Here is a 57671-nt window from a genome sequence, read left to right on the forward strand (position 1 = left end):
GGCAGGTCTGGCGCGCAGCGGCGCAGCGCGGCCACGCTGATCGGGCCGGTCAGGTAGGAGATCACGGTGGCGACCGAGATCACCGCCGCCAGCGTGCCCCAGCCGCGGAAGAAGAACAGGAACACGAAGGACACCGCCAGGTTGAACCACATCGCCGGGCGGGGGATGTGGAACAGCGGATGGATGCGGCCGAAGATGGCCGGCATGGTGCCGTTGCGCTGCATGCCGTAGATCATGCGCGAGGTGGTGGCCATATAGGTGGCGCCGGTGCCGCTGGGGCTGACGAAGGCGTCGAAGTACAAAGTCATCATCAGCCAGTTCAGGCCCAGGGCCATCGCCAGCTGGGCGAACGGCGAGCTGAAGTCTATGCCTTTCCAGCCGTGCGCCAGATTGGCCGGCGATAGCGCGCCGAGGAAGGCCACCTGCAGCGCGACGTAGATCACCGCCGCCAGCAGGATTGAGCCCACCACGCCGAAAGGCACGCTCTTGCCCGGATTGCGTGCCTCGCCGGCCAGGTTGATCGGGCTCTGGAAGCCGTTGAAGCTGAACACGATGCCGCTGGTGGCCACCGCAGTCATCACGCTGGCCCAGCCGAACGGCGCGAAGCCGCCCAATGCCGGGTTGTTGAGGTTTTCGCTGTGGAAGCCGCTGTAGACCAGCGCGCCCACCGTCAGCGCCGGCACGATCACCTTGAAGATGGTGATGGCGCTGTTGGCCTTGGCGAACAATCTCACGCCCCAGTAGTTGAGCAGGAAGTAGATCACCACCAGCACGGCGGCCAGGCAGAGGCCGATGCCGCTCAATTCGCCGTGCTGGTACAGCGCCTGCGCCCAGGCGTAGGGCCAGGAGCTCATGTACTGCACCGAGGCTTCGGCCTCGATCGGAATCACCGAGACGATGGCGATCCAGTTGGCCCAGGCGGCGATGAAGCCCAACAGCGAGCCGTGCGAATAGCGGGCGTAGCGCACCATGCCGCCCGATTCCGGGAACATGGCGCCCAGTTCGGCGTAGCTCAGCGCGATGGAGAGAATGATCACCATGCCGACTATCCAGGCGACGATGGCGGCCGGGCCGGCGATCTGCGCCGCGTGGGCGGCGCCGAACAGCCAGCCGGAACCGATGATGGAACCTAGGCCGGTCAGCATCAGCGCAATCGGGCCGATGTGGCGGGAGTGTTGGTGTTGCAAGGGCGAATCTCCTGTCATTTTAACGTTGACGGGCAACAGCGGCCCCTGGCTGGCGCGCACGCGCCATGCCTTCAAGAGGTGTGTTGCCCACGGCGCCGGGTGTCCCGGTCTTATGGAAGTTGCGCCTGCGAGAAGCAGGCGGTGCCTGATGGCGCGGCTCCGGCTCGCGGATAACCTGCCAAGGGGAGGTTTGCGGAGTGGAGCCGGCCAGGATGGAAGTGCTGGCCGGATACGACTAAACCACCCGTGTTGGGCGAGCGATTGTAACGCAATGTGAATGAACTATGCCATGGTTTGCTTATATGTCTTGAAATCTTACTGTCATGAATATTGAATACACTGCGGTTTCCTACGTTTCACGCCTCACCCGCCATGTCTCTGATCAAACGCCTGTGGCTGACCATCGCCTTCACCCTGGCCAGCCTGGTGCTGGTGATGTCGATCACCGGACAGCAGCTTTACGCCTTCACCCGCCACGTCGACAGTTACAACCAGCTGCAGCAGCTGGCCAGCAATCTGCAACAACTCAAGGCCGTCGCGCTGTCGTTTTCGCGCGCCGATCCCCTGCTGCCGGAAACCGGCCGCCGCCTGCAGGCGGCGCAGCGGCAGGTGGCGGGCTTGCAGCAGGAGATTCTGTCCGGCCTGCCGGCGGTCGATAGCCAGGCTTTCGGCGCGGTCCTGCGCGGCCATTGGCAGGAGTACGCGCGCAATCTGGCCAGCGCCATTCATATCGCTGAAACCGCGCCGCAGGACGCGCTGTCGATACCGGAGCAGGCCTATCAGAACGATCTGCTGCCGTTGGCGGCGGAGATCGACCGCCAGGTCGCCAGGCGCGACGGCGAGCTGCGGCAGGAGAAGGCCGCGCTGGCGAGCGCGCTGGCCTGGCTGGCGCCGTTGATCCTGGGGCCGCTGGCGCTGGCCAGCGCGTTGGTGGTGCTGATCCAGCTGACGCTAGCGCGCCGGCTGAAGCGCCATCTGGGCGCCATGGCGCAGGCGGCGGACGCCTTGAGCGAGGGCAATCTGGCCGTGCGGCTGCCGGATCAGGGCGGCGACGAGCTGGCCCACGCCGCCGCGCGCATCAACCGTTTCCTGGATAGGCTGGCGGGCTTGCTGGACGATGTGCGGCGGCACGCCGGCGACAATCTGCGCGACAGCCAGCGCCTGCAGCTGTTGACGCGGCAGAGCGCCGACGCCAGCCGGCAGCAGACGCAGAAAAGCCGGCTGAGCAACGAGGCCGCCGGCGAGATAGCCAGCCACGCCGAACAGGTGGCGCAGCATGTCGAAGCGGCGCTGGACGGTTCGCGCAGCGCCGCCGCCACGACCGAGGACGCGCGCGCGCTGGGCGGGCGCAATATCGTGGCGATGCGGCTGCTGGCCGAACGCATCGACGCCGCCACCCGCGAGATGCGCGAACTGGGACAGGCGGTGGGCGCCATCGGCCAGATCAGCGCGTTGATCCGCGAGGTGGCTGACCAGACCAATCTATTGGCGCTGAACGCGGCGATAGAGGCGGCGCGCGCCGGAGAGGCCGGCCGCGGCTTCGCGGTGGTGGCGGACGAGGTGCGCAAGCTGTCGGAACGGACGGCGGCGGCCACCAGCGGCATTTTCGACAGCCTGCAGCAGATGGAGCGGGCCAAGGGCGCGCTGGGCGAGGCGATAGCGGCGGCCGGCAGCGCCAGCCGCGACAGCCAGCATTCGCAGCTGGCGCTGGATCAGGCGTTGGCCACGGTGGACGGCGCGCTGTCCAGGCTGGCCGGGCTGATGGACGACATCGGCGCCGCGCGCGAGCTGCAAAGCCGCGCCGGCGGCAGCATCCGCCAGCACGGCCACGAGCTGTCCAGCCTGGCGCAGGACATTGAAAGCCAGATGGGCCAGGCCGAGCCCTTGATGTTGAAACTGGCGGAGTCGGCCAGCGGGCTCAATCAGGCGCTGGCCTGGTTCCGCCTGCCAGCAGCCGATGAGCGCGCGGCCAAATCGGCCGGCCAGCGGCTGACCGTTCCCAGGCTGGCGCTGGTCTGAACTTAACGGGCATGTGGGAAGGACGGCGGCGCAACGCGCGGCTTGGGCCGCACCACCACGGTGCGCGCCAGCTTGTCGTGCCAGCCCTGCTTGCGCGGGTCCAGCCCCACCCAGATCAGCCCCAGGCAGAACGGGATGGCGGCGACGAAATAGCCCAGATAGCGCAACACCGCCTGGCGCGGCGTCAGCGGCAGGCCGCTGTCGGCGTCCACCACCCGCGCGCCCAGCATCATCTTGCCCGGCGTGGCGCTCTTGTAGAGCCAGAACAGGATCACCGCCGCGGCCGGCAGCAGGTAGTTGACCAGGAGATCGCCGGCGCTGCCGGTGCCGCCAAGCTGGGCGAGGTTAGTGCCGCCATCGGCCAGATCGGCCAGAGCCGGAGCCTCGTTTTGGGCCAGCAGCCACCATAGCGGGGCCGACACGATCAGCAGCAGCACGGTGTCCACCAGGCTGGCTAGCACCCGTAGCCAGAAGCCCACGTATTCCAGTTCCTCGGCGTCATGCGCCGGCTGGGTCGGATGCATCGATTAGTCCTCCAGATTGGCTTTGTGCTTGTCGGCCACGCGCAGGTAGTGCTCGGCCGAATACTTGAAATACGCCAACTCCTGCTCGGTCAGCGGCCGCGCCTGCTTCACCGGATTGCCCAGGTACAGGTAACCGGACGCCAGCCGCTTGCCCGGCGGCACCAGGCTGCCGGCGCCGACCAGCACCCGGTCCTCGATCACCACGCGGTCCAGCACGATGCTGCCGATGCCGATCAGCACCTCGTCGCCTATGGTGCAGCCGTGCAGTGTCACGTGGTGGCCGATGGTGACGTGCCGGCCGATGATCAGCGGCGCGCCGACCGGATCGGCGGCGCTCTTGTGGCTGACGTGCAGCATGGCGAAGTCCTGCACATTGCTGTTCTCGCCGACGCTGATGGAGTTGACGTCGCCGCGGATCACCGCGCACGGCCAGACCGAGGCGCCCGCTTCCAGTTTCACTTCGCCGATGACGACTGCGGCCGGATCGATGTAACAGCCGTCGGCGATCTCTGGATGATGGCCGTCGTACTGGCGGATATTGCGATTCACGATAATGTCCTTATCTTATTGGCGTTATCCGCGAGGCTATCATTAGCCCGTCACGCTTGCCACACGGCGCGGCCATCTTGCCGCGCCCCAGCCCGAAGGGACTTCCATGCGCCACAGCAACCCGCTGCTCGATTTTACTGACCTGCCGCGCTTCGACGCCATCAAGCCGGAACACATCACCCCCGCCCTCGACGCGTTGCTGGCCGATGCCCGCGCGGCCATCGATGCGGTGGTCGCCGCAGGCGGCGACAGCTGGGACGCCGTGGTGGAGCCGCTGACCGAGGCCACTGAAAAACTGGGCCGCGCCTGGGGCGTGGTCGGCCATCTCAACGGCGTGGTGGGCAATACCGAGGGCCTGCGCGAGGCGTACAACGCTGAAATCCCGCGCGTCTCCGCCTTCTTCACCGAACTGGGGCAAAACCTCGACCTGTTCGCCCGCTTCAAGGCCGTGGCGGCCAATCCCGCTTTCGCCGCCGCCAGCGCCGCGCAAAAGAAAGTGATAGACAACGACCTGCGCGATTTCCGCCTGGCCGGCGCCGAGCTGCCGGACGCGCAGAAAGCGCGCTTCGCCGAGCTGTCCAGCCGCCTGGCCGAGCTGTCCAACCAGTTCTCGCAGCACGTGATGGACGCCACCGACGGCTTCAGCCTGTACATCGATGACGCAGCCGAGCTGGCCGGCATCCCCGAGGACACGCTGGCGATGTACGCCGCGATGGCCGAGGCCGACGGCCAGCCGGGCAAATACAAGCTGGGCCTGCAGTTCCCGCTGTTGTTCCCGGTGCTGCAATACGCCGACAACCGCGCGCTGCGCGAGAAGCTGTACGAGGCCAACGCCAAGCGCGCCTCGGAGTTTGGCCCGGCCGAGCAGGATAACGGCCCGCTGATCCGCGAAAAGCTGCGGCTGGCCGCCGAAGAGGCGCAACTGCTGGGCTTCGCCAACTACGCCGAGCTGTCCTTGTTCACCAAGATGGCGGAAAGCCCGTCGCAGGTCATCGACTTCCTGCGCGATCTGGCGCGCCGCGCCAAGCCCTACGCCGAGCAGGACCGCGCCGAGCTGGAAGCCTTCGCCCGCGATGAATTGGGGCTGGACATCCTGCAGGCGTGGGACATCAGCTACGCCAGCGAGAAACTGCGCGTCGCGCGCTACGCCTTCTCCGAGCACGAAGTGAAGCAGTACTTCCCCGAACCCAAGGTGCTGCAGGGGCTGTTCGGCGTGGTCGGCACCCTGTACGGCGTGCGTTTCGCCGAGCGCAGCGTCGCCGTCTGGCACCCGGACGTGCGCTACTTCGAGATCTTCCAGGGCGACACCTTGCTGGGCGGTTTCTACCTCGACCTCTACGCCCGCGACGGCAAGCGCCCCGGGGCGTGGATGAACGATGTGCGCGGTCGCCGCCGTAAGGGCGATGAAGTGCAGACCCCGGTGGCCTATCTGGTGTGCAACTTCAGCCGCCCGGTGGGCGACAAGCCCGCCTACTTCACCCACGACGAGGTGATCACCCTGTTCCACGAATGCGGCCACGGCCTGCACCACCTGCTGACCCGCATCGAGGTGGCCGGGGTGGCCGGCATCAGCGGCGTGGAATGGGACGCCGTCGAGCTGCCCAGCCAGTTCATGGAAAACTTCTGCTGGGAGTGGGAGGTGCTGCAGGGCATGACCGCGCACAGCGAAAGCGGCCAGCCGCTGCCGCGCGAGCTGTACGACAAGATGATCGCCGCCAAGAACTTCCAGTCCGGCATGCAGATGGTGCGCCAACTGGAGTTCTCACTGTTCGACATGCTGCTGTACACCGCGGCCGAACCCGGCCGCGTCGACTGGCTGGCGCTGCTGGAACAAGTGCGCGACGAGGTGGCGGTCAACCGTCCGCCGGCCTACAACCGCTTCCCCAACAGCTTCAGCCACATCTTCGGCGGCGGCTACGCGGCCGGCTACTACAGCTACAAGTGGGCGGAGGTGCTGTCGGCCGACGCCTACGCCGCGTTCGAGGAGGCTGGCGGCGCCAACGCGCAGGTGGGCCGCCGGTTCTGGGACGAAATCCTGGCCGTCGGCGGCAGCCGTCCCGCGCTGGAATCGTTCCGGGCCTTCCGCGGCCGCGATCCGCAGATCGACGCGCTGCTGCGCCATTCCGGCATGGTGGTGGACGCCGCGTAAAAAAATCGGAAACTTCCGGAACTACCCCGCGACGGGCCGGCTCTAATCACTTGCTCAGGGTTGTCTTCCGGAGCAGCAAGCGAGCCAGACGCGTATCAGGGGTAGTGATAAGTGTCTATTACACGCCTCCGCATCATGCGGGGGCGTTTTTTTGTCCGCCTGACCCTGCACAGCCGGCCGCGCTGCTGTTATGGTGTCGGCCTTTAGTCCTTCACGGAGAACACGCCGATGCGCTTTGCCACCTGGAACGTGCAATAGAGTCCGATGATGGCTGGCGTTGTATGGGTTGATATTATTTTTCTTTTAAAAACAGTACATTATGTTGTGTTCGCGTCTGGTGACGTCTAATAATGTCTGACTGCAGCTGGGGTTGCGAGCGGGTATCAAAGCGGGTATCGTTTCTGTATGCGAAGCGAAAACCTCCTCACTGACATTCAAGTCAGGCAAGCCAAGCCCGGCGATAAGCTCTCAGACGGCGGTGGCCTGTATCTGCTCGTTAAGCCAAACGGCACCAAGTTGTGGCAATACCGTTTCAAGATACTTGGAAAAGAAAGTACGCATGCGATTGGCGAGTACCACCCAACAACGCTGTCGCTGCGTGAAGCTAGGCGCCGACGCAATACCGCTCGTGAGCTTGTCAGTCAGGGACTCAATCCCAACACGGTTCGCCAAGAAGAAAGACGTCGTATTGCGCAGGAGGAACTGCTCAAAAAGACCAATACGTTCAAAGCAGCGTATGAGAAATGGTTAGCTGCTACTGAGAAAAGCGTTGGCCCGAAAACAATCTCTCAGCGGAGAAGGGATATTGAGCGTCACGCTAAATCTCTCTTTGCTAGACCTGTGGACAAGATAACCAGGAAAGATATTGTAGAAATTCTGGAGCCACTGGAGAAGAGCGTTGTTGAAGTCGCGCGCAATATGCGTCAATACTTTATGGCAATATTTGAATTGCTTATTGATGACGGCATTTTGGTAAGCAATCCATGTCCAATAAGGCGGAATGTCAAAAGGGGACCAGTCCGGCATCATCCTGCCATATTGGAAGACGCTATCGTCGAACTCATGGGATGTCTCAACCAAGACAAAGCCAGTGATGTTAAAAGCATAGTGGCCATCAAGCTTGTCATGCTTACCATATGCCGAAAATCGGAAGCTACATCTGCACGGTGGGATGAGTTTGACCTAGAGCAGGGTGAATGGTTTATCCCTAAGACGCGGATGAAGATGGGCGTGGCGCATTGGATTCCATTGTCTACGCAGACGGTGGCCCTGCTTACAGAATGGCGGCACTACTCTAACAGGAATTCACCCTATGTTTTTCCGAACCGACGAGACCCTATGCGCCCCATGGCTGGCAATACTCTTAACGCCATCATGGGTCGTCATGGACTAAAGGGAAAAGGTACGCCGCATGGCCTACGGTCAGGGTTCAGCACTCATTTCAATAAGTTGGGTGCGAACAAGGATGCAATTGAACGCTGCCTTGCACACGAACCTGGAAATAAAATACGGGCTGCCTATAACCGCTGGGACTATGCTCCTGAGCGTCGAAAGTTACTTCAAGACTGGGCTGACTACCTTTTCAATTCCAGAGAGCCCCAGACCACTTGAGTGCCAAGCCAGTCCATCCTTAGCAGCAGTCGACCCGAAGCGGACTGCTTTAACTTGGAAATCAGACATTCAATGTCTGCATTCATCTTTTGTTTTCGCTGCGCTCCACGGTAAATTTAATTAGCAAATAGCTCAAATTCACTTAAATTATCTTGAATAAAGCTCAACAAGCAACTCTCCTCTTCATCCATAAGTTGAAATGTCTCCGTTCTACCCTCAAACTCATCTTCAGCTCGATAGTGCAGTTCCGAAAATTCACTAATTATCAATTGTTCTAATTTATAAAGATTGCAAATCTTCCCTTTGACTTCACAAATGACCTCTACATCATATGAATAAAATCGTTGAGATGTTGTCTTTCTCGTAACTCCAATTTTATGCAAATTACCATCAGCTAGGGCTATCTTGATAAAATACAGAGTCCCAGTAGAGTTTGCAAGTACTGGGTTTTTTTCAAAAATAGATGTCGAGAATCGACCATTGGAAGGCTTGTAAACTACTGCCTGCTCCAGGCTCATGCTGTTGAGTCTGTATGTAAGTTGACTAACAGACAAGTCAAAGGCAGCTGCAATTTCATTCAAAGAGCTATAGGAAACCCCATTTAGCTCATAACGCTCCAATTTCGGCAAAGGGTCTAATCCAAGACAAACTTCTAAAGGCAATCCTTGACTCTTCCTACTTTGGTATGTTGTAAAGTTTGTTTTGCCAATTTCTTCCCAAGCATTCATGGCACTTCTGTATTTCTTGCCATTAATCTCCACTGATTCTGCTATTTCTTCTCTTACCGCTTGCTCTGGGGGCCATCCATTATCACGCATTCGATTGTAAACAAGACGTGCAGGTAACTCATAAGCCCTAGCCAATTCAACTACTGATTTATATATTACGCCGTCGACAACATAAGTTTTTTTCTCAATCTTTCGTCTGTTTTTGTACGCTTCAGATTGAGATAATAAATCCCCATCTTTTATCTCTTGCAGTCCAGTAGCCTGCATTGGCGAAGCACCTCTATTTAATCTATCTAATATTGTTGAATATGGTACATTGTATTTTTCGGCAGCACCTTTGGCTGACAAAACGTCACCGTCAATATTCAACATCCTAACCTTGTTTGTATTTTTCCTTCCATCTGGCTTTGGTTTTATTTCCAATGCCTCATCGATACTCCATCCGCTACGTATTCTTGCTCGCAGTGCATTGAATGTACATCCCGGCTTTATGGAATCAAAGGCCTCTCGAATATTTTCGTACTCCTTCCCGTTTACAAAAACAGCCTTGCCTCTTGATTTTTTTACATTCACTATTTTCAATGTCTTGTTTTTTTTACGGCCAAAGAAAATTTCTTCGTCCGCCCACCCCCTGTGAGCGCGTTTAACTGCGGCTTCATATGATATTTCAGCCTCTTTCGCTAGGGCTTTAAGATTTTTATAACATTTTTCGCCTACTATATAGGTTCGGCTCACGTTTTTATTTTTCTGTTCGCATAGTGCCTTCTCTAGGTCCCACCCATCTCTAATGCGAGTCGCGACAAGGGAGTATGAAATTCCATCACTAGCTTCTGATTCAACTAGAGCGTTGAGTGATGAGTACGTTTTATTTTTATATGTAATAGGGTTACTCATTTGGTAGACCTAATTTTTATTAAATTGACCCACTATCCAATTTGCTGCAAATAGCATGGACGGACAATATTCCTATGAATTTTTTATCAAATTAATTTAAATCTAGTTCAAATCATTTTTCCAATTCATGAACAAGACTAAGCTATAGAATATAGTCATCCACTATAGAGATGAGTGGCGCCATTGCGGAGCTAGGCAAGAACGTCTGTTCCTGGCCGATAGTAGCCATGCTAGCACATGAGCATGAGCGTCTGCCGAAACCGAGTGGCCCGTATAGGGATTGTGGTGGGTTTTGAGTGGGGCAGCCCAATGAAGGGTGGCTTATAAGGGGTGCAAAGGTCTGCTCATGACGCCGCAGCACAGAGTCGTGTAGCTAGTTCGGCCACAACGGTGGTATTCAGCGCGGGCCAGTGCCAGAGGGCGGATACGCCGAATCACGTTCTATCTCCGGCCAGACAGGAAGTCGACCCACTCGGATGCGTAGGCGCACTGCATCGGTATTGGGTCCTCTTCGATGACGGGGCACGTTGAATATTCAATCCGTTTTCTGAATATGCTTGCGACTGGCTCTGGTATCTCATCCAGGCGAACATAGTCGGTACCGCCGGAATGGTGGACAGGAACATTCAATGGCTGAGGGCGCGGGGGGAGATTTTCCTCGCCGGTCAAGGCCACTGCAATTGAGCGGGCAACCAGGTCCCAGATTGACCCCGCGAATCGTGCGTACTTGTGAATCGTCACACGCTCGGGATGGCTGTACATGTCTTCTTGCAATTCCATGACATAGTCGGGGCCACGCAACGATGGAGCCGCCCAAGCTTGGCAGTCGCTATTATCCGACCACGGTTTTGCCCAGGCGAAAGAATTTCAACGGTAATTTTGAGCATGACAAATCCCGAAAGGATGTAGTGTTAGCTACCGCGCCGAGCGCGGCACCGCTCAAGTTCTTTGCTGAGAGCATCGATTTCGGCTTGCATCCCTGCAGCTCGCCTCAGCAACTGGCCGACCTGGTACCAGTAGGCGTACCCCAAGTCACCATCGGCCAGTGCTAGCTCGTGGATTTTCTGAAGCGCAACTGTCAGGTCAATACTGTTCTCTTGAGACATGTTGTCCTCGCCCAATTCGCCATCAGGACTACTCTAGCCGATGCCCCCCTTATTCTCAAAATGCAACAAAGTCTGGCCGGGCCTATGACAGCACACGTATTGGAACCATCTTTCCTGATAATTGCAGTTATCAGGAAAGAACCACCTAGGGCCGAGCCGCGACCGGCAAGGTCACCAAAATTGTGCTGTCTGGTGAGGTCGAACAGGAAAGGTCACAAGAATTGTTCGGCATCGGGTCGTCGCCAGATGAAAGGTCACAAGATTTGTACGTGAGGCCGGGAAAGGTCACCAAAATTGTTCTCTTGAGATGTGAATCCATGCCGAAATTCGCCGGATATTGGCTGCATGCTGCCGTTACAAGGCAATCCCGTACAATTTTGGTGACTTTTCCTCCGGCGGTGGCCGGCTGGCTGGTTGCCTCGTACAATTTTGGTGACCTTTCCCTCCATCCGTCTCTCCTTCACACTGAGTACGTCGTATAGCGAGACGAATGCACCGCCGATTGCAAACTTGAAAGGAGTGACTATGGAGATGCCGAGGGAGGAATCCCAGATTCTGGAGGACCTAGCCACGCTAGCCGCGTCGCCTGGATACGCTCATGCGGTTGCACACATTTGCCATCGCGACAACGTCATTCACATCAAGGGCAAGCTGAAGCCGTCTGACATGGACCGTTTGTTCAGCAGCGAGCGCCTCATTCGGACGGAATTGACGACGCTGATTGGCCTGATGGCGAAGAAGCCATTGGACCTTTCTCAGCAGCCGACTGATGTGGTCGAGGGCTACGTCAATCGCACGGATGCCCTTATGCGGGAACTGCATGACGCGATGTCCTACCCGATGTTCGCGGCCATGTTCGAGGCGATGAAAGCGGGCGCCGAGCCGCCAGACCCATGGAGTGGACCGGGGATGCGAGAGCCCATCTTCTATGGCACCGAGTCGGCCTACGCCTTCCAGTACAGGGACCTCGCGCCCGGGAAGTACGGGGCCGATGATGACTGGATGCTCAAGACTAAAGGCTTCACCTCCGACCAGGCGCGGACCATCGCAAAGACGATGTGCGCCTTGATGGACGAAAAGGGGACGCGACTCTTCGCGGACGCCAGAACTGCCAAGGCGCAGCCGGAGACTTGGCTGTCCGCGTTCGAGTTCTCGTTGGATGAAGTGGCGTTCCACAGTGGAGTTGCGCAGGACGTCGTTGAAGCGTTCTTCCGCGCTTTCCTCCATACGGGAGACAACGCGGCGTTCAAGGAAGTGGGTGACTTCAATGAGGTCGCCGCCCGGCCGCTGCTACCTACCGACCACGGGACCGTGCTCCTCTTCTCGCACTACGCCATTTACGAGGCGCTATATGAGTCTCCGTTCTTCTGGATGTGGGACGACAAGCCCTACCGCCCGACGGCCGCCAAGCATCGCGGCGCCTTCGCCGAGCAGTTCGCTGCGCACCGGCTGGCCGGGGTCTTCGGCCGCGAGCACGTCCATACGAATGTGAATCTGCATCGTGGCAAGGACATCGTGGGTGAGGCTGATGTTTTGGTCGTCTACGCAGACCGACTCATCATTGTGCAGGCGAAGGCGAAGAAGCTGACCATCGCCGCGCGAAAGGGAAACGACAACCAGTTGAAGGCGGACTTCGCTGCCGCCATCCAAGATTCCTACGACCAGGGTTGGACTTGCGCCAACGAAATTCTCGCTGGCGGATGTCGCTTGGTGGACGACAAAGGAAAAGAAATCGACTTGCCCTCGAGCATCAAAGAGGTCTTCCTGTTTAGCCTCGTGTCTGAACACTATCCGGCATTGGCATTTCAAGCGAGCCAGTCGCTGAAGTTCCAGACTACCGATGTCATCCGGCCTCCGTTCGTGATGGACGTGTTCCTTCTCGATACGCTGACGGAAATGCTGACGACGCCGCTGCGATTATTGAGCTACGTGAAGTTGCGCGTGGCCGTCTTGGACAAGCTGATGAGCGGGCATGAGCTGACCGTCCTCAGCTACCACCTGAAACAGAACCTCTGGCTGGATGACAATTACGACACCGTTATGCTCGAGGACTCCGTTGCTCAAGACCTGGACACGGCGATGCTAGTCCGCAGGGATAATCAGCCAGGCGACGACACGCCGGTTGGCATCCTTACGAAGATGCGCGGAACGCGCTACGAGCGACTCATCAAGGAGATAGAAGCCAAGGTGGACCCGGCAACGCTAGAACTCGGATTCCACCTGCTTTCCATGGACGAAGATTCGTGTATGAATGTCCATCGCGTACTCGAGACCATCACGCGGAAGGCACAGCTCGACGGGAATCGACACGACGTGACGCTTGCATTGAGCACACCACCGTGCGGGGTTAGTTTCCATTGCAATCCAACGCCGTCTCTTGAAGCGATTGCCGTGCTGGAGACCCACTGCGTCAAGCGGAAGTACCAGCAACGTGCGGCGCAGTGGTTTGGAGTCTCCGTGAACCCGGATGGGCAAGTCCAGTTCGGTGTCACGTTGGACTTTCCGTGGGAGCCCTCGGAGGAGATGGACCGGCTAACTGCGAACATGAAGCGGGCGGCCAGGGTTCGCGATGTGCTTCCTCAATACACACAAGGGGTCAGCCGCATAAAACTCGGGAGGAACGAGCCGTGCCACTGTGGCAGCGGACGCAAGTACAAGAAGTGCTGCTTGTCCTAGCGCCCTACCAAAACAAAAGCCAGTTACTCGTTGACTTCGTGCCTGAAACTACAGTTTCCCACTACATTACGCGTCAAGAAATCCGGCCAGGGTGTGGGGAGGGCTGTTGTAGAGTGGGAGCTTGACCATGTACGGCAGCTTGGGCAGCTCAATCTCACCCCGACCAAACTTGCGAGCCAGCTTGCCAGCCAGGTGGTTGAGCTTGAGAACCTGACCGCGTACGCCGCTGAATAGCGGCATGGCGGAATGCCGTTCAATCATCGCAATGATGGCGGGTCTATCTCTCTCCCGGACGGTTTGTACAACGGCCGCTTCAAGCTCGGCATAGCGGGCCGGCTCGATTCGCCAGGTCCATGTCGTCGTCTTGACCTTGGGCATGCGCTTTTCGTACTCCAGCAGTTCGTAGGCCAGGAAGCGCAGATGCTGGCCACGGAGGCGGCTATCTTTGACTGCACCGAGGTTCGGAGCATCTGGGTCAGCAAGTCCTCCCTTGCCGGCGGTGGAGAGCAAGCACCAGAACACCTCGCGGTTATCGAACTCCACCACGACCAGGTGCACGGACGCCCGCCGCTTGCGGCGGTCATATGCTCGGCCCGGCGCATCTCGATAGATGCCGAATTGTTCGAGCTTGGGCAGGAACCGCCTAAGGTTGGTGGCGGGCATCTGGCCCGACAAGTAGTAGTAGTGACCAGACGTGGCCAACTGCTGCATCAGCAGCATCGCGGCGGTTTTGGAGCGGGGCAGTTTGATGGTTTTGTGCGTCGTCATACCCCGTATAGCGCCGCGTAGCGGCATGCGATTAGAGGTTTTTCTAATCGCATGAATGAACTGGGAGAGTCGCGCGGATTTTTGGCGCTATACACCGGTAGGAAAGACGCAACCAGGAATGCGTACCTATCGAGGCGCCAACCTCTTCCACATCATGCATGGGGTGAGAGGCGCGCCAACGCCCTCACCCACTCTGGAGCCGTGCTCCCACCCTCCGCCAGAGGGTAGTTCTGTGGCGCCGTATGCTCGTAATGGAGCTTGTACGGTGCGAGGGGGAGGCAGGGGACTAATCCCGGCTAGCGCCGGAGTAACCCCACTGCTTTATCCCATGTCCAATCTGGTGACCAACCAGGTGTAACTGGTGCGAACACGAAACGGACTCGGGGAGCAAATGCCCCGATGTTCCTGACAACATGACCAAGGGGTGCGAGTCCCCTCCACGGCATGCAAGGAATTGCATGACGTGTGCTCGACAGGATGGCTGCGTAATCGCACACCGCGAGGTGTGCCTCGGTTGGATGGGGCAAGTGCCCCAGACCAGTCGGGCGAGCGCGATAGTGACCCAGGGTAGCGCCTGGCGAGCTTCGAGCCGCGCTGAGAGCTTAAACCTGTACCTGCGCCGAGACCCGGTGCAGTCGAGAAAGCAGTGGTGCCGTCTAGGGCCTGCAGTGCCTGCAATATGGTGGAAGCTGCAAGCTGAACACGACGATTGAGTAAGGAAGGGACTTCTCCCGGTTCTCCCTCCCGAAATCCGGTAACCAGCCCGGCCGTCGATGCTTGCTGTGAGTCAGCGGCGTTCCCTGTGAACGTAAGAAGTTGTCTAAGTGGTGCGAAATGCTCTCGGAGGGTCGGTCAGGTGGCACTGACCGGCACAGAGGTAACGACTCTGACAATCCCGAGAGAGTATGAGCGAGGCTTTTCGATGATGACCCCCGGCCGAAATCCGGAGCGAGTTGTGAGGCCGACAGAACGAAGAGAGTAGCGTGATGATGAAACAGGCTCGCGGCGTTGGCGCGTCGCGAGCTGACTTCTTGTCTTGGCGGACGGAAGTCTCATATGTTGTGGTCGAGCGTGTCTGTGACAGCTTGCCATCCCCACAAACCAACCATACACAGGGCAAACTGTACTCAGAGGCCAACCATTCTGGCAGGCCCCGCCACTCTCCTTCTCGGCGGGGCCTGTCCCTTCAGCATTGAAGCGCTACCTTGGTCATAGCATTGCGGTGTGCTCCCAGGTTTTGGTGGGCTCCGCCCCTCGCCCTGTCACCACCACTTCAGCTCGGAGCCCCTCGGCGAGCCTCCCCGAATCTTAGGCTTTGTGCTGCTTCCCCACCCGTTGGGTGCTGCTACCTGATATGGCCTAACCGAACACATTGTCAGGCTACGTCCAGAGATGGCCATACCCTTCCGATAGCGTCGACACCGAGCAGTCGAGCGCCTTTGCCACGGTCCTCATTGAGGGTTTCCAGCCCTCAACCGATAGCCGGGAAATGGCGTCCTGAATATCTTGCTCGCGGCGGTCACGCTTCAAGGCCGCAGTCGCCTCCGCTCCTCGGCGTCCGCGTTCTGCTTGAAGCTCGCGAAAGTCCACAGGAGAGAAGCGCCGCCAGACAAAGCGCGCCACGCTGCGGGCAATACCAGACACCTCTGCGTTGCTCAATCGCACCGGATAATTATTTAGTGCCTCAGCCTGCCTCCTTACCGCTTCGGCCCAAATACCCTGTCCACCAGGACGCCAAAACTGTCTGACCGCCCGGTAAGCCCACACACGTAGCTTTTCGAATAGTTCGCAGTTGCGGCCCACACCCTCCGGTGTGTGGGCCGGTCTGGTCGACAAGCCTGTGAACTCGGCCAAGGTGCTGAGCTCATAAGTAGGTGCATTGGCCGGCTCCCATAGCCGCCAGGAGGGGTGCAGGGGATTTTTTGCCAATGGGCCAGCAAAGGCAAAGTCCGCCCCGGCCTTCTCAGTGTAAGCACGCTCGATAGCAGCCAGGTAGCACATTGGCGCTATCCGGGCTGCATCGGTTGTACAAACCGGCGATGACAAGGCATAGCCGATATGTGCATGGCTATTTTCCGGATTGATGGCGATATACGTGGGTGGTGGCAAGTCAGCATCGTCCCAAGCCAGGGCGGCACCAGGGCGGTCAATGTCGAGTATCAACCAAGCCTGGTGAGCCGGTGGGTTGAGTTGTATGTACCGTTCGCCAAGTGCGGTTGCCTTGGGTCGAATACGAGCGAAGTGCTTGTCATCGGCACAGTATGGGCGTCGGGGGGCATGCGCTTCGACCAGCGCAGCGAGGGCGGCAGATGCCATGGCACGCTCCAATCAAGGGCGTGCCGCATGCAGCAATAAATGTTGTCCTCAAATAGTCGATATGCCCTCGCGCTGCATACGGCGCGAGTTAGTTGGGGGTAGCGACAGTGCTGGAGCTGATAGAAGCGACCAGCTGCTCAATATCGCTGCGTCGCCAGAGCGAGACGCGCGGACCGAGCTTGACTTGAGCCGGGAACCGGCCATTTTTGATACCTTCGTACCAAGTTGCACGAGAGACAGGGATAATTGCTAGAACTTCCGGCAGACGCAGGAAAGAATCAGTAGTGGTCATTACGCATTTCCATCCCCAATGGGTTTGCCGGGAAATGTGTCCTCGCGAATCTAATATGCCTCAACTGGCAAACGGGGTGGTTCCGCCAGTGTCCGGTGACGTCAATTGATGTCTAGGGACGTATAGGCAAAAACATGAAAAATTGGTGTGAGTATTTCTATTATATTTTTCTATTATCAAATGAATATTGATAGCTTTACTTGAGTGCTGTGAGGTCCCAAAAGGTCATCCTTTTTGTGGGCTACGGTGAGCCCATGTGACAAGTCCGTAGGCATGCTCAAAGGGGCGAGGAGGCAATAGAGACTTCACGCAATTAAGAAGATGATGCGCGGCCTTACTCCTCAATGCGTCGCGCACAGCGCATGACAGATGCGGGTATCCAAGCGGGTATCTTAAAATATTTATAAATAAAATCTCAATATAATCAAAAGGATATATGTAAAATGAAATTTGCCACCTGGAACGTCAATTCCCTGAAAGTCCGCCTGCCGCAGGTGATCCAATGGCTGGCCGACACCGGCGTGGAAGTGCTGTGCCTGCAAGAGTTGAAGATGGATCAGGACGTCTTTCCGCTGGCGGAAATCGAGGCGGCTGGCTACCGCGCCGCCTGGTTCGGCCAGAAAACCTACAACGGCGTCGCCATCCTGGTGAAGGCACCGCTGGAAATGAGCGAGGTGGTGGCCGGCATTCCCGGCTACGACGACGAGCAGCGCCGGGTGATCGCCGCCACCGTGAACGGCATCCGCGTGATCTGCGGCTACTTCGTCAACGGCGAGGCGGTGGATTCGCCGAAATACCCGTACAAGCTGGAATGGCTGTCCCGGCTGGAAGGCTATGTCGCGGCCGAGCTGGCGCGCTATCCCGATCTGCTGCTCCTGGGCGACTACAACATCGCGCCGGAAGACCGCGACGTCTACGACCCGGAAGGCTGGCGCGGCCAGGTGCTGTGCAGCGAGCCGGAGCGAGACGCCTTCCGCCGCCTGATCGCCCTGGGGCTGTCCGACAGCTTCCGCCTGTTCAACCAGGAGGAGAAGCAGTACAGCTGGTGGGATTACCGCCAGATGATGTTCCGCCGCAACAAGGGCGTGCGCATCGACCACATCCTGGTCAGCGACGCGCTCAAGGCCCGCGCGCAGGTTTGCGAGATCGACAAGGCGCCGCGCAAGTGGGAGCGCCCGTCCGACCACACTCCGGTGATTCTCCACCTGAACGACTGAGCGGCCCTGGTTGAAAGGCGCTGGCTGCGGCCCGACCGATGTCGGGCCGTTTGTTTTGCATGGCGCGGCGGTGAAATTGCCCAAGTCATATGAATCTGCGCGGACTATGGCATATGGATGGCAATAGGCACGATGCCGCCCACAACACAGGTTCACGGGGGAATGCGCTGATGGATCCGGTCAGCCTTGCCGATGCCGAGGATCTTCTCAAGACCTTTGCCATCCAGCAGGAGGATTTGCAGCGGGTGCGCGCGATAGGGGATGCGGTGCTGCCCTGTCTGGAGGAGGCGATGGACCGGTTCTACGACGGGATGCCGTCGCTGCCGGAGCCAGACGCGCGGTTTGCCCGGCCCACCGCGCTGCGCAATGCGCGCGAGACGCAGACCGAATTACTGGCGCCGCTTCTTTCATGGCGTGGCGGACCAGTCCTACTTGGCCGAGCGAGTGGCCTCCGGCGAGACCCACGCCAGGATCGGGTTGCCGCTCCGCACCGATTTCGCCGGCGTCAACTATGCCCTTCATCTGTTCTGCGGCCAGCTAAAAAGCGGCAGCCGCGAGACGGTGTCGCAGATGATCCAGTCCTGCAACAAGCTGCTGCACATGGACACTGCGCTGGTGGTGGAAACCTACAGCCGCCCGCAGCAGCAGCGGAGCTGGAGCCAGGCGCTGATGGAGATGTCGACGCCGGTGTCAACGATCTGACCGGACATTCTGTGCTGCCCATCGTCGGCATCATAGGCTCGCAGCCTTCCCAGAGCATCATGGATGGCATACTCAACCAGATCTCCTCCACCCGCCCGCGCGGGTGTTGATCATCGATATTTCCGGCGTGGCGGTGGTGGACTCGGCGGTGGCCAATCACCTGATCAAGATCATCAAAGCCACCCAGCTGATGGGCTGCGAAAGCCTGGTGCCGGGGCTGTCGTCGGCGATCGCCCAGACCATCGTCCACCTGAGCATAGACACCGAGCAGATTTCCATCTTCGCCACCCTGAGCGACGCGCTGGAGGCGGCGTTCCGCATCGGCGGCCTGGTCATCCGCCAGCAGGGTGGAGGAGACGCGCATGCCCGGTGACGCCGCAGCCAAGATCACGCTATCGCAGATCGGCGACGCGATGCTGGCCTGCATGCAGACCGAATTGCGCCCCTCGTTGGTGCGCCGGATGCAAAACCGCTTACTGGAGCGCATCAACGGCAAGGTGGTGCGCAAGGTGATGCTGAACCTGTCCGGAGTCCGCTTCACCTGCCAGGCGCTGGTGGACATGAAGCGCGCCATCACCTTGCTGGGCGCTTCCACCTTTCTGGTGGGCCTGAGGCTCGGAGCGATACAGGGCTTGTCGCAGGTGGGGGTGGACCTGGGGGCCTTTCGCAGCGCGATTTCGCTGGAGCAGGCGCTGGCCATCAAGCTATGAGCGTTCCCCCCTGGACCTGTCCGCTGCCGCCGGCCAATAGCCAGGGCGTCAGCGCCTTGCCGGGGATTCGGCGCGACACCGATGTGCGCATGCTGGTGTTCCAAGTGCAGCAGCTGGCGCGGGGGCTGGGCTTTTCCGCGGTGGGGGCCACCCAGCTGGCGACCGCGGCGTAGGCGCTGGCGATGAGCATTCTCAAGTACGCCGGCTGTGGCGAGATGCGCTGACATGCTGTGGGAAAGGGGCTGCGCAAGGGAGTGGAGCGGTGGGCGGTGGACAGGGGGCCGCGCATCGCGGACCTGGAGCTGCCGATGCTGGCGATGACCGGCGACCGCGAGCGCTGCGTCGAAGCGGGATGAGCGACCACATCGCCAAACTGATCGATCCGGCCAGCCTGTTCGCCACCTTGCGGCACTGGGATCCGCGGGACCGCTCCAGACCAGCCGGCAAGGGCGGGCATCCGCCGGCGCCGGCCAAGCCGGACAGCCTGCCGGCCGGAATGGACGACGATGATCCCCTGCGGCGCATTCCCGGCCTGGACGTCGGCAACGCCTTGCGCCGGCTATTGGGCAAGCGCGCCTCCCACTAGAATCTGCTGTGACGCTTCGTAACGGTCAGGCGGGAGCGCTGGACGATGTGCCGCGCGAAATGGCGCGCGAGGACCGGACTGGCTCCACCCGAGCCGCCAACGATCTGCAACCGCTGGCGGCGCAACTGGGGGCGGCGCTCAACGCCGGGAAAGGCTTGCCGGAGCTTGAAGAGCTGATGGGCGAAGCCTAGCGGGAGTTGCGGCGCCTGATCGAGCAACTGGGCGATGCCTTGCCCAGTCTGGGAACGGCGGCACCGGCCGCAGCCGATGCGAAGGCGGGCGGTGCCCGCTGAGCCGGCGCGCAACGGTCAAGGTTTGGCCTGGCTCAAACCAGAGGGTGGCCGCCCTTGTTAAGCTGAGTCCACATACTTACCGGTAGCCGCCATGACCACACTGAAGACAAGCGCCCCTCCCCACGGGCATTACTACCGCGATGTGCCCGACTACATGACCGAGGTCTACGACTGGGCCTACGTCAATCCCCGCAAGGCCAGGATGCTGGACCACAAGCTGGTGGTGCGCACGCTGCTGTTCGGCAACGACCGGCGGCTGATGCGCGCCTACCTCGATGAAATCCGGCCGGGCGAGCGGGTCTGGCAGGTGGCGCACGTCTATGGCGACCTGGTGCAGCGGGCCGCCGCGCGGATCGGGGGCACGGGCCGCTTCGTGCTGACCGACGTCACCCCGATCCAGGTGGAGCTGGCTCAGGGCAAGCTGGCAGGCCTGCCGCAGGCAAAGGTGGTGCAGGCGGATGCCGCCCGCTACCAGGCGGAGCAGGCGCCGGACTTGGTCTGCAGCTTCTTCCTGCTGCACGAGGTGCCAGAAGACAAGAAATCCGCCATTGTCGACAATATGCTGGCGCAGGTGGCGCCGGGAGGACGGGCGCTGTTTGTCGACTACCACCGGCCGGCGTTCTGGCAACCGATAGGCTGGCTGCTCAAATGGGTGAACCGGCTGCTGGAGCCGTTTGCCGAAGCGTTGTGGCGCAAGGGCATCGCCGCTTACGCCGCAGAGGCGGAACGATTCGACTGGAGCAAGCGCACCGTGTTCGGCGGGGTGTACCAGATCGTCACCGCCAGGCGGCGCGATTGAGTTGTACGTCGCGTTACACGGGCTTACAAGGCGCTAACAGACGGGGAGGTGGGGCGGGGCTAGGATACGTCTCAAGGAAACACCAAACACGGTGCCTCCGGAGGCAAGTCCTCCGTTACCGACCTGGAGATGAATCATGAAAAAGCTGACCCTTCTTGCCCTGTCCGCCGTATTTGGCCTGAGTTCCGCCGCTGGTTTCGCCGCTCAAGCCGTTCCGGCTTCCGCTCCGGCCGCCAAGGTAGCTCCGGCTGCCAAGAAAGCTGAAAAGAAAACCCCGGCCAAGATCCACCACGCCAAGAAGGCCGAGAAAGTTACCGCTTCCGCCCAGAAGGCCCAGGCAGCCAAGGCTGACGCCTCCGCTCCGGCCAAGAAGGTCGTGAAGAAAAAAGTGGGCGTGAAGAAGCACGCTTCCGCTCCGGCCGCGCAAAAAGCCCAAGCCGCCAAGGCCGACGCTTCCGCTCCGGCAGCCAAGAAGGCTCACAAGCACGCCGCTAAAAAGCACGCTGGCAAGAAAGAAGCTTCCGCAGCGCAGAAAGCCCAAGCCGCCAAGGCCGACGCTTCCGCCCCGGCAGCCAAGAAAGCGCACAAGCACCACGCTAGAAAGCACGCCGCCAAGAAAGAAGCTTCCGCCGCGCAAAAAGCCCAAGCCGCCAAGGCCGACGCTTCCGCCCCGGTAGCCAAGAAGGCCCACAAGCACCACGCCAAGAAGCATCACAAGGCTAAGGCTGCCGCTTCGGCCGCCAAATAAAACCAGATCGCATCTGGCTCGCATAAAAATTGGGGAGGCGTTCGCCTCCCCTTGTTTTTGTCCGCAGCCTGTTGATGGGACATGAAAAAAGCCGACCTCAGGGTCGGCTTTTTGTTTGACGGCGTCCGCTTACTTTTCGACGAAGGCGCGTTCGATCGCGTAGTCGGCCGGCTCGCCCATGCGCGGCGATTCCTTGAAGCCCATGCCGTTCAGGATTTCGCACAGGTCGTGCAGCATGCTCGGGCTGCCGCAGATCAGTACGCGGTCGTGAGCCGGATCCAACTGCGGCAGGCCGATGTCGGCGCACAGCTTGCCGTTGGTGATCAGGTCGGTCAGACGGCCCCGGTTGCGGAACGGCTCGCGGGTGACGGTTGGGTAGTAGATCAACTTTTCCTTCACCATTTCGCCGAAGAATTCGTTCTCCGGCAATTCCTTGGTGATGTAGTCGTGATAGCCCAGCTCGCTGACCCAGCGCACGCCGTGGGTGAGAATCACCTTGTCGTAGCGCTCGTAGACTTCCGGGTCCTTGATGATGGACATGAACGGCGCCAGGCCGGTGCCGGTGGACAAGAGATACAGGTTCTTGCCCGGCAGCAGGTTGTCCTGCACCAGGGTGCCGGTGGGCTTCTTGCTGATCATCACCGTGTCGCCCACCTTCAGGTGCTGCAGGCGCGAGGTGAGCGGGCCATCTTGCACCTTGATGCTGTAGAACTCCAGGTGCTCCTCGTAGTTGGAGCTGACGATGGAGTAGGCGCGCATCAGCGGCTTGCCGTTGACTTCCAGGCCTATCATCACGAACTGGCCGTTGATGAAGCGCAGGCCGGCATCGCGGGTGCAAGTGAAGCTGAACAGGGTGTCGTTCCAGTGATGGACGGACAGGACTTTTTCAGCGGACAAATTGGGAGAGGACATATCTCGTGCGGCTCACTATCCAATAGATCGAAAAATGTTGCGTTGCAAAGATTTTAACCCGTTTGCCGGCCCACTGCAGTTTCCTGCGGCTTCGGGTGTTGTATGGCTGCATGGACCGCAGTCCATGTTGGCTGATTGTGCTTGGGACGACGCCGGACCGGGTGGGCGGCGCTATCGTGAGTGGCGCGCGGGCGATGCTTCAAGCCACGCGTAATGGTCGCATGTTAACCGACAGCGACGGCTGGCTGGAAGATTGTTTGCTGATTTTTTTAGCACCGACAGTTATTTGTCTGAGCCACATCAAGCTTGCCAGGCCATAAGTAAGAGGGCGTCCCGGTGGTGGGACGCCCTCTGAGACTTGCTTGGGATCAAACATCGAAGTCGCGCTTGGGAACCATCATGTAACGGCGCGGACCTGACTGACTACACCGCATGCCGCTGAAACTGGCATGCCCGTTGAAGCTGGGAACAGATTGCCGGTGCTTTGCGATTCGGGATACTGCCGGCACATCATGCTGGCCCTCGATGGGCACATAAGCGGAAACAGCGTTTCCGTGTCTTCAACCACAATCTTCCAGTGTGCTGGTCATGAATCTGCAAGTCATGTCTGACAGGCCGGCGGCCTTGGAGATATTCACGCATCCGTCTTGGACGCTGGTTTGGGCATTGCTGGCACCGATGGTGTCGACCGCAGCCGTTCAAACGGGCGCGGTCGCAATGCCGGGTTGAGCACAAGGTGGCCGGATATTGTCGCCTGACACATCGCTCTCCCTTCCGGTTGCTTCAACCTTTCCAATATAGTGCTTATAGCTGCTGAAGCAAGGATCTTTTAATCCAGCGCGCCTTGCGGGGCGGGCGCGGCTTCCGGCGCATTGGGCTTGAGATGGGATTCGAACTGGCGGCTGGCGGCCTGCCAGGAGTAGCGCTCGGCCACCTTGCGCACATGCTGGCGGTCTATGTCCAGCGCCTTCAGGCAGGCGGCGCGCAAATCCCAGTCCAGCGCGCCGGCGCCCGATTCGCCCACCACGTCCAGAGGGCCCGCCACCGGAAAGGCGGCCACCGGGGTGCCGCAGGCCATTGCTTCCAGCAGCACCAGGCCAAAGGTGTCGGTGAGGCTTGGGAAGACGAAGACATCGGCGGCGCGGTAGAAACGCGCCAGTTCGTTCTGCGGAAACACCCCGGCGAAGTGCACGTCCGGATACTGCTGCTTCAGCCGCGGCAGCAGCGGACCATCGCCGACCACCCATTTGCAGCCCGGCAGCTCCAGCTTGAGGAAGGCCTCGATATTTTTTTCCACTGCCACCCGGCCGATATAGACGAAGCGCGGCGGCTGGGTGTCGTCCAGCCTGTGCCGCTCGCCTGGAGTGAACAGCGCGGTATCGACGCCGCGGCTCCACAGCCTGACATTGCGGAAGCCGCGCTTTTCCAGATCGTCGGCGATGGAGCGGGTGGGCACCATCACCGCCTGCGAAGCGTTGTGGAAGCGCCGCATCCAGGCGTAGCTGATGGACAGCGGCAGCCGGCAGCGCGCCGCGATGTATTCCGGGAAGCGGGTATGGTAGGCGGTGGTGAAGGCCAGGCCGTGGCGCAGGCAATAGCGGCGGGCGGCCAGTCCCAGCGGTCCTTCGGTGGCGATATGGACGGCGTCCGGCGCGAAGCCGGCGAGGCGCTGCGCCACCTGGCGGTAGGGCAGCAGCGACAGACGGATATCGGGGTAGGTGGGGCAGGGCAGGGTGTGGAATTCCAGCGGGGTGATCATGTTGACCTGATGGCCGAAGCCGTCCAGTTCGCGCACGGTTTCGGTCAGCGAGCGGACCACGCCGTTGACTTGGGGCTTCCAGGCGTCGGTGACGATCATGATGCGCATGTGGACTCCTTGCTGGTGGGGCTGTCGGGTTGTTCCTCGGCACAGGGCAGCGTCAGCGCGGTCCAGTGCAGCACCTGCAGGCTGCCGTCGGGATGCTCCACCAGCGCCGACAGGCTTTCCACCCAGTCGCCGCTGTTGCCGTAGAGGACACCGTCTATCATCCGCACTTCCGGCTTGTGGATGTGGCCGCAGATCACGCCGTCGAAGCCGCGCCGGCGCGCTTCGCTGGCCAGTATGGTTTCGAACTGGCTGATGAAGTTGACCGCGTTTTTAACTTTGTGTTTCAGGTATTGCGACAGAGACCAGTAGGGCAGGCCCAGGCGGGTGCGCACCCAGTTGAAGCCGCGGTTCAGCTGCAGGATCAGCGTGTACAAGTTGTCGCCGACATAGGCCAGCCACTTGGCGTACTGGATCACGCCGTCGAATTCGTCGCCGTGCAGCACCAGCAGACGCTTGCCGTCGGCGGTGAGATGCTCGGCCTCGTGGCGGATGGATATGCCGCCGAAGTCCAGGCCGCAGTACTGGCGCGCCGCCTCGTCGTGGTTGCCGGGAATGTAGATCACCTGGCAGCCTTTGCGCGCCTTGCGCAGCAGCTTTTGCACCACGTCGTTGTGGCTTTGCTTCCAGTACCAGGATTTTCTCAGCTGCCAGCCGTCGACGATGTCGCCCACCAGGTACAGATATTCCGATTCATGTTCGCGCAGGAAATCGAGCAGATGGTCGGCGCGGCAGCCGGCGGTGCCGAGGTGGACATCGGATATCCAGATGCTGCGCAGGCGGCGCGGGGCGGCGGAAGCCGAGTCTGGCTGCATGGCGGTGTCCGTGGACCGGGATGATGGGGCCATGCTGCAGGCGCAAGATGACAGGCAGATGAGGCTTTGTTGACGGCGGGATGAATCGTCTGTTTTGGAACGATTTCATGCGGCGGGCACGGCCAGGCTGGTGGGATGCGGACGGCGGATGAGGCGTTGGCCGCGGTGGCGCGGCGCGTGCGCCCGGTCTGCGCGGACAGGGCCGGCGTTGCGGTTTTGCCACAACAGCCGGACTTGGCTGATCAGCCTGCCATGATCAGGTGGCGGTTGCTGTAGGCCGCGCGCTGGATGTCGCGGACTTCGCTGGTGACTATCGCCACGTGCGGTAACTGGACGCAGACCGCGCGCGCGATGGCTTCGGTCAGCCGTTTCTTCTGCTGGTCGCTGCGGCCGGCCAGGATGTGGCTGGTCACATGCACGTAAGGCTCGGTCGCGCCGCCCACCAGGTAATGTTCCGACGGCAGCACCCGCACCTTGATGTCGGAGGCTTCGAACAGGCCGCTGGCGGCGGCGGCTTCGTGGACCGCCAGCATCAAGGGCTTCATGTCTTGTCGCCGCGCCAGTTCGGCTGGGCACTCGATCACGCAATGGGGCATTTTCTTCCTCTATCGTTTCTTATTTGGCGGCCATCGGTTTGCCGGCTCCGAAGCGCATGCGCCAGAACAGCGCATTGCAGACGCCGCCGGCCATCGCGCCCAGATACATCGTCATGCCGTCGTTGTACAGCAGCGGTTCGGCGATTCGGGCGTACAGCAGCGTGATCACGCTGCCGCTGAAGGCGCCGGGCGCGAATGCCGCCAGCGCCAGCAGCCAGGCTGGCCACAGCGTTTGCCAGCGGGCGATGGGGCCGGCCAGGACGATGCGCAGCAGGCACAGCATCAGGCCGAAGATCAGCGCCGGCACCGCGCCCATCAGGTAGGCCATCATCGGCACCACGCCGCTGGCCAGCAGCGCCACCAGCGGGCCCAACAGGATGAACAGGGTCAGCCCGCAGGCCAGGATTTTCAGGTAAGGGGTCTTCATCCGCGCTCAGGGGAAGGCAAAAGATGCCCAGCGTAGCAGACTGCCTGGCCGGCGACGAGCGCCGCCGTCATTTGCCGTGTTTGGCGGCGAACGGGTCGGCCAGCCTGGGGTTGTGGATCAGTTTGTCGTCGCTCAGTGTTTTCAGGAAGGCGACGATGTCGGCCTGTTCGCGCCGGTTCAACCGGATGCGGTCGATCGCCGCGTCTTTCCACGGATTGAGCCGGCCATCGCCGGCCTTGCCGCCGCGGCGGCCGTGCTCGGCATGGATGCGCACCGCGTCTTCCAGCGTGGCCACGCTGCCGTCGTGCATATAGGGCGCGGTCAGCGCGACATTGCGCAGGCTGGGGCTGCGGAAGCGGCCCATGTCGGCGGCCTTGCCGCTCAGCTCAAGCGCGCCGCGGTTGGGAAAGGGGTAGCCGCCCTTGCCGTCCAGATTGTAGAGGCCGATGTTGTGGAAGGGCAGGTCCCGGCTGAAGCCGGCCATCTGGTCGTCGAAATCGGCGCTGCCGTGGCAGCGGTAGCACTGGCCCTGTTCCGAGCGGAACAGCCGCAGGCCGCGCGACTCGGCGGCGGACAGTTCGGTCTGGCCGGCGCGGTAGCGGTCATAGCGCGAGTCGAAGGAGACGATGCCGCGTTCGAAGCTGGCGATGGCCTTGACGATGTTTTCCAACGTCAGCGGCCGCGGCTGGCCGGGAAAGGCGCGGGCGAATTCGCGCTGATAATGCGGATCGGCCGCCAGCCGCGCCAGCACCGTCGAGAGATTGCCGTCGTTGATGCCCATCTCCACCGGATCGGTGCGGAACAGCGGACCGTCCATCTGCCGCTCCAGCGTGGTCAGCGAGTAGTTGGCCCAAGTATAGCTCCGGCGCCAGGCGGCGTTGGCCAGCGGCTGGGCGTTGCGCAGCGCGCGCTCGCCTTCCGCGCCGATGGACAGCGCTACGCCGTCGCTGAAGGCGCGCGCCTGCGGGTGGCAACTGGCGCAGCTGATGTCGCCGTTGCCGGACAGCCGCTTGTCGTAGAACAGGTAGCGCCCCAGCTCGAACTTGGCCCGGCTCATCGGATTGTCGGCCGGCACCGGCGGCGGCGCGACGCCGGGTGGCAGTTGCCATTGCCAGTCCGCTCCGGCGGCGGCCGGCTGGCGGCCGCCGGCGTCGTCACCAGGCAGACCGGCGGCGAGCAAGGCAGACAGCAGCCCGCCGCCAGCCAGCGCCCGCAAGGCGGAGCGCTTCATGGTCAGATCTTTTCCAGGCGAAACACCTTGGAGTGGCGGCCATCGGTGAGCGGTTGGCCGCCATCGTTGCCGCCGGGACTGCTTTCGTCCAGGCGTAGGTCCAGTTGGCGGAAGAGGGTCTGGCATTCCTGGTCGGTGACATTGGACTTGCAGCCGAAGTCGGCGCTATCGTCGCGCGCGACATCGCTGCCGGCGAACAGCGACTGCAGATCCAGCACCACCCGGTCCTGCCGCGGATTGAACTGGTCGAACCTCACCTTGACGCGGTTGGGCTTACCGCAGCGGTAGCCGCCAACGACGGCGCTGTCGGCCTGGCAGTCGGTGGAGCCCAGATGGAACGCCCACTTGTCGTTGCTGGAGCCGTCCTGGCGTTTGACGCCGCCTTCCGGCGCCAGGTCCACCCGCATGAAGCGGTGGCCGGACTGCCATTCCCACATCAGCCAGTACACGCCCAGTATCGGGTGCGGCGGCTTGTGCGCCGGCTGATGGTTGAGCGCCACATCCTCGCCCTTGGCGTTTTTGGCGGAGACCGGCACGCCCACTTTGAAGCTGAGCCCGGTGTAGGCGCCGGCGGGCACGCTGCCCACCACCTCGCTGTTGCTGCCGGCCAGCGGCTTGTTGTTGTCCACGCCCGGCTGCTTGCAGCTGCCGCCGGCGAAATCCAGCAGCGCCAGGTTGAGGAACTGCCATGGGCTGCCCTGGTCCAGCTGCAGCGGCACTTCCTGGCCGCGGCTGTTGATCAGCACCACGTCGTGGACGTAGATCATGCCCTCGGTCAGCTTGGCCTGGGCCTGGGAGACGCCGATGCCGCTGAGCAGGCTGTTGCAGTTCACCGCCTGGTTACCGGACTTGAGCGCGAAACGCACGGTGGTGTTGCCGCCGCCGTAGCCCGGATCGGCCGCGGGCTGGCCGCTGTCCGGGTTCGGCGACGGGCTGTCGCTGACGCCGACTCCGCCGCCCAGGCAGGCGGCCAGGCCCAGGCACAGCCCGGATACCAGCATCCAGTGCTTGTTCATCATGGTTCTCCGCTTGTTGTTTGGTGGCTTACCAGTGCGCCTGCAGCTTCAGCCACAGCGTGCGGCCGGGTTCGTTGACGCGCAGCGCGCGGGCATAGCCGGCCACGTCGGCGCCGCTGCTGCTGATGTGCTCGGCGTAGGTGCGGTTGAATAGATTGTCGAGGCCGGCGGTGAGTTTGAGCGCCTTGCTGACGCGCCAGCCGCCGTTGAGCGACAGTGTGGCGAAGCCGGGCGTGGGGCCGATGTCGCTGCTGGCGATATTGCCCTGGCCGATCGCGTAGCGGCCCTGTCCGGCCGCCACGCGCCAGACCAGCGCGCCGGCCCAGGTCTGGTTGTCCCAGGCCAGGCTCATGGTGGCGGACAGCGGCGGCGTCTGCGCCAGCGGCCGGTCGTCGGTGGTGTTGGCGCCCCAGCTGTAGGCGGCGCTGCCGGCCAGCTGCCAGTCGGGCGCGAACTGCCAGGACAGATCGCCCTCCAGGCCGTAGCGGTAAGCCTGGATGTTGCGGGTGGTCTGGCTGGCGTCGTCGTCCACCAGCAGGAAATCGTCGATCCGGCTCAGGTAGGCGGACACGGAGCCCTTGACGCTATCGCCGCGGTACAGCGCGCCGAAGTCCAGCTGGGCATTGCGTTCCGGCTGCAGCACCGCGCGCTTGCCGGCCACGTAGGAGCGCTCCCAGTAGTCCGGCGCGCGCTGGGCGATGCCCAGGCCCAGATAGGGCGTCCAGTTGCCTTGTTGGCGCTCGTAGCGGGCGAAGCCGCTGTACAGCCGGTAATCCTGCAATTGTTCGCCGCGGCCGGGGCTGGCGTCGTAGTAGGCGCGGACGCGGTCGTGGCGCCAGCCGGCGGTCAGCTTGCCGCCGTACAGCGGCAAGCTGCCTTCCAGATAGAGCCCGGCGCGCTGCAGGTGCTGGTCGGCGATGCGCGGCAGGCTGGCATAGTTGGTGCCGCCGACGCGGCTGGTGTGGCGGTCGCGCTGCCAGTCGGCGCCGATGGTGAAGTCGATGCCGTACAGCGCCAGGTCGGCTTCCAGCTTGGCGGCGTCGGTGTTGCGGTCTGGGTTGCTGGCGCGCTGCGCCTTGTCCGGGGCCAGCTGCCGCAGCGAGTAGTTGTCCATCACGTGGTCGGCGTAGCTGCGGTTGGCGGCGACGCGCAGCGCGTCCAGCCACGGCGCGATATTGCGCTGCTCGGCCTTGACGCCCCAGGCGCTGCGGTCGAATTGGCTGCCGTCCATCATCCGGTCGGCGTAGGCGGCGCGGCCGCGGCCAAAGTCGCCGGACAGCTCGATCGTGGTGTCGCGACCGGGCGTGAGGCCGGCGATCAGGCTCTGGCTGTCGCGCTGGTACGCCGAGTGCACTTTCTGGCCGTCGCCGTCGCGGTAGTCGCCGGCCTGGTTGTGGGAGTCGATCAGCCGCAGATAGCCCTGCTTGCCGCCCACGGTCAGGTCGGTGTAGACGTCCTGGCGCTGGGCGCTGCCGGCGAGCAGGCTGCCGTCAAAGCGCAGTCCGCTTTCATCGAAAGGCTTGACCTTGCGCTCGAAGCTGACCGCGCCGCTGATCAGCGCGCCGCCGTATTTCACCGATTGCGGGCCTTTCACCACCACCACCTTGTCGTAGGCGTCGGGAAACAGGTAGGCGGTGGGCGGGTCCATCCGGCCCGGGCAGCCGCCGTATACGAAGCCGCCGTTGGCCAGGATGTTGAGGCGGGAGCCGCCCAGGCCGCGCAGCAGCGGATCGCCGGAGCTGCCGCCCTTGCGCACCACGCTGAAGCCGGGAATGGTTTTCAGCAGGTCGGCGCCGTCGCCGGCCGGCACCGGCTGGCGCGGCGCGCGCGGGTCGGTGGCGACGGTCAGCACCTGGTCGCTCTGGACCGCGGTGACGACTATCCTGTCGCCCTGAAAGGTGGGTAAATCGGCGGCAAAGGCGTGGCAGACCGCCATGGCCAGCGGCAAGGGAAGCAGGGCTTTTTTCAGGTTCATCAGGAAATTGCAAATTTGTTTTAAGTTTGCGGCGATCCTAGTGCAAACCATCCCGGCCCGGAATGCGGCATATTGTCGCAGCGGCCGCCATATGGGCTTGGTGGTAAAGTGGCGGCATGAAGTGGAACCCGATATTCAAGCCCGGCCCGGCTGGCGACGTCCACCACGCCGGACAGCGCGTGCGCCGGCTGCGCTGGCTGATGCTGTTCCTGGCGCTGGCGATGCTGGCCGGCTGCGCGCTGGAGCAGGTGGAGCTGCCCTGGCTGCTGATAGGCCAGGCGCTGGCCACGTTGGCGCTGGTCAACCTGCTGCTGCCCAGGCTGCCGTCCTGGGGGCTGGCCGCGGAGCAGGGCTTGCGGTTGGGCTTGCTGTTCGATGCGCTGGTGCTGACCGAACTGCTGGCCTTCAGCGGCGGCGCCGCCAATCCGCTGGCCTCGCTCTATCTGCCGCCGGTGCTGTTCGCAGCTTTGCTGTCGCCGGGCTGGTTCGCCTGGCTGCTGGCATGGCTCAGCGTGGCCGCCTACGGCCTGCTGTTCGAATGGCATCTGGACTGGCCGCTGAACGGCGGCAACGCCGCTTACGCCTTCAACCTGCACCTGTCGGGCATGTGGCTGACTTTCGCCTTGTCGGCGCTGTTGATCGCCGGTTTCGTTTCCTGGCTGGCGCGCCAGCTGCAGAGCCAGGGCAATGCGCTGGCCGAGGCGCGGGAAACCCAGCTGCGCGACGAGCAACTGCTGGCGGTGGGCATGCAGGCGGCCGGCGCCGCGCACTCGCTGTCCACCCCGCTCAACACCCTGACCCTGCTGGTGGACGAACTGCTGAGCGAACGCGGGCAAGACGAGCCGCTGCGCCAGGACCTGCTGCTGATGCAGGCGCAGCTTGCCAGCTGCAGCGCGACGCTTGCGCGCCTCAAGCACGGATCCGAGCCGCAACTGGGGCCCTTGCCCTTGTTCGCGGCGCTGGCGGAGCGGCTGGAGGGCTGGCGCAGCCTGCGGCCGGACGTGAGGCTTGAGTGGCAGGCGCCGCAGGGGCCGGACCCGGAAGCGAGACTGGATCCGGCGTTCTGGCCGGCGTTGTTCAATCTGGTCAACAACGCGGCGGAGGCGGGCGGCGGCGCGGTGACGGTGAGCGCGCAATGGCAGGCCGGCAGCCTGCAGCTGGACATCGTCAACCGCCAGGGCTGCCTGAGCGAGGCGCAGCTGGCGCGCGCCGGGTTGGCGCCGCTGGACTCGGCCAAGCCGGCCGGCCTGGGCCTGGGGATGATGCTCAGCCACGCCACGCTGGCGCGGCTGGGCGGCACGCTCAGCCTGGACAACCGCGCCGAGGGCGGAGTGCACGCCCGCATCCGCCTGCCCTTGCAGGAGGAGGAAGGGCGATGAGCGATTTCCTGCTGATAGACGATGACGAGGCTTTCGCCATGGTGCTGGCGCGTTCGCTGGCGCGGCGCGGCCATGCCGTGCATTGCGCCCGCAATGCCGACGAGGCGCTGGAGATGGCGGCGCGGCGGCCGGCGCGCATCCTGCTGGACCTGAACCTGGCCGGCGACAGCGGCTTGAGGCTGCTGCCGGCCTTGCGCGCGGCGTGTCCGGCCAGCGCCATCGTGGTGCTGACTGGCTACGCCAGCATCGCCACCGCGGTGGAGGCCACCAAGCTGGGGGCGGTGCAGTATCTGGCCAAGCCGGCCGGGGTGGCGGAAATCCTGGCGGCGTTCGAGCAGCAGGCCGCCAATCCGGAACTGCCGGTGGCGCCGCAGCCGATGTCGCTGCGCCGCGTCACCTGGGAGCATTTGCAGCGAGTGCTGGGCGAGAACGACGGCAATATCTCCGCCACGGCGCGCGCGCTCAATATGCACCGTCGCACCCTGCAGCGGATGCTGGCCAAGAAACCGGTGAAAAGCTGAATCAATGGCCATGACGAATATATAAATCGGGCAATGGCCGGCCATCAGAAAATATGATTGGAGACTATGCTCCAATGCGGCGTAACTTGCGATTTCCATAATCGACAACAAGGGGAGGCAAGATGCTGCATGGACAGATGATGGACCGGCCGTTGTTGATTTCAGACCTGCTCGCGCATGCCGAGCGCTTTCACGGCGACACCGAGATCGTGTCGCGCAGCGTGGAAGGACCGATGCACCGCTACACCTACCGCGACGCCGCGCGCCGCGCCCGCCAACTGGCCAACGCGCTGCAGGCGCTGGGCGTGCGGGGCGGAGACCGGGTGGGCACGCTGGCCTGGAACGGCTATCGCCACTTCGAGATCTACTACGCGGTGTCCGGCAGCGGCGCCGTCTGTCACACCGTCAACCCGCGGCTGTTCGCCGAGCAGATCGCCTGGATCGTCAATCACGCCGAAGACAAGGTGCTGATGTTCGATCTGACCTTCCTGCCTCTGGTGGCGCAACTGGCGGACCAGCTCAGCAGCGTCGAGCGCTTCGTGCTGCTGGCCGACCACGCCCATCTGCCGGCGGACAGCGGCATTCCCGATCTGCAAAGCTACGAAGACCTGGTGGGCAGCCACAGCGACGTTTATCACTGGCCGAGCTTCGACGAAAACACCGCCTCCAGCCTGTGCTACACCTCCGGCACCACCGGCAATCCCAAAGGCGTGCTGTATTCGCACCGCTCCACCGTGCTGCACGCCTACGGCAGCTCGCTGCCGGACAGCTTCGACATCTCGGCGCGCGCGGTGGTGATGCCGGTGGTGCCGATGTTCCACGCCAACGCCTGGGGCCTGCCCTACAGTTGCGCGATGAACGGCAGCAAACTGGTGCTGCCGGGGCCGAAGCTGGACGGCGCCAGTCTGCTGCAGCTGATTCAGGAAGAGGGCGTCACCACCACCATAGGCGTGCCGACGGTGTGGATGCAGTTGTTGCAGCATTGCCAGCGCGAGCAGCTGTCGCTGTCGCCGTTGCAGCGGGTGATCGCCGGCGGTTCGGCGGTGCCGGAAAGCATGATCGAGCAGTTGGCGGAGCATGGCGTGGAAATGCGCCAGCTGTGGGGCATGACCGAGCTGTCGCCCTGCGGCACCACCGGCACGCCCAAGCTCAAGCACGCCGGCCTGGCTCTGGCCGAGGAACGCCTGCTGCTGACCAAGCAGGGCCGGCCGATTTACGGCGTGGACATCCGCATCGTCGACGACGCCGGCCTGCCGCTGCCGCACGACGGCGTGTCCTTCGGCAACCTGCAGGTGCGCGGCCCCTGGGTGCTGTCGCAATATTTCCGCCGCGAGCTCGACGCCAACCACAGCGCCGATGGCTGGTTCCATACCGGCGACGTGGTGACGATAGACGCCGACGGCTTCATGCGCATCACAGATCGCACCAAGGATGTGATCAAGTCCGGCGGCGAATGGATTAGCTCGATCGATCTGGAGAACATCCTGGTCGGCCACCCGGCGGTGGCGGAGGCGGCGGCGATCGCCGTGCCGCATCCCAAGTGGGACGAGCGCCCGCTGATGGTGGTGACGCTGAAGCCGGGCGCGAAAGCCAGTCGCGATGAGTTGCTGGACTTCTACCAAGGCAAGATCGCCAAGTGGTGGACGCCGGACGACGTGGTATTTGTCGACGAGCTGCCGCACACCGCCACCGGCAAGCTGCTGAAGATGAAACTGCGCGAGCAGTTCCGCGACCATCGGTGGCCGAATAAATGAAGAATGGATTATTTGCTCTATTTTGTGGATTTTTGTAGAGCAATTGCGCTAGAATGGCGGCTGCACTGAGAACCGCAAGGTTTTGAGGTGTTAGCCCCTCGAAATATCGCGCTGGCTGAGGCCGGTCCGATGTTTCTTCCTCGTGTTGACCCCTGCAGCATCGCCGCAGGGGTATTTTTTTGCGTCGATGCAAATGTGGTATTCACATCGACTGTTCCCTGCGTTGCACCTATCATATTTAAAAAGGCATGAGCTTGATCAAGCGGCATTCGCCCGGCTTGGATTAGCGTATGTTTCAATAAATCATTACAAGTCCGTCCGGGGATGCAGGATTCGCCAGGGCAATGCAGCGTAGAACCAAAGGGAACAACATGAAATCACTCCGCAGCCGTCTGATCGCGCTCAACGCCTTGTTGATGGCGCTGTTCGGTCTGGTCCTGGTGACTATAGTCTTCATGCAGATGAGATCGGAAATCCTGGACGGACTGGACAACGAGTTCGCCGCCAGCCTGAAGGGACAAAGCTCGGTAGTGACCACCTGGCTGGGCGAAAAAAAGCAGCAGATCGTCGCCCAGACCGGCGCGGCCAATGAACCGGATGCGCTGCGCTTCCTCAAGGTGGGCACCAAGGCCGGCGGCTTCAACGTCAACTACGCTGGCTTCGCCGACGGACACACGCTGTTTTCCGACGACTGGACCGCGCCGGCCGACTACAAGGTAGCCGACCGCGAATGGTACAAGCTGGCGAAGGACGCCGGCCAGCCCATTGTCACCGACCCCTATGTCGACGAGGCCACCAAGAAACTGACCGTCACCATCGCCGCGCCGTTCAACCACAACGGCGCCTTCGCCGGCGTGGTGGGCGGCGACGTGATGGTGGACACGCTGGTGAAATCGGTGCTGGCGCTGAAAGTGCGCGGCAACGGCTACGCCTTCATCGTCGACAAGAAGGGCACGGTGATCGCCCACCCGCAGGCCGACCTGACGCTGAAGCCCATCACCACGCTGGTGCCGGAGCTTACCGCCGACCGGCTGGCGCAACTGGTGCAGAGCGACCGCGCTTCCGATGTCAATATCGGCGGCAAGTCGATGCTGATCTCGGCGCAGGCCATTCCCGGCAGTAACTGGGTGCTGGCGCTGGTGGCCGACCGCGACGAGATCCTGGCCCCGCTGCACACCTTGCTGTACACCGTAGGCGGGCTGACCCTGCTGGTGTTCGCGCTGATGATCCCGTTCGCCAGCCTGGTCATCGGCCGCATGCTGGTGGGACTGGTCCGGCTGAAGGCGGCGATGGAGGACATCGCCCGCGGCCAGGGCGACCTGACGCTCAGGCTGAAGGACGACGGCCAGGACGAGATCGCCGCTACCGCGCGCGCGTTCAATACCTTCATCGCCCAATTGGGCCAGTTGTTCCGCGGCTTGAAGCAGGATGCCGGCGGCGTGGTCGGCGGCGTGCAGGATGCCAGCCAGCTGGTGGCCAACGTGGCGCAGAGTTCGCGCCACATCTCCGACGTGTCCTCGTCCAATGCCGCCACGCTGGAGCAGATCACCGTTTCGATCTCCCACATTGCCGACAGCGCGCGCCAAGCCGACGATCTGGCCAGCGCCACCGGACAGAATCTGGCGGCCAGCGCCGACAATATGCAGCAGCTGTCGTCCGGCATGGAAAGCACTGTGCAGTCGGTGCGAGGGTTGGAGGCGATGTTGTCGTCGCTGGACAAGCGCTCGCAGGAGATTTCCGGCATCACCAATGTGATCCGCGACATCGCCGACCAGACCAATCTGCTGGCGCTGAACGCGGCGATCGAGGCGGCGCGCGCCGGCGAGCAGGGCCGTGGCTTCGCGGTGGTGGCCGACGAGGTGAGGAAGCTGGCCGAGCGCACCGCCCAGGCGACGCTGGAAATCTCCAATATGGTGGGAGCCATCCGCGAGGAAACCGGCCGCGCGGTCGGGGACGTCAACAGCACGGTGCAGGCGGTGGACGAAGGCGTGGGGCTGACTCGCGCGGCGGTGGAGAACATCGCCGCCATCCGCGAATCGATGCTGGAAGTGGTGTCCAAGATGAGCGAGATTTCCGGCTCCACCCAGGAGCAGCACAAGGCCACCACGCTGATCGCGCAAAGCTCGGAAGCCATCAACGGCCATGTGCTGGAAAACGACGACGTGCTGCAGAACGTCAGCAGCACCCTGCAGGGCCTGGCCGGCAACGCCGGCAAGATGGACGCCGAGTTCAACAAGTTCCGGCTGTAGGCGCGAGCCGCCTCGCAGAAAACGCCGCCTTGCCAGGCGGCGTTTTTGCGTCGATTATCCGAACACGTCTTTTGTGGAAAATCCCATGCAGCCTTTGTCCGCCGATACCCTGCGCGCCGCCCGCCTATTGGCGGAAGGCGACTTCCGCTCCGCCTTGCAGGCCGCGCAGCAAGGCTTGCAGGCCGAGCCCGCCAACGCGCCATTGTGGAACCTGCTGGGGGTTTGCGCCGCCCGCCTTGGGCAATTGCCGCTGGCCGCGCAATGCTGGCACCAGGCGCTGGCGCGGGACGCCGCCACGCCGGACGCGCACTACAATCTGGGCTGCCTGCATGCGGAGCAGGGCGAGGCGGCGGAGGCGGAAACGCATTACCGCGCCGAGCTGGCAAGGGATGGCGAACATGTCTCCAGCCTGGGCAACCTGGGCGCGCTGCTGCTCGACAGCGGCAGGATCAACGAGGCCGAAGCCTGCTTCCGCCGGGTTGTGGTCCTGCAGCCGCAGGCCGCCGCCGCCCATTACAATCTTGGCCGCCTGTTGCGGCAGCAGGGGCGGGGCGAGGAGGCCGCCGAGCGTTTGCGCCAGAGCCTGGTCCTGGAGCCGGACGATGCCGAGGCGCTGCAGCTGCTGGGCCAGCTGCTGGTGGAGCTGGGGCAGCCTGCCGAGGCGGAGAACCTGTTGCGCCGGGCGCTGGAATGGGCGCCGGGGCATGCGGCCGCGTTGAACAATCTGGGCTTGCTGCTGTTGGAGCAGCGGCGCTGGGGCGAGGCGGAGGACTGTCTGCGGCAAGCGCATGCGCGGCAGCCGGAGGCGGTGCTGGGCAATTTGGTGGCGCTGCTGTCGGCCACCAACCGGCCGGCGGAGGCTGAGGCGCTGTTGCGCGAGGCGCTGCTGGCGGCGCCGGGCCATGTCGAGTGGTTGTGCCTGTTGGGAGTCGCGCTGCAGGAACAGGGGCGGAGTCGGGAGGCGGAGCAAATTTGGCGCCGCGGCCTGGCGCTGTCGCCGCAACACCGCCGGCTGCGGCAGAATCTGGGGTATCTGCAGCTGGCGCGCGGCGATTATCAGGCGGGCTGGCAAAATCACGAAGCCCGGCTGATGTCCAGCCATTATCCGCAGCCGGATTCGCCGCGCTGGCAGGGCGAGCCGCTGGCCGGCAGGCATCTATTGCTGGTGTTCGAGCAGGGCTACGGCGACGCGATCCAGTTTTTCCGCTACCTGCCGTTGCTGCGGCAGCGCGGAGCGGCCAGGCTGACGCTGATGTGCCGCGAACCGCTGCTGGCGCTTTTTTCCGCCCACGACCCGGCGGCGGAGTGTCTGCCCATCCTCCGCACTTCTCCCGATTTCCCGCCGCACGATTGCCATGTGTTTTCGATGAGCCTGCCTGGCCTGCTGCGCGCCGAGCCTCTGTCCCTGCCTTGCTATCTGCGGGCGGATTCGTCACTGGGCGAGGCGTGGCGCCGGCGCCTGCCGCCGGACGGGCGCAAGATCGGGCTGGTGTGGCGCGGCCATCTGGCCCATCCATTCGATCATTGCCGCTCGCTGCCGACGCCGGCGCTGTTCGAACCGCTTTGCGCGCGGAGCGACGCGCACTGGATCAGCGTGCAGCCCGATCCTGTGGTGGAGGAGCGGGAGTGGGTCAAGCGGCATTGCGCGCTGGAGCTGGGATCGGCATTGGGCGATTTCGCCTCCAGCGCCGCCTTGCTGGCGCAGCTGGACCTGCTGATCACGGTGGACACCGCGATGGCGCATCTGGCCGGCGCGCTGGGCGTGCCGTGCCGGTTGCTGCTGTCCAGCGAACACACCGACTGGCGCTGGGGGGAGGAAGGGGAGGTCACGCCGTGGTATCCGTCCGCGCGGCTGGTCCGCCAGCGCCGCGGCGAGGATTGGGCCGCGGTCATCGGCCGGATGGGCGCGCCATAGTGTACGGCCATGCGCGCCGCGCGGCTAAAGACAAAACGCTTGCCTCGTCGGCGCCGGTATTCGCCTGATGCGGGCCTGCTCTGCGCGGCATGGCGGAAAAGGCCCGGTTACAGCCATTTACCTGGATTCATCAAGCCGTCCGGGTCCAGCGCCTGCTTCAGCTGGCGCATCAAGGCCAAGGCCACCGGGTCCTTGTAGCGGGCGAGCCAGTCCTTCTTCAGCTGGCCGACGCCGTGCTCTGCCGCCAGCGTTCCGCCCAGCCTGTAGACGTGGTCGTAGACGATGGCGTTGACGGCTGCCTCGTCGTCGAACAGGTCGACATTGCCCGGCCGGGTGTAGCTGACGTTGTAGTGCAGATTGCCATCGCCGGCGTGGCCGAAGGCGACGATGCGGATGGCGGGGAAGTCGGCCTCCAGCGCGGCGGCGCAATCGTTCACCAAGGCCGGCAGCGCCGAGGTCGGCACCGCGATGTCGTGCTTGATGCTGGGGCCGTCCAGGCGCTGGCTTTCCGATATTTCTTCGCGCAGCCGCCACAGTTTGCGCCGCTCGGTCTCGTTCTGCGCCACCACGCCGTCGCTCATGTCCCGGCGCGACAGCCATTCCACCAGGCTGTCGTTGAGAAGCGCGGCGTCGCCTCCGTCGGACAGTTCGATCAGCACCAGCCACGGCGCGCTGAACGGCATCAGCTTGGGATGATGGCGCAGCAGCACCTGTTGGCAGTTGCGGTCTATCACTTCAAACGCGGTCAGGCGGTCGCCAAAGCGCGCGCGCAGCGCGTTCAGCCAGGCGATGGCGGTTTCGATGCCATCCACTCCCACCATCGCGGTGGCGTGGGCGGCGGGCTGCGGAAACAGCTTCAGCGTGGCGGCGGTGATCAGGCCCAATTGGCCTTCGGCGCCGATGAACAGCTGCTTCAAGTCCAGGCCGGTGGTGTCCTTGCGCAGGCCGGACAACTGGCTGAGGATCCGGCCGTCCGGCAGCACCACTTCCAGCCCCAGCGTCAATTCGCGCATGGTGCCGTAGCGCAGCACCGCCACGCCGCCGGCGTTGGTGGACAAGTTACCGCCGATCTGGCAGCTGCCCTGCGAGGCCAGCGACAGCGGAAATAGCCGGCCGGCCGCCTCGGCCGCCTGCTGCGCTTCCTGCAGGGTGGCGCCGGCGTCCAGCGTCAGCGTGTCGTTGTCGGTATCGATTTGGCGGATCTGGCGCAGCCGGCGCAAGGCCACGATCAGCTGGCGGCCGCTGCCGTCCGGCGTGGCCGCGCCGCAGGTGGAGGTGTTGCCGCCCTGCGGTACGATGGCCACCTGGTGCGCGCGGCACAATTTCACCAGCTCCGCCACTTCCGCGGTGCTGCCGGGCAATGCCACCGCCAGCGGCGCGCCCTGGTAGCGGCGGCGCCAGTCTAGCGTGTAAGGGGCGGTGTCGGCCGGTTCGGTGAGAATATGGGCCGGGCCGATCAGGCCCGCCAGCTGCTGCAGAAAGGTATGCATGTTCAGAAGGGTCCGTTGCTGTCGCGCAATCGGTCCGGCAGGCCGTCGTGGCCGCCGTCGGGGCGTGCCGGGGCATCCACCCAGTGCTCGACGCCGGCGGCGGCGTTACGCTCGGGATTCAGCGGGTAGTGATAGCGGTTGTCCTGGCGGCGGGCGTCGCCTACCACCAGCAACCGTACCGCGCGCTCGCTGTTGTTGATGAAGGTGTGGCACAGGCCGTCGCCGGCCTTGAAGCCCACCGCATCGCCTTCGGCCAGCCGGTGCAGCGTGCCGTCCAGCCACAGGTCGGGAGCGCCCTCCAGCACCAGGATGATCTCGTCCTCGGTGCTTTCGCAATGCGGCAGGCTGCTGCGCCGGCCCGGCTCCAGCCGGACGTGGTTGACGCCCAGCCGGGCGAAGCCGAAATGCTGGCCGAGGCGGGCGGTATAGCCCATTGCCTCCTGGCTGCCTGGATAATGGCCGGCCTCGGCGCTTTCCAGTTCGCTCCAGCGTTTGATGCAGTCGGGGCGGCTCATTGCGTAGTCTCCATGGTGTCCAGTTCGTTTTCCTCCACCGCCCGGTACAGCGCTTGCGGCGCCTGCGTGACCGCGGCCCAGTAGCGGTCGCCGTATGACCAGTGCCACCACTCGGATGGATAGTTGACGAAGCCGGCGGCTTGCATCGTCTGGATCAGGATGGCGCGGTTGGCGCGCGCGGTCTCGGACAGGTGCGGGTGCTGGGTGTAGCAGGCGCCGTCCGACTCTTCGCTGTCGGCGTTGAACGGACAGCCTAGGTCCAGCTCGTAGCCCGCCGGGTCCATCAGCGTGACGTCCACCGCCGCGCCGGTGGGGTGCGGGGCGACTTCCGGCGGCGCCACATACAGGCTAGCCTGCTGGAATCGCGCGATGTCATCAAGATCGGGCTTCAGCGCGCGCAGCCGCGCCAGATGCTCGTCGAAGGAGCGCCGTTGGCGCGCGAGCGGTCGGTAAGCCTCCTTGATATACAGCCGCAAACCATTCGGCAGCAGCCCGGCGGCGTGCTGCAGCCGTTCGGCCACCGCGCGGCGCGCTTTGAGAAAGTGCCGACTGCGGCTGGAGATCTGGCTGCGGCTGAGATCCACTTGCCAACAGGAGAGGAAGCCGGCCAGATCGACAAAGGGCTCGTCGACGCCGGCCAGAGGGATGTCCAGCAAGAGCGGATCGGCGAGGGTCAGCATGCTTGCGCTCCGCGGTTTATTCGGGAATGTCGGCCGCCATCAGCGCGTCCGGGTGTTGCCAGCCGGGTTGCGCGGCGATGCGTTGCAGCCAGCTGTTCACGTGCGGCCAATCCTCGATGTCGAGGCCGGCGTCGGCCAGCCACCACAGATAGCCGCACAGCGAGACGTCGGCGATGCTGATCTGGTCGCCGGCCAGGTAGCGGCGCGCGGCCAGTTCGGCTTCCAGCACCGTCAGGTCATCGCGCAGCCTGGCTTCCAGCCAGGTTTCCACTTCGCCGGGATAATGGGCGATAAGCCGCGAATAGCGCAGATTGGGCAGCGACTGGCCCAGGCGGTTGCTTTCCCAGCTCAGCCATTCGCGCACGCGCTGGCGTTCACCCAGCGCGCCGCCCAGCGTGCCGTAGCTGTCGGCCAGCCATTGCAGGATGGCGTTGGACTGGCATAGCGGCACGCCATCGGCCACCAGCACCGGCACTTCGCCATAGCGGCTGGCGGCGCGGAAGTCGGCCGGACGCTGGCTGCGCGGTTCGGCAATGTCGATGTGGACGTAGTCGTGCGAGATGTCGGCCAGCATCAGCGCCAGCCTGGCCTTGTAGCTATGGCCGGAGTAGCGGTTGCCGTACAGGATGAGATTGCTCATCGATTGCGCTTTCGAGAATTCGTTGAAACCATCTTAGCTCCGGTTGCGGGAACCCAGCCATGCCGCGGCGAAGGCCAGCGGCAGCGAGAACAGCGCCGGGTTGGAATAGGGAAACAGCGGTTTGGCATGGCCGAGCGCCGCCATCCATACCGCCGGGCCGCAGACGATCAACAGCAGCGAGCCGGCGATGCCGGCTGCGCCTCCCCACACTGCGCCGCGCGCAGTCAGGCCTGGCCAGTGCAGCGCCAACAGCAGCAGCGGGAAATTGGCCGAGGCGGCGATGGCGAAGGCCAGGCCCATCATCACGGCGATATTGAGTTGCTGAAACCGCGTGGACAGGGCGATGGCTAGGAGGCCCAGACCCAGCGTGGCCAGCCGCGACACGTTCAGCTCCTGGCGCGGGTCGGCCTGGCCGCGCTTCAGCCATACCGCGTACAGGTCGTGGCTGACGGCGCTGGCGCCGGCCATCGCCAGCCCGGCCACCACCGCCAGAATGGTGGCGAAGGCGACGGCGGCCACCAGCGCGCCGCCAGTTTCACCGCCCAGCAGGCCGGCCAGGTGCAGCGCCGCCATATTGCCGCCGCCCAAGAGCTTGCCATCGGCGCCGTGGAACTGCGCGGCAGGCCCCACCAGCACCATCGCACCATAGCCGATGACGATGTTGAGGACGAAGAAGGCGGCCACCAGCCAGGTGGCGATGCTGACCGAACGGCGCGCGGCGCGCTCGTCGGCCACGGTGAAGAAGCGCATCAGCACATGCGGCAGGCCCAGCAGGCCCAGGCTCAGCCCCAGGCCCAGCGACAGAACTTCTACTGGGTCGGCCAGCGCCTGGCTGGGCAGGAAGGCCGCCGCGCCGCGCAGTTTCTCCGCCGCGTCGAACAGCGCGGCCGGACTGCCGCCGAAGCGCGACAGCACCCCGGCGGCCAAGAGCAGCGCGCAGGCGAACAGCAGGCTGGCCTTGCTGATCTGCACCCAAGTGGTGGCCAGCATGCCGCCCAGCGCCACGTAGACCATCATCAGCGCGCCCACCAGGCCTACCGCCGCCAGATAGGGCAGGCCGAACAACAGCTCGATCAATTTGCCGGCGCCCACCAGTTGCACGATCAGGTAGCACAGCGTCACCGTCAGCGAGCCGGCTATGCTCACCAGCCGCACGCCGGTGTGGTCGAAGCGCTGGCTCAAGACTCCCGCCACGGTATAGCGGCCGCGCCGGCGCAAGGGTTCGGCCAGCAGCAGCAACAGCAGCGGCCAGCCGGCCAGCGTGCCAACCGCGTAGGCCAGCGAGTCGTAGCCCTGGCCCAGGTACATGCCGGCGGCGCCGAGGAAGGCGGCGGCGGACAGGTAGTCGCCGGCCAGCGCCACGCCGTTCTGCCAGGCGGGCAGATGGCCGCCGGCGGTATAGAAATCATTAAGGGAGGCGGTGCGGCGCCGGGCGGCGGCGGTGATGGCCAGCGTCAGCAGGATCAGCGCCAGGAACAGCAGCTGGGCATGGCTCATGGCGTGTCTCCGTCGGACGAGCGGCCATGCCGTGCGGCGATCAGGCAGAACAGCAGCAGCAGCGAGAGCGCCAGCAGGATGGAGGCGGGCAGGCCGGCGAGGCGGCCGGCAAGCCAGCTCGGGCGCAGCGCCAGGATCAGGTAGTAGCCCAGGCAGCAGGCTATGGTTAGGCAGGCCAGCAGTCGCTGGGATGGTTCAGGCTTCATGCGGCGGGCAATCGGACAAAAGACCGAGTGTAGCGCATGTCAGGCGGATGCGGACGGCTGCCATCGCATCAGCCAGCGCGCCTCGCCGGGTCCGAAATAGCCGGGATCGTGGCCGATCACGGCGAAGCCCAGCCGCTGGTACAACGCGGCGGCCGGGTTGGCAGGGTCAACCGTCAGCTGGATGCCGCGAGCGCGCGGCCGCATCGCCGCCAGCGCCGCTTGCAGCAAGGCCTTGCCGACGCCGCGGCCGCGGCAGGCGGGCAGCAGCGCCAGAGACAACAGCCACAGTTCGTCCGGCTGCTGGCTGGGGGCGCCCAGCACATAGCCTATGGGCGCGCCGGATTCGTCTTCGGCCAGCCAGAACCAGTCCGGCCACAGGTCCAATGCCTGACGGAAGAAGAAGTCCGGATAGACATGGCTGCCGAACACGGCCTGCTCGATGGTGAATACGGCGGCCAGATCGGTCTGGCGGGCTTGGCGCAGTTGCATGGAAGGAGCTGTGCGGAGGGTGCGGGACAAGCCGGCAGAGTAAACGATGGCGGGCGGGCGGGGAAGGGGGGGGCTTAATCAAAAAATCATATTGCTGCAGCACACTGCGCGCTGGCTTGATTTGCTGTCGTCATGAATGTTCAATATTTCCGGAGCGTAGCCATGAGCGAGTTGTCACGTCGTGAGTTTCTCAAACTGTCGGCCGCAGGCGTTGCGGCCGGCGCCATTCCGCCGGGGCTGGCCGCCGCCATGGCGATCCGTCCCGCCGGGCGCAGCCTGTCCGCGGTCAAGCATGTGGTGGTGTTCATGCAGGAAAACCGCTCGTTCGACCATTACTTCGGCATGCTGCGCGGCGTGCGCGGCTTTGGCGACCGCAGCGCGCTGCAACTGCGCAACGGCAACAGCGTGTTCCGCCAGCCGCATGTGTTGTCCAGCGAATACCCGTTCCATCTGGACAGCAGCCGCACCAATGCGCAGTACCTGACCGATCTCGACCACTCCTGGACCGGCACCCACGTGGCCTGGAACCAGGGCAAGTACGATGGCTGGGTGGCGGCCAAGACCAGCCTGACCATGGGCTACTTCAACCGCGCCGACATCCCCTACCATTACGCTCTGGCCGACGCCTTCACCATCTGCGACGGCTATTTCTGTTCGCAGCAGGGGCCGACCAATCCCAACCGGCTGTACCTGTGGAGCGGCACGGTGGACGCCGCCGGCAAGAATGGCGGACCGGTCACCGACAACAGCGAGAAGGGCTACAGCTGGACTACCTATCCCGAGCGCCTGCAGTCGGCCGGCGTCAGCTGGAAGGTGTACCAGGTGGTGGGCGACAATTTCGACGACAACGCGCTGGCCTGGTTCAACCAGTACCGCAGCGCCAAGCCGGGCAATCCCTTGTACGACCGCGGCATGAGCTCGGTGCCCAAGGTCAGCGGCAATTCGGTGCAGGACCTGGTGGCCGCTATCCGCAGCGACGCCATCAACGGCACGCTGCCGCAGGTGTCGTGGATAGTCGCGCCGCAGGACTATTCCGAGCATCCCAGCGCGCCGCCGGCCGCCGGAGCCTATCTGGTGGACCAGGTATTGCAGGCGCTGACCGCCAATCCCGACGTCTGGGCGTCCACGGTGATGCTGCTCAACTACGACGAGAACGACGGCCTGTTCGACCACGTTCCTCCGCCGGTGCCGCCGTCCGGCACGGCAGGAGAGTACGTGTCCGGCGCGCCCATCGGCCTGGGGCCGCGGGTGCCGATGCTGGTGTTGTCGCCGTGGAGCCGCGGCGGCTATGTCTGCTCGCAGGTGTTCGACCATACCTCGGTGATACGCTTCCTGGAAAGCTGGACTGGCGTGCAGGAACCGAATATCTCCGCCTGGCGTCGTCAGACCTGCGGCGACCTGACCGCCGCGCTGGATTTCGGCAGCAGCAACCCCAGCGTGCCGACCTTCCCGGACACCGCGGCGCTGTTGACCCAGGCGCAGCAAAGCAAGAGCTGGCCGGCTCCGGTCGCGCCGGTGCCGGGGCAGATGCCGCAGCCGGAGGCCGGCCGCCGCCCGGCGCGCGCCTTGCCCTACCAGTGCAATGCCTACGCCAGCACCGATGCCGCCGGCGGCATGGTGTGGATTCACATGCAGAACAGCGGCAGCCAGGCGGCGCATTACGCCATCTACGCCAACCAGTACCGTCTGGACGGCCCGTGGCAATACGATGTGGCGGCCGGCGGCAATATCCAGGACTACTTCCATGTCCAGACCTACGGCGGCGGCTGGTATGACCTGACCCTGTACGGTCCCAACGGTTTCCTGCGCCGTTTCTGCGGCAATATCCACAGCGCGGCCGGCGTGCTGGAGACGGTGAGCGGCGTGGCCGTGGTGCAGAGCGTGCCGCAGCTGACCTTGCAATTGAACAACGGCGGCAAGACCGCGGTGACTTTCCAGGTCAGCGCCAATGGCTATGGCGGCGGCGCGGCGCAGCAGGTGAGCGTCAACGGCGGCGGCAGCCAGATGCTGAGCTGGAACTTGGCCGGCGTCTACGGCTGGTACGACATCACTGTCACCTGCACCCAGGACAGCAGCTTCCTGCGCCGTCTGGTGGGCCACGTGGAGAATGGCGCGGCCAGCGTCAGCGGCTGAGCGCGGCGTTCGCCGGCGGCAATAAAAAAACCCCTGTCGCGTTGACAGGGGTTTTTTCGGTTTTGCGGCCGATTACTCGACGCGAACCTGAACAGCTTGCAGACCCTTTTGGCCCTTCTCGACTACGAAGGAAACGGTCTGGCCTTCTTTCAGGCTTTTGAAACCATCGCTTTCGATAGCTTTGAAGTGAACGAACAGGTCGTCACCGCCACCTTGAGGGGTGATGAAGCCGAAGCCTTTTTCATCGTTGAACCACTTTACGGTGCCGGATTGGCGATTAGACATGGGATATCTCCAGGAAACAGGTGTTTTCAGTGCTGTATAGCTCAGGCCGGTAAAGTCCGGCCGATCATGCACCTGTGCCCATCATAAGCGAATTCTCGCTGTTGTGGCTGATTAGTCGACAATGACTGTGCATTCCATCCCCGCGTCATGCGCATAATGTCCTGCTTTCACAGGGGGATTCGGCTGAAATGGTAGGTGTGCGGGCATACTGTCGCTGTACGAAATGCCAGGGCGGCTGACGCCAGGAGCGCTCGCTGGCCTGGCCCCCGTCCGCCTTCTCTATGCCGCCGGGCGCTTCCGACCTGGCGTCGGGCTTCGGCTTCGGCAAGCGACCGTCCCAGCCGGCGCGGCATTGCCGATCTTGGCGGCATCGGCTTGCCAGTCGATCGAGGCCTGGTTGACTGCCGCATTGGCGCGGGTGGTTTGCGGCGCGGCGCGGCGGTTGCCGGGAACGGCGCGGAAAGCCCGCGCCGGGCGATGGCAGCGAACATGCCGCCCGCTGGCGGCGAACGGCATGTGGAAGGTGTTGCGCGGGAGAGACGTTACCACATCACCTTGACCCGGTTATCCCCCAGCCAGTCCGACAGCGACAGCAGCAGGCCGTCGTCCAGCCGCACTCCCCATTCCGGCGGCAGCATCAGGTCGCCCTTCGCTTCGCCGTTGTTGTAATGCAGCCGCACCGGGCAGCCGGATTCCTGGCTCTTGAACGGATGCAGCTCCGCTTTGAGGCGGGCCACGTCCACCTGGCCGGACAATTGCAGCGCCAGGCTGCGGGCGTAGCGGCTGCGCGCTTCGCCAAGGCTGTACAGCTTGTCGACGATGATGCGCAGGCGGCCGGCGCCGGCGAAGCTGTCCTCGCTGACCTTGCCCTCCACCACCAGCACCACGTCTTCCTTCAGCTTGTCGCGGTTGGTCTCGAAGCTTTCGGCGAACAGGCTGACTTCCAGCTTGGTGCTGCCGTCGTCCAGTTCGACGAAGGCCATCTTGCCGCGGTTGCCCACCTTGACGCGAATGCCGGTGACGAAGCCCGCCAGCAGCTGCGGCGTCTTGTTGGGGATCAGCCGCGACAGCGGCGTCTTGATGAAGGCGCGCACTTCCTTCTCGTAGGCGGAGAACGGGTGGCCGGACAGGTAGAAGCCTATGGCCAGCTTCTCTTCGGCCAGCTTCACCGCGTCGCTCCACGGCCGGGTGGCGACCATTTCCACTGCTGCCGCGACATCGTCGCCGAACATGTCGAACAGCCCGCCCTGGTTGGCGTTGGCGTGCTCCTGCTCCGCCGCCTCCATCGCCAGGCCGACGTTGGCGAACAGCAGCGCGCGGTTGGGTTCGATGGAATCGAACGCCCCGGCGCGGATCAGCGCTTCTATCACCCGCTTGTTGACCAGCTTCTTGTCGGTGCGCTTGCAGAAGTCGAACAGGCTGGTGAACGGGCCGCCTGCCTCGCGCATCGCCACGATGTGGTCCACCGCCGATTCGCCGCTGCCCTTGACCGCGCCCAGCGCGTAGCGGATGTGCTTGCGGTCCACCGGCACGAAGCGGTAGCGGCTGTGGTTGACGTCCGGCGGCAGGAACACCAGGCCGTTCTTGTGGTCGGTGGCGTCGTCGTAAAATATTTTCAGCTGGTCGGTGTTGTCCAGTTCGGTGGACATCGTCGCCGCCATGTAGGCGGCGCAGTGGTGGGCCTTCAGCCAGGCGGTATGGTAGGCCACCAGCGCGTAGGCGGCGGCGTGCGACTTGTTGAAGCCGTAGCCGGCGAACTTCTCCATGTAGTCGAAGATTTCGTTGGCCTTGGCTTCCGGAATGTCCTGCTTGCCGGCGCCTTCGACGAACATGGCGCGCTGCGCCACCATCTCCTCGACCTTCTTCTTGCCCATCGCTCGGCGCAGCAGGTCGGCGCCGCCCAGGCTGTAGCCGCCGATCACCTGCGCCGACTGCATCACCTGCTCCTGGTACACCATGATGCCGTAGGTGGGCGCCAGCACCGGCTCCAGCAGCGGGTGCAGGTACTCGAACTTGGCGCCGTGCATCCGCTGGATGAAGTCGGGGATCAGGTCCATCGGACCCGGACGGTACAGCGCCACGAAGGCGATAATTTCCTCGAACTTGCTCGGCTTCGCCTCCACCAGCATCTTTTTCATGCCGCTGGACTCGAACTGGAACACGCCGGTGGTGTTGGCGCTGGCGAACACCTTGTAGGCGTCGCGGTCGTCCAGCGGCAGGTGGGCGACGTCGACGTCCTCGCCGCTGACCTGCTTGATGTACTTCTGCGCCAGTTCGATGATGGTGAGGTTGCGCAGGCCCAGGAAGTCGAACTTCACCAGGCCGATCTGCTCGACGTCGTCCTTGTCGAACTGCGACACCGGCGCCGCGCCTTCGCCGCTGGCGATGTACAGCGGGCAGAAGTCGGTGAGGCGTCCCGGCGCGATCAGCACGCCGCCGGCGTGCATGCCGATGCCGCGCGTCAGGTCTTCAAGCTTCATCGCCAGCTCGATCAGCTCGTTCGCGCCCTCGCTCTCGATGATCTCGCCGATCTGCGCCTCCATCTCCATCGCCTTGGTCAGCGACAGCGGCTTGTTGGCCTCCAGCGGAATCAGCTTGGATAGGCGGTCGCACAGGCCGAACGGCAGGTCCAGCACCCGGCCGACGTCGCGGATCACCGACTTGGACGACATGGTGCCGAAGGTGGCGATCTGGCTGACCGCCTCCTCGCCGTATTTCTGCCGGGTGTACTCGATCACGCGCCAGCGGTTCTCCTGGCAGAAGTCGACGTCGAAGTCGGGCATCGACACCCGTTCCGGATTCAGGAAGCGCTCGAACAGCAGCGCGTACTTCAGCGGGTCGAGGTCGGTGATCGACAGGCTGTAGGCCACCAGCGAGCCGGCGCCTGAGCCCCGGCCCGGACCCACCGGGCAGCCATTGGCTTTGCCCCATTGGATGAAGTCCGCCACGATCAGGAAGTAGCCGGGGAAGCCCATCTGGATGATGGTGTCGCACTCGAATTTCAGCCGGGCGTCGTATTCCGGCCGACTGGCCTCGCGTTCGGCCGGGTCCGGATACAGTTGCGCCAGCCGCGCTTCCAGTCCGCGCTTGGCTTCATAGACTAGGAAGTCGTCCAGCGACATGCCGTCCGGCGTCGGGAACAGCGGCAGGTAGTTCTTGCCCAGCACCACGCTGATATTGCAGCGCTTGGCGATTTCCACCGTATTGGCCAGCGCCTCAGGGATGTCGGCGAAGCGCTGCAGCATGGCCTCGGTGCTGAGGAAATACTGGCATTCGGCAAAGTTCTTGGGGCGGCGCTTGTCGCCCAGCGTGAAGCCTTCGGCGATGCACACCCGCGCCTCGTGCGCTTTGAAGTCGTCCGGCTCCATGAACTGGATCGGATGGGTGGCCACCACCGGCAGTCCCATCTCGCCGGCCAGCCACAGCGTGGCCTGTACCACGTTTTCCACCTGGGCGTTGTCCACCCGCTGGATTTCCAGGTAGAAAGATCCTGGGAACAGCTTTTCCCAGTAAGCGGCGCGGCGCTGGGCCTCTTCGCGCTGCGCCATCGACAGCGCCATGCCCACATCGCCCAGGTGGGCGCCGGACAAGCACAGCAGATTGTTGTTGTCGCCGCTCTCCAGCCAGGCGCGCTTGATTTCGGCGCGGCCGCGGTACTGGTTGTGGCTGAAGGCCTCGGTCAACAGTTCGCACAGCCGGCGGTAGCCCTCGCGGTTCTTGGCTGTGAGCAGCAGGCGGTACGGCTTGTCGCGGTCCTCCTCGTTCTCCAGCCAGATGTCGGCGGAGACGATGGGCTTGATGCCCTTGTTGCGGCAGCTCTTGTAGAACTTGACCATGCCGAACAGGTTCATCAGGTCGGACATGCCCAGCGCGGGCATGCCGTCCTTGACGGCGCGCTTCACCGCGTCGTCGAGGCGGACCACGCCATCGGTGATGGAAAACTCCGAGTGGAGGCGAAGATGGACAAAGCGAGGTGCGTTCATCCCGGCATTTTACCGGGTGGAGCTGTGGCAAACCAGTTGAATCGCCAGCGTCTTGCGGCTGGTGTTCGGCGCGCCATGCGCATTAGAATGATGGCATCATGGTATTAATGCCGGTGCGAGAACCAGATGGAGTTCAATGTGCAGCAATTGGAGCGGTCGAATCTGTATCAACTGCTGGTGGGGTGTATTCTGCCCCGGCCCATCGCCTGGGTCAGCACTCAGGACCTGAAGGGAGCGTGCAATCTGGCGCCGTTCTCGTTTTTCAATGTGATGAGCATCAACCCGCCGCTGTTGGGGATCAGCATACTCAAGCAGGCCTCGGAGCGGGACAAGGACACGCTGGCCAATATCCGTCTGACCGGCGAGCTGGTGGTCAACATCGTCAGTCAGCAACTGGCGGAGGCGATGAACGCCAGCTGCGGCGCCTATCCGGCGGATGTCGACGAATTCGAGCTGGCCGGCGTGGCCAAGGTGCAGAGCACAACTGTGAAACCGCCCGGAGTGGGCGAGGCGCCGGTGCGGCTGGAATGCACGCTGCACCAGTGCTTGACCTTCGGCCACGGCACCGGCGCCGGCAACCTGGTGTTGGCGGAGGTGCGGCATATACACGTGGCGGAACGGGTATGGCGCGACGGCGCGATAGACGATGTCGCGCTGCAAGCGGTGGGCAAGCTGGGCGGCGACCGCTACAGCCTGGGGCAGCCGGCCTTCAGCCTGAGCCGCCCTGAGCCGGGTTTACAGCGCGGCTAGGGTCTGGGCGGACAGATCGTCCAGCAGCGCGTAGCGGCGCTGGTATTCGGCGCGCTTCTTGCTGGCGATGTCGGTGATCGCCTTGCGCGCCAGCGTCAGCGGGATGCGGAAGAAGCGCTTGTTGTCGACGGTTTCCGCGTCCAGGGTTTCCCAGAAGCTGTCGTAGTCGGCGAAGAAATTGCGGCGGTAGCGCCAGGAACTGTAGATGTGCTCGCACTTGCCGACTGCCAGCACCTGGTCGGCGCCTACCCGGCGCGCCAACGTAGTCAGGGTTTCCATCGCCAGCCGCTTGGGGAACAGGCCATGCGCCAGCTTGGTGGCCTGTTGCACGCTTTCGGCGCCGTGCGGCTTGCTCGGCCCCTGCAGTCCGCCTATCACCACCACGACTTGATCGTTGCGGCGGGTCAGGGTGAAAGTCAGGGTGGCCAGCGGAACCTTGTCGGCATTGCACACCTGCAGCGACATTTCGCCTTCCTTGTCGAAGCTGTGCTGTTGCGTCAGCAGGATGTGCAGCTGGCCGTCGTTCTTGCCGGCCAGGGTGGCCAGCGGCAAGGGGCCGTTGGATAGCAACTGGCGGCGGGCTTGTTCGCCGAAGCGCTGCTCCAGCAATTGGTAATGCGTTTGCAATGCCTGCAGTTTGCCGCGCACGCTGAGCGTGCGGTACAGGTAGGGGCGGTGCAGCTTGCAGGCCAGGCGGGGGTTGCGCCGCAGGTAGGTCAGCAAGGCCTGCGAGCGGAAGGTGTCCAGCCAACGCAGGGTCCACGGCAGGGTCAACATGCTGCGGAAGACGAATTTGAAGCGGTTCTTGCCCTCGTCAAAGCCATCTCTCCGGGAAAACTCCCCGCTAGCCAGCGACCAGAACAGATCCACTGAGTTGATTACAGTCATGTGGAACCTCATTCTTAAGCTGGTCAGGATAAGTTAAATTCGCATAAGAAATTGTTAATAGTTGTTTAGTCTAGTGTGACTGTATGTGACGCAAAACCACTTTGTCATGATGGCCGGTGCCGTTTTGTTGCATAACGGGCAGGCGGATGCCCCATCTGCATGGGCTGAGCATGCCGGGAGGGGGCTGGGGTGGTTTCAGGCCCCAGGCGGGTCTTTGGGGCGCATCGAATGCAGCGCGGTTTTCTGCATTTCCAGCGTCTTGATCTGCATGGCCAGCACGCCCAGATTCATCGTCAACCAGCCTTCCACCACTTTGAGCTCGGCCAGCTTGCGGTCTATCTCTTCTTCTGACATCGGCGGTAGGAAGGCCTGCATGCCGGGCGGGGTGGCTTGCTGCCAGAATTGGCGGAACAGGGCGAAGGGATCGTTGTCTTGGCTCATGGCGGTTTCCTGGCAATAAAAAAACGGGCAAGCGCTGCTTGCCCGTTCAGTATAAGCCGGATGGCTCAGACGATCAGCACTGGGCGTCCACCGAGGCCAGCGCCACCATGTTGACGATGCGGCGCACCGAGGCGATAGGCGTGAGGATGTGCACCGGCTTGGCCATGCCCATCAGGATCGGGCCGATGGTCACGCCGTCGGACGCCGACACGCGCAGCAGGTTGTAGCTGATGTTGGCGGCTTCCACGTTCGGCATGATCAGCAGATTGGCCGAGCCCTTCAGCGTGGAGTCCGGCAGCGCCTGCTGGCGGATGCTTTCCACCAGCGCGGCGTCGCCCTGCATCTCGCCGTCGATTTCCAGCGTCGGCTGCGCTTCGCGGATCAGGTCGAATGCAGCGCGCATCTTCTGCGCCGACGCGGTGTTCAGCGCGCCGAAGCTGGAGTTGGACAGCAATGCGGCCTTGGGGGCGATGCCGAAGCGCTTGATCGACTCGGACGCCATCCTGGTGATGGCGGCCAGCTGTTCGGCGCTCGGCTCGGCATTGACGTAGGTGTCGGTGATGAAGATGTTGCCGGTCGGCAGGATCAGCGCATTCATCGCCGCGGCCACCTTGTCCTCGTTGGCGTAGCCCAGCACGTTCTCCAGGATGTCGAAGTGCTGGCGGTACGGGCCGTAGGTGCCGCAGATCAGTGCGTCGGCGTCGCCGCGGCGCACCATCATCGCGCCGATCAGCGTGGTGTTGCCGATCACGCGGCGGCGCGCCTGCTCCTGCGACACGCCCTTGCGCTTCATCAACTGGTAGTAGTCCTTCCAGTATTCGGTGAAGCGCGCGTCGGACTCGTTGTTGACCAGCTCGAAGTCCACGCCCGGGCGCATTTTCAGGCCCAGCTTCTCAATGCGCTTCTCGATCACCGACGGGCGGCCCACCAGGATGGGCTTGGCCAGACCCTGGGTGACGATTTCCTGGGTGGCGTGCAGCACGCGCTCGTCTTCGCCTTCGGTCAGAACCACCCGTTTCGGGTCTTTCTTGGCCTGCGAGAACACCGGCTTCATGAACAGGTTGGTCTTGTAGACGAACTGCGCCAGCTGGTCGGCGTAGGCGTCGAAGTCCTGGATCGGGCGGGTGGCCACACCGGATTCCATCGCCGCGCGGGCCACGGCCGGGGCGATCTTGACGATCAGGCGCGGGTCGAACGGCTTGGGAATCACATATTCCGGGCCGAAGGACAGCTCCTGGTCGCCGTAGGCGGAAGCCACCACGTCGTTCTGCTCGGCCATCGCCAGGTCGGCGATCGCGCGCACGGTGGCCAGCTTCATCTCTTCATTGATGGTGGTGGCACCCACGTCCAGCGCGCCGCGGAAGATGAAGGGGAAGCACAGCACGTTGTTGACCTGGTTGGGGAAGTCGGAACGGCCGGTGCCGATGATGGCGTCCGGACGCACTTCCTTCACCAGCGGCGGCAGGATTTCCGGTTCCGGATTGGCCATCGCCAGGATCAGCGGATCGCGCGCCATCGATTTGACCATGTCCTGGGTCACCAGGCGCGGACCGGACAGGCCCATGAAGATATCGGAGCCGGTCATCGCGTCGGCCAGCTTGCGCCAGCCGTTGTCGTCGATCGCGTAGCGCTGCTTGGACTCGTCCAGCTTCTCGTCGCGGCCGTGGTAGATCACGCCCTTGGAGTCGCAGACGGTGACGTTCTCGCGCTTCACGCCCAGCGCCACCAGCAGGTCCAGGCAGGCGATGGCGGCGGCGCCGGCGCCGGAGGCCACCACGCGCACTTCGCCGATTTCCTTCTTCACCAGGCGCAGGCCATTCAATACGGCGGCGGCGGCGACGATGGCGGTGCCGTGCTGATCGTCGTGGAACACCGGGATGCCCATGCGTTCGCGGCACTTCTTCTCGATGTAGAAGCACTCCGGCGCCTTGATGTCTTCCAGGTTGATGCCGCCGAAGGTGGGCTCCAGCGAACAGATGATGTCCACCAGCTTGTCAGGATCCAGCTCGTTGACTTCGATGTCGAACACGTCGATGCCGGCGAATTTCTTGAACAGCACGCCCTTGCCTTCCATCACCGGCTTGCTGGCCAGCGCGCCGATGTTGCCCAGGCCCAGCACCGCGGTGCCGTTGGTGATCACGGCCACCAGGTTGCCGCGCGCGGTGTACTTGTAGGCGTTGAGCGGGTCTTCGACGATGGCGTCGCAGGGGGCGGCCACGCCGGGGGAGTAGGCCAGCGCCAGATCGCGCTGGGTGGTCAGCGGCTTGGTCGGCGATACCTGGATCTTGCCCGGGGTTGGGAACTGGTGAAATTCCAGCGCGCTTTGGCGCAGTTGCTCGTCCATTCGCAGGCTCCTGATGAGAGATGTTCTTTTGTTGGATGTAAGGGAGATTTAGCCTCGCATTATAAGACTTATGCCAGGTGCGGGCTATGCCGTGTCAGACAAAAAACGCGATGGGCGAGCCCATCGCGTCGGCATGTTTCCTGTGCTGAAATTTCAATTCATCATGCCCAGCATCCGCGGCAGCCACAAGGAGATTTCCGGGATGAAGGTTACGGCCAGCAGGAAGCCCAGCATGGTCAGCAGCCATGGCCACACCGCCACAGTCAATTCGCTTATCCCCATCTTGGTGATCCCTGAGGCGACGTAAAGGTTCAATCCTACCGGCGGGTGGCACATGCCGACCTCCATGTTCACCGCGATCAGGATGCCGAAGTGGATGGGATTGACTCCCAGCTTCACCGCCACCGGATACAGGATGGGCGCCATGATCAGCACGATGGCGGAAGGGTCCATGAAGTTGCCGGCCGCCAGCAGCAGGATGTTGGTCAGCAGCAGGAAGGCGACAATGCCGAAGCCCTGGCTGGCCATCCAGGCCGCCATGTTCTGCGGAATCTGCTCCGACGCCATCAGGAAGGAGAACAGCACCGCGTTGGTGATGATGTACAGCAGCATCGAACTCATCGACGCGGCGTTGATCAGCACCTTGGGCACATCCTTCAGGCTCATGTCCTTGTAGACGTACACCGCGATCACGAAGGCGTACACCGCGGCCATCGCCGCCGCCTCGGTCGGGGTGAAGATGCCGGTGTAGATGCCGCCGATCACCAGCACCATCAGCAACAGCCCCCACACGCATTCGCGGAAGGCCAGCCAGCGCTCCTTCCAGCTGGCGCGCGGCAGGCGCGGGTAGTCGAACTTCTTGGCGCGGTACCAGGTGGTGGCGCCCAGCAGCGCCGACAGGCACAGCCCGGGCAGCACGCCGGCCATGAACAGCTGGCCGACCGAGGCGGTGGACACCGGGTTGCCGTCCGGCCCGGTGACGTTCATGCCGGCGGTGGCGATGCTGAACATCACCAGATTGATCGACGGCGGGAACAGGATTCCCAGCGCGCCGGAAGTGGTGATCACGCCGGCGCCGAAGCGGGCCGGGTAGCCCTGTTTCAGCATCGCCGGCAGGATGATGGAGCCGACCGCCACCACGGTGGCGACGGAAGAGCCGGTGATGGCGGCGAACAGCGCGCACGACACCACGCCGGCCAGCCCCAGCCCGCCGTACCAATGGCCGACCAGCGTGGTGGCGAAGCGTATCATCCGCCGCGCCACGCCGCCGTGCATCAGGAAGTTGCCGGCCAGGATGAAGAAGGGGATCGCCATGATCTCGAATTTTTCTATCCCGGTGAACAGCTTGAGCGCCACCGAAGTGATCGGCACGTCGGTCATGGTGAACAGGAAGGTGAGGACGGTCAGGCCCAGCGAGATGGAGATCGGCATGCCGGTCAGCATCAGCGCCAGCAGCAGGCCGAAGATGATCAGCGCGCTCATGGTCGGCCTCCTTGTTTGTCGCGCGGGTGCAGATTGTCCAGCGCCTCGTCGCCTTCCAGGCCGTCGACATGGCCGTGGTCGTGCTTGGGCAGCGCGCCGGTCCTGACGAAATTCCAGGCCACTTGCAGGAAGCGGAAGCACATCAGGCTGGAGCCGGCGGGTATGGCCAGATACACCAGCCACATCGGCGCTTCAAGATCGGGCGAAGTCTGATCGGTGTGGCCGATCTCCCAGACGAAATTGCCGCCCATCACCGCCACCGCGCCGGTGAACAGCGCGCCGGCCAGCAGGCCGAACACGATGAAGTAGCCGCGGGTCTTGGCGGGCAGGCGGTTGATCAGGACATCCACGCCGACATGGATGCCGGTGCGCACGCCGTAGGCGGCGCCGAACTTGGCCATCCATACGAACAGATAGGTGGTGAGCTCCTGCGCCCACGACAGATTGATGTGGGCGAGGTAGGGTTGCAGGGTGGGAATGCCCGAGCCGTAGCGGTGCAGCACGGCGACGAAAGTGATGAGGGTGGCGGCCCCCATCAGACAGGCAATCATCCACTCCTCGAGGTGGTCGAGGAACTTGAGCATGACAGTCTTTCCTAAGCGCGGGAGTGGGGCCGGACACGCGGAGGGTCCGGCCATGGCGCGCGGCGCGTCAGGCGCCGCGCCGCGGCGGCTCCTTACTTGCTGGGGGTGAAACCGGTTTCCTTGTAGATCTGCTTGAGCAGGTCCGGGCCGATGCGGGCAGCCATCTTCTGGTGCACCGGGGCCAGCGCCTTCTTGAACGCATCGCGCTCCTGCGGCGTCGGGACGTACACCTTGGTCTTGCCGGAGGCCCTGATCGCGGCCACCGCCCTTTCGTTTTCCTGCTTGGCGATCTGGTTGGCGTAGACGGTGGCGTCGGCGACCGCGCTGTCCAGCTGGCCGCGCACGTCGGCTGGCAGGCCGTCCCAGAACTTTTTGTTGACGATCAGCGCATAGCCGAGGAAGCCGTGCTGGGTCAGCGTCAGGTTCTTCTGCACCTCATAGGCCTTGCTGGTGTAGAGGTTGGAGGCTTCCAGCTCGGTGCCGTCCACCACGCCGGTCTGCAGCGCCTGGTACACTTCGGAGAAGGCCATCACCTGCGGCAAAACCCCCAGCGTGCGCATTTCCTCTTCCAGCACTTTCGACGACTGAATGCGGATCTTCATGCCCTTGAGGTCGGCGGGGGTGCGGATGGGCTTGTTGGCGGAGAAGTTCTTGAAGCCGTTGTCCCAGTAAGCCAGGCCCTTGATGCCCTTGCTCTCCAGCTTGCCCAGCAATTGCTTGCCGATCGGGCCGTGCA

Annotated in this window: 51 protein-coding genes (2 of these 51 running past the window's edge); 21 read left to right on the forward strand and 30 right to left on the reverse strand. The window is 63.3% G+C overall.

Annotation, left to right across the window (positions count from 1 at the left end; translation table 11 throughout):
* A protein-coding gene (locus BI347_RS03790; protein WP_239690815.1) for an APC family permease crosses the window boundary here: on the reverse strand, positions 1-1187 show its 5' portion. The gene continues 448 nt to the left of window position 1, outside the view; 1187 of the gene's 1635 nt are visible here — the first part of the coding sequence; its start codon is at positions 1185-1187; the stop codon falls past the left edge of the window.
* Positions 1188-1559: 372 nt separating this feature from the next.
* Here BI347_RS03790 and BI347_RS03795 point away from each other — a divergent pair, with 372 nt between their 5' ends.
* Positions 1560-3206: a methyl-accepting chemotaxis protein gene (locus BI347_RS03795; protein ID WP_071115334.1), complete on the forward strand. Its 1647-nt coding sequence runs from the start codon at positions 1560-1562 to the stop codon at positions 3204-3206.
* A 2-nt stretch (positions 3207-3208) separates the two neighbouring features.
* Here BI347_RS03795 and BI347_RS03800 read toward each other — a convergent pair whose 3' ends face one another.
* Positions 3209-3730 carry an RDD family protein gene (locus BI347_RS03800; RefSeq protein ID WP_071115335.1) on the reverse strand — a complete coding sequence of 174 codons (522 nt, stop codon included), beginning with the start codon at positions 3728-3730 and terminating at the stop codon, positions 3209-3211.
* 3 nt (positions 3731-3733) lie between these two features.
* Positions 3734-4279, reverse strand: a complete 546-nt coding sequence (locus BI347_RS03805) for a gamma carbonic anhydrase family protein (protein WP_071111089.1) — start codon at positions 4277-4279, stop codon at positions 3734-3736.
* 106 nt (positions 4280-4385) lie between these two features.
* Between BI347_RS03805 and BI347_RS03810 the strand changes: the two genes are divergently transcribed.
* Both BI347_RS03810 and BI347_RS22485 read left to right on the forward strand, forming a co-directional pair.
* Positions 4386-6428 carry a M3 family metallopeptidase gene (locus BI347_RS03810; protein ID WP_071115336.1) on the forward strand — a complete coding sequence of 681 codons (2043 nt, stop codon included), beginning with the start codon at positions 4386-4388 and terminating at the stop codon, positions 6426-6428.
* A 405-nt stretch (positions 6429-6833) separates the two neighbouring features.
* Positions 6834-8039, forward strand: coding sequence for a tyrosine-type recombinase/integrase (locus tag BI347_RS22485; protein ID WP_083338678.1), 1206 nt, complete (start codon positions 6834-6836; stop codon positions 8037-8039).
* Between the two features lie 116 nt (positions 8040-8155).
* Here BI347_RS22485 and BI347_RS23445 read toward each other — a convergent pair whose 3' ends face one another.
* A complete protein-coding gene (locus tag BI347_RS23445; protein WP_139167173.1) occupies positions 8156-9661 on the reverse strand; it encodes a GIY-YIG nuclease family protein in 1506 nt (501 codons plus the stop codon).
* 1631 nt (positions 9662-11292) lie between these two features.
* On the opposite strand from BI347_RS23445, the gene BI347_RS03820 reads away from it, so the two are divergent.
* On the forward strand, positions 11293-13443 hold the full coding sequence (locus tag BI347_RS03820; RefSeq protein ID WP_071115337.1) for a nuclease-related domain-containing protein: 2151 nt from the start codon (positions 11293-11295) through the stop codon (positions 13441-13443).
* 66 nt (positions 13444-13509) lie between these two features.
* Here the strand turns inward: BI347_RS03820 and BI347_RS03825 are convergent, their stop codons facing one another.
* From BI347_RS03825 to BI347_RS22490, 3 genes are all read right to left on the reverse strand, one after another.
* Entirely contained in the window at positions 13510-14211 is a 702-nt protein-coding gene (locus BI347_RS03825; protein WP_139167174.1) for a hypothetical protein, read from the reverse strand.
* Between the two features lie 1380 nt (positions 14212-15591).
* The gene (locus BI347_RS03830; protein ID WP_071115339.1) at positions 15592-16527 is read right to left on the reverse strand and encodes a replication initiation protein; all 936 of its coding nucleotides are present in this window, start codon (positions 16525-16527) and stop codon (positions 15592-15594) included.
* 88 nt (positions 16528-16615) lie between these two features.
* On the reverse strand, positions 16616-16819 hold the full coding sequence (locus BI347_RS22490) for a helix-turn-helix transcriptional regulator (protein ID WP_083338679.1): 204 nt from the start codon (positions 16817-16819) through the stop codon (positions 16616-16618).
* Between the two features lie 443 nt (positions 16820-17262).
* On the opposite strand from BI347_RS22490, the gene xth reads away from it, so the two are divergent.
* From xth to BI347_RS03860, 10 genes are all read left to right on the forward strand, one after another.
* A complete protein-coding gene (xth, locus tag BI347_RS03835) occupies positions 17263-18036 on the forward strand; it encodes an exodeoxyribonuclease III (RefSeq protein WP_071115340.1) in 774 nt (257 codons plus the stop codon).
* Positions 18037-18402: 366 nt separating this feature from the next.
* Positions 18403-18738, forward strand: a complete 336-nt coding sequence (locus BI347_RS22495) for a protoglobin domain-containing protein (protein WP_158020718.1) — start codon at positions 18403-18405, stop codon at positions 18736-18738.
* A 106-nt stretch (positions 18739-18844) separates the two neighbouring features.
* Positions 18845-19111 (forward strand): STAS domain-containing protein, encoded by a 267-nt coding sequence (locus BI347_RS22500; protein ID WP_158020720.1) that lies wholly within the window; start codon positions 18845-18847, stop codon positions 19109-19111.
* Positions 19101-19448, forward strand: coding sequence for an STAS domain-containing protein (locus BI347_RS03845; protein ID WP_071115341.1), 348 nt, complete (start codon positions 19101-19103; stop codon positions 19446-19448). Before BI347_RS22500 ends, BI347_RS03845 begins: the two co-directional genes overlap by 11 nt.
* Positions 19445-19621 carry a hypothetical protein gene (locus tag BI347_RS23935; RefSeq protein ID WP_158020722.1) on the forward strand — a complete coding sequence of 59 codons (177 nt, stop codon included), beginning with the start codon at positions 19445-19447 and terminating at the stop codon, positions 19619-19621. Before BI347_RS03845 ends, BI347_RS23935 begins: the two co-directional genes overlap by 4 nt.
* Before the next feature lie 57 nt (positions 19622-19678).
* Complete coding sequence (locus BI347_RS24760) at positions 19679-19804, forward strand: hypothetical protein (RefSeq protein ID WP_275636889.1); 126 nt, start codon at positions 19679-19681, stop codon at positions 19802-19804.
* Positions 19801-20034, forward strand: a complete 234-nt coding sequence (locus BI347_RS03850; RefSeq protein WP_071115342.1) for a hypothetical protein — start codon at positions 19801-19803, stop codon at positions 20032-20034. Before BI347_RS24760 ends, BI347_RS03850 begins: the two co-directional genes overlap by 4 nt.
* 8 nt (positions 20035-20042) lie before the next feature.
* A complete protein-coding gene (locus BI347_RS23450) occupies positions 20043-20225 on the forward strand; it encodes a hypothetical protein (RefSeq protein ID WP_139167175.1) in 183 nt (60 codons plus the stop codon).
* Between the two features lie 193 nt (positions 20226-20418).
* Positions 20419-21126 carry a rhodoquinone biosynthesis methyltransferase RquA gene (rquA, locus tag BI347_RS03855; RefSeq protein ID WP_071111084.1) on the forward strand — a complete coding sequence of 236 codons (708 nt, stop codon included), beginning with the start codon at positions 20419-20421 and terminating at the stop codon, positions 21124-21126.
* A gap of 136 nt (positions 21127-21262) precedes the next feature.
* On the forward strand, positions 21263-21874 hold the full coding sequence (locus BI347_RS03860; RefSeq protein WP_071115343.1) for a hypothetical protein: 612 nt from the start codon (positions 21263-21265) through the stop codon (positions 21872-21874).
* Between the two features lie 129 nt (positions 21875-22003).
* Here BI347_RS03860 and BI347_RS03865 read toward each other — a convergent pair whose 3' ends face one another.
* The 8 genes from BI347_RS03865 to BI347_RS03900 form a co-directional block, all read right to left on the reverse strand.
* On the reverse strand, positions 22004-22786 hold the full coding sequence (locus BI347_RS03865) for a ferredoxin--NADP reductase (RefSeq protein WP_071111082.1): 783 nt from the start codon (positions 22784-22786) through the stop codon (positions 22004-22006).
* 829 nt (positions 22787-23615) lie between these two features.
* A complete protein-coding gene (locus BI347_RS03870; RefSeq protein ID WP_071111081.1) occupies positions 23616-24653 on the reverse strand; it encodes a glycosyltransferase family 4 protein in 1038 nt (345 codons plus the stop codon).
* Positions 24641-25465 (reverse strand): UDP-2,3-diacylglucosamine diphosphatase, encoded by an 825-nt coding sequence (locus BI347_RS03875; protein ID WP_071111080.1) that lies wholly within the window; start codon positions 25463-25465, stop codon positions 24641-24643. The genes BI347_RS03870 and BI347_RS03875 overlap by 13 nt, the downstream gene beginning before the upstream one ends.
* A gap of 242 nt (positions 25466-25707) precedes the next feature.
* Entirely contained in the window at positions 25708-26061 is a 354-nt protein-coding gene (locus BI347_RS03880; protein WP_071115344.1) for a 5-carboxymethyl-2-hydroxymuconate Delta-isomerase, read from the reverse strand.
* 19 nt (positions 26062-26080) lie between these two features.
* Positions 26081-26488 (reverse strand): hypothetical protein, encoded by a 408-nt coding sequence (locus BI347_RS23940; RefSeq protein ID WP_071115345.1) that lies wholly within the window; start codon positions 26486-26488, stop codon positions 26081-26083.
* Positions 26489-26555: 67 nt separating this feature from the next.
* The gene (locus tag BI347_RS03890; protein ID WP_071111077.1) at positions 26556-27719 is read right to left on the reverse strand and encodes a methanobactin export MATE transporter MbnM; all 1164 of its coding nucleotides are present in this window, start codon (positions 27717-27719) and stop codon (positions 26556-26558) included.
* 2 nt (positions 27720-27721) lie between these two features.
* Positions 27722-28738, reverse strand: coding sequence for an MbnP family copper-binding protein (locus BI347_RS03895; RefSeq protein WP_083338683.1), 1017 nt, complete (start codon positions 28736-28738; stop codon positions 27722-27724).
* A gap of 25 nt (positions 28739-28763) precedes the next feature.
* Positions 28764-30710 carry a TonB-dependent copper receptor gene (locus BI347_RS03900; RefSeq protein ID WP_158020724.1) on the reverse strand — a complete coding sequence of 649 codons (1947 nt, stop codon included), beginning with the start codon at positions 30708-30710 and terminating at the stop codon, positions 28764-28766.
* A gap of 116 nt (positions 30711-30826) precedes the next feature.
* Between BI347_RS03900 and BI347_RS03905 the strand changes: the two genes are divergently transcribed.
* The 5 genes from BI347_RS03905 to BI347_RS03925 all read left to right on the forward strand — a co-directional run bounded on the left by BI347_RS03905 (position 30827) and on the right by BI347_RS03925 (position 38528).
* Positions 30827-32089, forward strand: a complete 1263-nt coding sequence (locus BI347_RS03905) for an ATP-binding protein (protein ID WP_071111075.1) — start codon at positions 30827-30829, stop codon at positions 32087-32089.
* Positions 32086-32610 carry a response regulator transcription factor gene (locus BI347_RS03910; RefSeq protein WP_071111074.1) on the forward strand — a complete coding sequence of 175 codons (525 nt, stop codon included), beginning with the start codon at positions 32086-32088 and terminating at the stop codon, positions 32608-32610. Before BI347_RS03905 ends, BI347_RS03910 begins: the two co-directional genes overlap by 4 nt.
* Before the next feature lie 122 nt (positions 32611-32732).
* Positions 32733-34364 carry a 3-(methylthio)propionyl-CoA ligase gene (locus tag BI347_RS03915; RefSeq protein WP_083338685.1) on the forward strand — a complete coding sequence of 544 codons (1632 nt, stop codon included), beginning with the start codon at positions 32733-32735 and terminating at the stop codon, positions 34362-34364.
* Between the two features lie 371 nt (positions 34365-34735).
* Positions 34736-36613, forward strand: coding sequence for a methyl-accepting chemotaxis protein (locus BI347_RS03920; protein ID WP_071115346.1), 1878 nt, complete (start codon positions 34736-34738; stop codon positions 36611-36613).
* Between the two features lie 85 nt (positions 36614-36698).
* Entirely contained in the window at positions 36699-38528 is a 1830-nt protein-coding gene (locus tag BI347_RS03925) for a tetratricopeptide repeat protein (RefSeq protein ID WP_071111072.1), read from the forward strand.
* 107 nt (positions 38529-38635) lie between these two features.
* On the opposite strand, the gene BI347_RS03930 is transcribed toward BI347_RS03925, so the two are convergent.
* Genes BI347_RS03930 through BI347_RS03960 form a run of 7 tightly spaced genes read right to left on the reverse strand, consistent with a single transcriptional unit; the run spans position 38636 to position 44045 of the window.
* Entirely contained in the window at positions 38636-40018 is a 1383-nt protein-coding gene (locus tag BI347_RS03930) for an FAD-binding oxidoreductase (protein ID WP_071115347.1), read from the reverse strand.
* A 2-nt stretch (positions 40019-40020) separates the two neighbouring features.
* Complete coding sequence (locus BI347_RS03935; RefSeq protein ID WP_071111070.1) at positions 40021-40533, reverse strand: cupin domain-containing protein; 513 nt, start codon at positions 40531-40533, stop codon at positions 40021-40023.
* Entirely contained in the window at positions 40530-41213 is a 684-nt protein-coding gene (locus tag BI347_RS03940; RefSeq protein ID WP_071111069.1) for a M15 family metallopeptidase, read from the reverse strand. The genes BI347_RS03935 and BI347_RS03940 overlap by 4 nt, the downstream gene beginning before the upstream one ends.
* 16 nt (positions 41214-41229) lie before the next feature.
* Entirely contained in the window at positions 41230-41853 is a 624-nt protein-coding gene (locus BI347_RS03945) for a glutathione S-transferase family protein (protein ID WP_071115348.1), read from the reverse strand.
* 33 nt (positions 41854-41886) lie between these two features.
* On the reverse strand, positions 41887-43350 hold the full coding sequence (locus BI347_RS03950) for a sodium:solute symporter family transporter (RefSeq protein ID WP_071115349.1): 1464 nt from the start codon (positions 43348-43350) through the stop codon (positions 41887-41889).
* A complete protein-coding gene (locus BI347_RS03955; protein WP_071111066.1) occupies positions 43347-43556 on the reverse strand; it encodes a hypothetical protein in 210 nt (69 codons plus the stop codon). The genes BI347_RS03950 and BI347_RS03955 overlap by 4 nt, the downstream gene beginning before the upstream one ends.
* Positions 43557-43595: 39 nt before the next feature.
* On the reverse strand, positions 43596-44045 hold the full coding sequence (locus BI347_RS03960) for a GNAT family N-acetyltransferase (RefSeq protein ID WP_071111065.1): 450 nt from the start codon (positions 44043-44045) through the stop codon (positions 43596-43598).
* A 162-nt stretch (positions 44046-44207) separates the two neighbouring features.
* On the opposite strand from BI347_RS03960, the gene BI347_RS03965 reads away from it, so the two are divergent.
* Complete coding sequence (locus tag BI347_RS03965) at positions 44208-46178, forward strand: phosphocholine-specific phospholipase C (RefSeq protein WP_071115350.1); 1971 nt, start codon at positions 44208-44210, stop codon at positions 46176-46178.
* Between the two features lie 72 nt (positions 46179-46250).
* On the opposite strand, the gene BI347_RS03970 is transcribed toward BI347_RS03965, so the two are convergent.
* Positions 46251-46463: a cold-shock protein gene (locus BI347_RS03970; RefSeq protein WP_043577099.1), complete on the reverse strand. Its 213-nt coding sequence runs from the start codon at positions 46461-46463 to the stop codon at positions 46251-46253.
* 542 nt (positions 46464-47005) lie between these two features.
* Positions 47006-50446, reverse strand: a complete 3441-nt coding sequence (gene dnaE, locus BI347_RS03975; protein ID WP_071115351.1) for a DNA polymerase III subunit alpha — start codon at positions 50444-50446, stop codon at positions 47006-47008.
* A gap of 126 nt (positions 50447-50572) precedes the next feature.
* On the opposite strand from dnaE, the gene BI347_RS03980 reads away from it, so the two are divergent.
* On the forward strand, positions 50573-51196 hold the full coding sequence (locus tag BI347_RS03980; protein ID WP_071111061.1) for a flavin reductase family protein: 624 nt from the start codon (positions 50573-50575) through the stop codon (positions 51194-51196).
* On the opposite strand, the gene BI347_RS03985 is transcribed toward BI347_RS03980, so the two are convergent.
* The 6 genes from BI347_RS03985 to BI347_RS04010 all read right to left on the reverse strand — a co-directional run.
* Entirely contained in the window at positions 51182-52084 is a 903-nt protein-coding gene (locus BI347_RS03985; protein ID WP_158020726.1) for a VirK/YbjX family protein, read from the reverse strand. The two genes, BI347_RS03980 and BI347_RS03985, sit on opposite strands and share 15 nt — an antisense overlap.
* A gap of 195 nt (positions 52085-52279) precedes the next feature.
* Positions 52280-52525, reverse strand: coding sequence for a PhaM family polyhydroxyalkanoate granule multifunctional regulatory protein (locus tag BI347_RS03990; protein ID WP_071111059.1), 246 nt, complete (start codon positions 52523-52525; stop codon positions 52280-52282).
* Positions 52526-52598: 73 nt separating this feature from the next.
* Entirely contained in the window at positions 52599-54869 is a 2271-nt protein-coding gene (locus BI347_RS03995) for an NADP-dependent malic enzyme (RefSeq protein ID WP_071111058.1), read from the reverse strand.
* Positions 54870-55022: 153 nt separating this feature from the next.
* Complete coding sequence (locus tag BI347_RS04000; protein WP_071115352.1) at positions 55023-56351, reverse strand: TRAP transporter large permease; 1329 nt, start codon at positions 56349-56351, stop codon at positions 55023-55025.
* Positions 56348-56935, reverse strand: coding sequence for a TRAP transporter small permease (locus BI347_RS04005; protein WP_071111056.1), 588 nt, complete (start codon positions 56933-56935; stop codon positions 56348-56350). Before BI347_RS04005 ends, BI347_RS04000 begins: the two co-directional genes overlap by 4 nt.
* A gap of 92 nt (positions 56936-57027) precedes the next feature.
* On the reverse strand, positions 57028-57671 hold the 3' portion of the coding sequence (locus tag BI347_RS04010) for a TRAP transporter substrate-binding protein (RefSeq protein ID WP_071111055.1). 361 nt of this gene lie beyond the right edge of the window; 644 of the gene's 1005 nt are visible here — the last part of the coding sequence; its start codon lies beyond the right edge, outside the window; its stop codon occupies positions 57028-57030.

The sequence above is a fragment of the Chromobacterium sphagni genome (assembly GCF_001855575.1).
GTDB classification, from domain to species: Bacteria; Pseudomonadota; Gammaproteobacteria; order Burkholderiales; family Chromobacteriaceae; genus Chromobacterium; species Chromobacterium sphagni.

Coding starts and splice junctions, on each gene's coding strand:
- BI347_RS03795 (WP_071115334.1), top strand. CDS start 1,560: ATGTCTCTGATCAAACGCCTGTGGCTGACCATCGCCTTCACCCTGGCC.
- BI347_RS03800 (WP_071115335.1), bottom strand. CDS start 3,730: ATGCATCCGACCCAGCCGGCGCATGACGCCGAGGAACTGGAATACGTG.
- BI347_RS03810 (WP_071115336.1), top strand. CDS start 4,386: ATGCGCCACAGCAACCCGCTGCTCGATTTTACTGACCTGCCGCGCTTC.
- BI347_RS22485 (WP_083338678.1), top strand. CDS start 6,834: ATGCGAAGCGAAAACCTCCTCACTGACATTCAAGTCAGGCAAGCCAAG.
- BI347_RS23445 (WP_139167173.1), bottom strand. CDS start 9,661: ATGAGTAACCCTATTACATATAAAAATAAAACGTACTCATCACTCAAC.
- BI347_RS03820 (WP_071115337.1), top strand. CDS start 11,293: ATGGAGATGCCGAGGGAGGAATCCCAGATTCTGGAGGACCTAGCCACG.
- BI347_RS03825 (WP_139167174.1), bottom strand. CDS start 14,211: ATGACGACGCACAAAACCATCAAACTGCCCCGCTCCAAAACCGCCGCG.
- BI347_RS03830 (WP_071115339.1), bottom strand. CDS start 16,527: ATGGCATCTGCCGCCCTCGCTGCGCTGGTCGAAGCGCATGCCCCCCGA.
- BI347_RS22490 (WP_083338679.1), bottom strand. CDS start 16,819: ATGACCACTACTGATTCTTTCCTGCGTCTGCCGGAAGTTCTAGCAATT.
- xth (WP_071115340.1), top strand. CDS start 17,263: ATGAAATTTGCCACCTGGAACGTCAATTCCCTGAAAGTCCGCCTGCCG.
- BI347_RS22495 (WP_158020718.1), top strand. CDS start 18,403: ATGCGCGCGAGACGCAGACCGAATTACTGGCGCCGCTTCTTTCATGGC.
- BI347_RS03845 (WP_071115341.1), top strand. CDS start 19,101: ATGCCCGGTGACGCCGCAGCCAAGATCACGCTATCGCAGATCGGCGAC.
- BI347_RS23935 (WP_158020722.1), top strand. CDS start 19,445: ATGAGCGTTCCCCCCTGGACCTGTCCGCTGCCGCCGGCCAATAGCCAG.
- BI347_RS03850 (WP_071115342.1), top strand. CDS start 19,801: ATGAGCGACCACATCGCCAAACTGATCGATCCGGCCAGCCTGTTCGCC.
- rquA (WP_071111084.1), top strand. CDS start 20,419: ATGACCACACTGAAGACAAGCGCCCCTCCCCACGGGCATTACTACCGC.
- BI347_RS03860 (WP_071115343.1), top strand. CDS start 21,263: ATGAAAAAGCTGACCCTTCTTGCCCTGTCCGCCGTATTTGGCCTGAGT.
- BI347_RS03865 (WP_071111082.1), bottom strand. CDS start 22,786: ATGTCCTCTCCCAATTTGTCCGCTGAAAAAGTCCTGTCCGTCCATCAC.
- BI347_RS03870 (WP_071111081.1), bottom strand. CDS start 24,653: ATGCGCATCATGATCGTCACCGACGCCTGGAAGCCCCAAGTCAACGGC.
- BI347_RS03875 (WP_071111080.1), bottom strand. CDS start 25,465: ATGCAGCCAGACTCGGCTTCCGCCGCCCCGCGCCGCCTGCGCAGCATC.
- BI347_RS03880 (WP_071115344.1), bottom strand. CDS start 26,061: ATGCCCCATTGCGTGATCGAGTGCCCAGCCGAACTGGCGCGGCGACAA.
- BI347_RS23940 (WP_071115345.1), bottom strand. CDS start 26,488: ATGAAGACCCCTTACCTGAAAATCCTGGCCTGCGGGCTGACCCTGTTC.
- BI347_RS03890 (WP_071111077.1), bottom strand. CDS start 27,719: ATGAAGCGCTCCGCCTTGCGGGCGCTGGCTGGCGGCGGGCTGCTGTCT.
- BI347_RS03895 (WP_083338683.1), bottom strand. CDS start 28,738: ATGATGAACAAGCACTGGATGCTGGTATCCGGGCTGTGCCTGGGCCTG.
- BI347_RS03900 (WP_158020724.1), bottom strand. CDS start 30,710: ATGAACCTGAAAAAAGCCCTGCTTCCCTTGCCGCTGGCCATGGCGGTC.
- BI347_RS03905 (WP_071111075.1), top strand. CDS start 30,827: ATGAAGTGGAACCCGATATTCAAGCCCGGCCCGGCTGGCGACGTCCAC.
- BI347_RS03910 (WP_071111074.1), top strand. CDS start 32,086: ATGAGCGATTTCCTGCTGATAGACGATGACGAGGCTTTCGCCATGGTG.
- BI347_RS03915 (WP_083338685.1), top strand. CDS start 32,733: ATGCTGCATGGACAGATGATGGACCGGCCGTTGTTGATTTCAGACCTG.
- BI347_RS03920 (WP_071115346.1), top strand. CDS start 34,736: ATGAAATCACTCCGCAGCCGTCTGATCGCGCTCAACGCCTTGTTGATG.
- BI347_RS03925 (WP_071111072.1), top strand. CDS start 36,699: ATGCAGCCTTTGTCCGCCGATACCCTGCGCGCCGCCCGCCTATTGGCG.
- BI347_RS03930 (WP_071115347.1), bottom strand. CDS start 40,018: ATGCATACCTTTCTGCAGCAGCTGGCGGGCCTGATCGGCCCGGCCCAT.
- BI347_RS03935 (WP_071111070.1), bottom strand. CDS start 40,533: ATGAGCCGCCCCGACTGCATCAAACGCTGGAGCGAACTGGAAAGCGCC.
- BI347_RS03940 (WP_071111069.1), bottom strand. CDS start 41,213: ATGCTGACCCTCGCCGATCCGCTCTTGCTGGACATCCCTCTGGCCGGC.
- BI347_RS03945 (WP_071115348.1), bottom strand. CDS start 41,853: ATGAGCAATCTCATCCTGTACGGCAACCGCTACTCCGGCCATAGCTAC.
- BI347_RS03950 (WP_071115349.1), bottom strand. CDS start 43,350: ATGAGCCATGCCCAGCTGCTGTTCCTGGCGCTGATCCTGCTGACGCTG.
- BI347_RS03955 (WP_071111066.1), bottom strand. CDS start 43,556: ATGAAGCCTGAACCATCCCAGCGACTGCTGGCCTGCCTAACCATAGCC.
- BI347_RS03960 (WP_071111065.1), bottom strand. CDS start 44,045: ATGCAACTGCGCCAAGCCCGCCAGACCGATCTGGCCGCCGTATTCACC.
- BI347_RS03965 (WP_071115350.1), top strand. CDS start 44,208: ATGAGCGAGTTGTCACGTCGTGAGTTTCTCAAACTGTCGGCCGCAGGC.
- BI347_RS03970 (WP_043577099.1), bottom strand. CDS start 46,463: ATGTCTAATCGCCAATCCGGCACCGTAAAGTGGTTCAACGATGAAAAA.
- dnaE (WP_071115351.1), bottom strand. CDS start 50,446: ATGAACGCACCTCGCTTTGTCCATCTTCGCCTCCACTCGGAGTTTTCC.
- BI347_RS03980 (WP_071111061.1), top strand. CDS start 50,573: ATGGAGTTCAATGTGCAGCAATTGGAGCGGTCGAATCTGTATCAACTG.
- BI347_RS03985 (WP_158020726.1), bottom strand. CDS start 52,084: ATGACTGTAATCAACTCAGTGGATCTGTTCTGGTCGCTGGCTAGCGGG.
- BI347_RS03990 (WP_071111059.1), bottom strand. CDS start 52,525: ATGAGCCAAGACAACGATCCCTTCGCCCTGTTCCGCCAATTCTGGCAG.
- BI347_RS03995 (WP_071111058.1), bottom strand. CDS start 54,869: ATGGACGAGCAACTGCGCCAAAGCGCGCTGGAATTTCACCAGTTCCCA.
- BI347_RS04000 (WP_071115352.1), bottom strand. CDS start 56,351: ATGAGCGCGCTGATCATCTTCGGCCTGCTGCTGGCGCTGATGCTGACC.
- BI347_RS04005 (WP_071111056.1), bottom strand. CDS start 56,935: ATGCTCAAGTTCCTCGACCACCTCGAGGAGTGGATGATTGCCTGTCTG.